The organism is uncultured Faecalibaculum sp., assembly GCF_910588395.1.
Lineage (GTDB): Bacteria > Bacillota_I > Bacilli_A > Erysipelotrichales > Erysipelotrichaceae > Faecalibaculum.
The window spans coordinates 1-56,864 of the sequence record NZ_CAJUPA010000011.1; the positions used below are offsets into that span (position 1 = coordinate 1).

Below are 56,864 nucleotides of genomic sequence, written 5' to 3' on the forward strand. Positions count from 1 at the left end.
TAATGGTTAGCGGTCGCGATGATACGCTCCCATAGTGGACTTTCACCACCCAGATGTGTGCCATGCCGGGCAGACACAAAAAAGGCGTGATTCCTCACGCCTCGTCGCCATCGTAGTTGACGAAATTCTCCGTCTTGGCCGATGTATGTTCCTTGAACTGCTTCAGCAGCGGATGCTGCATCGTACTGTGCAGCGCACCGCTGATTTCCGCGCTCACGAGCTGCGCAAAGGGCAGCGCCGCAAAGGAAGTGAACAGCGAATCCGCCGCCGGCTCCAGGAACAGGACATTGTCCCGGCCTTTCCGGGCTGGGTCCATCGTGATCAGGTACGCACGGTCGCTGATCAGACAGGCACTTTCCCAGATCGCCTGGATCCGGCCGGAGGCCCGGTCGTTGCTGTCGAAGAAGAACATCGTGTAATTCGGTGTCAGCTGCAGATTGGGTCCATGGATGAACTCCTCCGCTTCGTAGAAGAACGCCGGAACATGCACGGTTTCCCCGATCTTCAGCGCCGCTTCCATAGCCACACCCGCGCTGTTCTTGGCTCCCAGGCAGTACACCGTCTGCATGGAGGACAGGGCCCGGAAGTGCCGGTCCACAAACCGCTGTGTGTCTGTCACGGCGTTTGCGAAGGTCTCCAGGGCGGTATAAAACTCCTCAAGCGGACGGTCTGCCAGGATCTGTGCCACGCGCATGAGGTAGAGACACAGTGTGCTGACACCCTTCGTGACGTAGCCCACCAGCTCTTCCCCCACACCGTACTCCAGCACACAGGCGGTGTGGTCCTTCACATCACTGTTGCGGTTTCCCGTCAGGCAGATCACGTTGTTCCTGTCCCGCAGGACATCCAGCACCGCAATGGCATTAGTGGAGAGCCCGCTCTGGGTGATCACCAGAACCAGGTCGTCCTCCCGGATCCCCGGGGTATAATACAGAAAGGTGAATGGAGTCATCAGCTCCACTTTTGAATCCATCCACCGCTGCATATACGGCTGCGCACAGACGCAGGCGTTATAACTCGAGCCTGAAGCCACCAGCCAGATCGTTTCAGGCTTTTTCTGTCTGCACAGATCCACCACCGGTGCACACAGCGCATCATCTGTCAGCAGTCTGCGGCAGGTATCGGCAGACTCCCGTATGTAATCCTGCATGGTCCGTTTCATGGAACCGTCTCCTGTATCCTAGTAGTCCAGGGCTCTGTAGTACCGGCGGATTTCCATGGGGTGCTTTGTCTCGTCTTCCATGTGCACATCGATCCGGTTGTTCACGGCGTGCATCACCAGGTGGGAGATGTCGCCGCGGTACTTCTCGCTGATTCCCTTCAGTTCGTAGTCCTTCGTATCAATGATCGTGTAGTTGCCACAGATCCGGGGCAGGAAGTTCACCACACGCTCGGAGAGCTTTCTCTGTCTGTCTTCCCCGACATACACCGTCACAGGGGTTTCCTTTGTCACGATCTCGAACATGCCGTGGAAGAACTCCGGAGAGGTGATGGACTTGGTCTTGATCCACAGCTGCTCTTCCCAGTAGCACATGGCGTAGGAATAGGTCGCGCCCCACTGGTTACCGGCGCCCACAAAGTAGTGAATGTCATCATTCCAGTGCTTCTTCGCAAACTCCGCTGCAAAGGGCTCCGCCACTTTTTCCACTTCCACCAGGGCCTGCGGCAGGTACTGATCGAATTCCGCATACATTTCGTCGTAGTCATCGAACTCACCGGCGTTTTTCATGAAACGGTCAGCGGTCATGAAGAACTTCAGCTGTTCGTTCTGCTTGTAGGAAATCACGTGATCAACCATCTTTGCCAGTTCGGCCTCCGGTGCATCAATGAATCCGATCACCGTCGCGCCGGCTTCCTTCGCCTTCTTCACAGCCTCCACCACTTCAATAGTATTGCCTGTCACGGACGACGTGATCACCACGCTGCCCTCGCCGATCCGCCTGTTACCGGTCGTCAGGTATTCCGCAGCGTTTTCCGCCCAGGTCTCGATGCCCGTTTTTTCCTTCATGTGCACCGTGGCTTGCTGCGCGCTCGCCCAGGTGCCGCCGATGCCCAGCCACACGATGTTTTTGTAGCCGTTTTCGCAGATGCCGTCCACGATCTCCTCGATCTGAGGACGCAGCGCCAGTGCGCCTTTGACGCTGTCGATTTTTTCCTGTTCGTTGAATTTCATCATGGTTGTGTTCCTCCTTTTTCTTTGTATTTCTGTATCTGTATCTGTTTTTTTCTGTTGTGTCTGTGCCGCGGCCGGGCTGTCCGTCACGCGGCCTGCGGGAAAGCAGAGAGTTCCTGCTTCCGGCCTTTCATCAGGCTATCCCAGGATGCCGAAGAAGGCCCCCGCGAAGCCGATCAGAATGAAGACGACCAGCAGTGTCGTGGTTTTCACGTTCCTGAACTTCAGCAGGTAGTAGATGCCGAAGGTGAACAGCAGCGGCAGGATCCCCGGCATGATCGTGTTGCAGATATCGCCGATGGTCGTCGCTTCTTCCCCCGCGCCAATTGCCAGCGGCACATTGATGGCCACATTCTGTGCCGTCATGCCACCGATCACCGTCAGACCCAGCACCGATGCTCCATATGTCAGCATCTCCATCCAGCCGCTTTTCTGCAGTGTCGCCAGGAAGCCGCTTCCCAGTTTGTAGCCGGCACCCATCAGGTAGTAGCGCAGGCCCTGTGCCGGGATGTTGAAGATCAGGAAGAACAGGATCGGACCCAGAATGTTGCCCTGTGTCGCCAGAGACAGGCCGACACCCGTCGCAATGATCCGCAGTGTGCCCCAGATAAAGGAGTCGCCGATGCCCGCCAGAGGTCCCATCAGGGAAACCTTCACGTCGTTGATGGACTGCGTGTCGAAATCCGGATCGTTGGCGTTCTGTTCTTCCATCGCCGCGGTGATGCCCAGAATCAGAGTCGCCAGCTGCGGGGTGGTGTTGAAGAACTCCAGGTGACGCTTCATCGCCGCTTCCTGTTCGGCAGGATCGTCATAGAGTTTTTTGATCACCGGCAGCATGCTGTAGCAGTAGCCGATGTTCATCTGCCGTTCATAGTTCCAGTCCCATTCCAGTCCGAACGAGCGCCAGAACACGGACATCAGCTGTTTTCTTTCCAGCTTCTTAGAAGTCTTCGTCGTCATCTGTGTATCCTCCCTGTGCAACAGCCGTCTGCATGGTCTGCGACCGTTTGATCTGTGTAAGTACGATGGCGAGAATCGCGCCGAGGATGGCAATGCCTGTGCCCGGCAGGTTGAAGTACACGCTCATCGCGAAACCGAGAATGAAGAAGCAGGCATTGGCCTTGTTCATGATCATCTTCATGAGCAGACCGAAACCGATTGCCGGCAGCAGTCCCATGGTGATTTCCAGACCCTTGGAGATCCACTCGGGGATGATGGACAGGAATGCCTCGATCGCCGGAGATCCCACGTAGTAGCCAATCGCCACACACAGGCCGATGATCAGGTTCACGCCGAAGAAACCGGCCAGGTAATGCACCACGGCGATGCCCTGCATGTTGTCGTTCTTCGCACATTCATCTGCCTTGTGCACAAAGGGCGGCAGAATGAAGACCATGCCGAAGTTTTTCGCCAGCAGGACCAGCGAAGCCACCGGCAAGCCAATGGCCAGAGCCGTTTCCGGACCGGATCCCGTGGTGATGGCAAACGCCGTGCCCAGGACCGTCCCGGAAATCATTTCAGGGGGAATGCTTGCCCCGATGGAGAACGCGCCCATGAAGGCCAGCTCCATGGTGGCACCAATGCGGACACCGGCTTCGATGTCGCCCAGCACGATGCCTGTCAGCGTGCCCATGATCAGGGGACGGGAGAGCAGGCAGGTGCCAAAGAGGTATTCGGCGTTGCCAAGCATGGCAACCAGACCGAGCAGTATCGCTTGTATCAGCATGTTGTTTTCCTCTCTCTTTCAGGTTTTCTGTGTATCAGCTGTCTCTCAGAGTGCCTTCATGACAGGCACCGCGGAGTCTTCCGGCACCATCTGGATGGTCACGTCGATGCCCTTGTCCACCAGGTTCTTCAGGATGTCCTCTTCCTCCGGGGTCACGTTCATGGCCTTGGAAATGTTCCGGGTTTTGTCGGTGGCCTTCGTGCCGCCCAGGTTCAGCGCCTTGATGGACTCCACACCATCAATCAGGGCAGCTGCATCGGCGATGCTTTCCACCACGATGAAGAGTTTGTATTTGTCTGTTACACCGCTGTTGATGGCCTTGATGCTGTCTTCGATGTTCTTCATCACCAGCTTCACGCCGTTGGGTTTTGCCATCTTGAGGGTGGTCTTGCGCAGTTCGTCTTTCATGACGGAATCGTTGGCAATCAGAATGCAGTCCACGTTCAGTGCGCTGGTCCAGGAAAAGGCAACCTGTCCATGCAGCAGGCGGTGATCCACGCGCAGTTTTTTGATCATGTTCGTTCCTCCTTAAAAGTCTTCTTCTTCCCCGGCTTCAAGCCGGCTGTGATCCAGGACCTCGATGCCTTCTTTGCCCGAGGCAATGAGTCTGTCCTGGGTTTCGGTGTTTCCCGAGAGGGATCCTGGTGCCGAAAGCAGCAGATCGAGCACCAGGTTCATGTTTGTACCGCTGTAGACCACCACGTTTCTGTGACTGCACAGGCGGGACAGGGTACTGTGCACACTGCCGCCCTTCACATCGCACAGGAAGACATATTCGTCCTCCGGGTGATCCAGGATCTCCTTTGTCATTTCTTCCATGTAGTCCGCAGGGGAACAGGAGGGATACAGGCTGTATGTCCGGATCGAATCGGCCAGGTCGCCGACGATCATGCTCACTGAATCCTTCAGTCCCTTCGAGAACTCTCCATGAGATGCCAGAATAATGTTCCGCATATGGACCTCCTTTCTTGTTTTTCCCTTCACTTCCATACCAGCAAGGTTCGTGCCGGATTCAGAGAATCCGGATGTTTTTTCCGTAATCCTCTGAACCCGGCCGCAGCCTGTGCGGCAAAGACGTGAATGCGTCCGCTTCCATACCAGCAAGGTCTGTGCCAGTATCAGACATCCGGGTGTTTTTTCGTTCCCCGGACGCTGTCACCTGTGCCGGCGACGGGTTCACTTCCATACAAGCAAAATCTGTGCCAGACCAGATGCATCAGAAGGTTTTTTTTGCACTTTCTACGGATGCCTGCCCACAGACGTCACCGTCCGTAAGCTTCCCGTCACTTCCATACCAGCAAGTCCTGTGCCATCCTGCCCCGGTTTCCGCGTTTTCTTGCCCCGCTCCCCGGATCCGGCGGCCGGCATCTGCCTGCATCGGCAGCGGGACAGAAAAGACCAGGAACACGTTGTTCCCGACTATAACAGTCACTGAAAGCCACCCTTGTATTCCGGGAATGTCCTGTTGTTTTATGCTTCCAGATTCAGCTGTAATGACCAGGTGAATGTTTCGGGTTTCAGGATACGAAAAAAGCGTGCCGCTTCAGACACGCTTTTCGTAATTGGGGTCGTTCTTGATGTAGTCAAACATGTAGCCTGTTTCTTCCACCGGGATCCGGATGCCATAGAATTTCTGCACATCCGCAAAGGAGTCATCCACGGCTTGAATGAAGTCCTTCTGCTCGCGCTGGAATGCCTCCGCATTGCCATAGACCTCAATGCCCCGGTTCATGACCAGGCGCTCGATCAAGCAGCTCACATGCACATATAAGCCGAAGCAGGTGTTGTTGCCCAGACTCACACCCAGGCGGTTCTGCAGCCGGTCAATGGCATCCGCCACATGCTCCAGCAGCTTGGCGGGATTCAGAATCGTCAGGGAGTTCATGATGTTGGACAGCGAGAAATTCTTGACGATGTTCTTTTTGAACACCCGCATTTCCTCCGCCTCCATGTATGGACGCAAGCTGTCGTCAAACCGGTTCGTGTTCTCCTGCAGGATCAGGTCCTCCAGGGCCACAAAGGGCACCGTGATCTCCTCCGGCTTGAGCGTCCCCACGATGCTAATCACCTGATTCTCCTCAAACACCGGAGACGCCATCCCTTCCTGCTGCAGGGTGTTGTAGTCATAGATCATGACCCGAATCGCACTGTCTTCCGGCAGGGAATCCACAATGACTCCCCGGAGCTTTTCCGCCACCCCCAGGCCGCTGGCGCAGGAACAGATGATCATTCTGGGCTTCTCCCGGTTGCGCTCGATGTGATACTCGATACTTGAGAGCGCCTTTGCCCGCTCGAACACTTTTTCCATGGGTGTCTGGTTGCGGATGTCCTGTCCCACCGTGAGGGCCAGCTTCAGGCTCAGAGAATTGATGATGCCGATGTTCACATTGCGGATGTTGAGATTCCGGTAAATGTGCTCCAGACTGCCCAGGTCCACGAGCAGGAACAGCTCCTCGATGCCTTCCATTTTCTGCAGCCAGTCATTGAGCTGTCGGCTGATTTCCTCCTGGCTGACAAACAGGGGCATGTCGATCGCGTCAAAGACATGTGTCTCCAGCCACTGATTGACGCACATGGCCATGGAACTGGCACTGGATTCCCCATGTGCCAGAATCACACCCATCCGGCGGGGGGCGGGCTGGCTCCGGCCGGCCATGGCAGCCAGTGCAGTCATGATCAGGCACTGGAGCGGGTTCAGGTCTGTTTCCAGGCACTCCTGTGTCTCCTGTCGGATGTCCGATACCAGGGAGAAATACTTGAAGGCCTCTGTCCGCAGCCGGTTCATAACGTCTTCCATCTGCACGGCTCGCGACTGCAGAAGCAGGCCGATACCCCGGGGCACCGAGAGCAGCTCCACAAACGCCGTTTCATACAGCTGCCGGTCCTTTTCCGGAAAGTCCAGGTGATACTGGCTGCATTTCTCCCGCACAATGGCCAGGAACGCTGTCTCAAACGGAGTCAGGGCTGCCTTGCGGGGACTCCGGTTGAAATGATGCAGCACGGTTTTCTGGACCCCCCGGAAATCCGCCTCGAAATCTTGTGTGGTTTCCAGCGTTTTCAGAACCGATTCGAAGAAACTGAAGGGTGTCCGCACATTCTCCAGTTCATGCTGGAGTTCGTCAATGCTATGCCAGCTGAGTTCCCGCGGCTTCATGAGGGTTTCCAGAGCTGAATACTGGATCACGGAATCCGGAATGTTCTTCAGGCTGATGCGCATGACTTTCTCTTCATCTGTCTGGAAGAGCGCATTCACACAACTGGACTGGATCGTGCTTTTCAGCCCGCCGATGTTCTCCGGGAAGGGGTAGGACAGCAGCAGCTGGATAACGCTGCTGCTGAGCCGGATGCGCACCTTGAGGCGCTCCTCTTCCCGGGCGAACATGGACAGAATGATCTGCAGCTTTTCGTAATTGCCCCGGACGGCCAGGTTGGGGACTGCGAGCTTCATGGGGATCCGCCGCTGGAGAGTCTTGAGGAGCACCTTTTCCGGATCTTCGGTCGTCGCAAAAATCAGCCGCACGCTGGAGGTGTACCAGGTCTTGTTGTCCCCCATGCGGTGATACACCGACTGGTCCATGAAGTGGAAGAGCTTCTCCTGGCACTCTCCCTTCAGGTTGTGGACTTCGTCCAGGAACAGCACGCCGCCGTCCGCCAGTTCCAGGAGCCCCGGTGTATCCTGGTCTGCCCCGGTGAAGGCCCCTTTGACATAGCCGAAGAGATTGGCCGTGAGCAGTTCCGGGTTGTTGGCGTACTCCGAGCAGTTCACCGCCACAAAGCGGCTCTCCGGCTTCACGAGGTCATGGTTGCGGGCGTATTCATAGGCAAGTCCCGCAATCATGCTTTTGCCCGTGCCGGTTTCTCCCGTCAGAATCAGAGGCAGGCCGTTGGGGGGATAGGCCACGGTTGCCTTGCACTGTTCCACCAGCGAGGAGAGACTGCCGTCATGGCCAATGAGCTTGTCAAAGTCCTGCGCCTGGTCTGTCTGCGCCGCCAGCCACTGATCCAGGTTGCGGATCGCATCCCCTTCAATGGGTGATCCCTGTTTCTCTTCCAGCACGGCCCGGTCCAGGAACAGAACCGGTTTCTGTCCCGCGCGGATAATGGTACCCGCCTTGAGCAGCTGCTGGAGAACCTGTGTGACGCGGCTTTTGGGAAGACTCAGCTGCGAGGACAGTTCCGCGACGGAAAGACGGCTGAACTGTCCGTTTTGCGTATGTTCCTGTATTGCGTTTTGTATCGTTTCCTGCATGTTCGTTCACCTGAGTGTTAGTATAGACACAAAAAAAGCGTTGTCAAACGCCCGAAAATCCACAAACATTGGCATGAATCTTGCTTATTTATGAGTGAAGGAGGTGCAGACCATGCCCCGGAAACTATTGAATAAGCAGACACAGAAACAGACTCTGTCACTGAACCAGTCTATGAAAAAATCCCTGGATATCCTGAAGATGAATGAAAAGGAACTCCTGGAGGCCATCCGCGATCTGACCTCCACCAATCCCTTTCTGGACTATCGTCCAGGCAAAGACCTGAATGCCATGCTTGAAGAATCCTTCGCTCTGCCCGTCTCGCTCAAGGAGGACCTGTACCTGCAGCTCCATACCCTTCGCACCCCCTATGATGGCAGGGTGTGCAGTTACATCATCGAGTCTCTGGACGACCACGGTCTGTTCCGGGAGTCCGTGCAGGCGGGCAGTGCCGTGATGCAGTGCAGCGGGACACACTTTGCCGCCCAGCTGCGGGTGGTGCAGTCTCTGGAACCCGCAGGGGTGGGGGCCAGATCGCAGCTCGAGAGCGTGCTCCTGCAGCTTGAACGGATGGGAGAAGCAGATGCGCTGCACCTCATGAAGACCTACCCGGAAGCCCTGATCAGCGGAGACCTGCACATGATCCGGGAACAGGAAGGGTGGTCCCACGCCCGGATCGAGGCACTGCTCGGGGTGATCCGCAGCTGTCAGCTCAATCCCTGTCACGCCTATGACCGCACGCGGGCCGAACTGCTGCTGCCGGACTTCGAACTCATCCGCCATGAGGATTCCGTGGAAATTCAGCTGCCGGATAGCGGCACCCTGTCCCTGGATCAGTCCAGTGCGGAGTCCGTGAAACAGGATCCGGTCTTCCGGAAATTCCTGGAAGATGCTCACTTCTTTGTGGACGCCCTGAGCCGGAGGAAAGCCACGCTGCTGGTGCTCATGAACGCCCTGGTGGAGCACCAGAAAAACCACTTTCTCTTTGGCGACGAGCTCGAACCCTGCACCCTGCAGGACATCGCAAAGGAAACTGGCGTGCACGAATCCACCGTGTCCCGGACTCTTTCCAACAAGCACTACCTCTGGGGCGGCACAGTGCATGCGGTCAAGGACCTGTTCGTATCGCAGACAAAGGGCGGCACGAGCCGGGACTCCGTCCTGAAATCCCTGCAGGCATTCATCCACAGCGAAGATCCGCGGCATCCGTATTCGGATCAGTATCTGGCAGATCAGTTCGAGGCCCTGGGCATGGAGGTGTCCAGGCGGGCCATTGCGAAGTACCGCGGGCAGCTGGGGATCCCCTCCTCCAGCCGGAGAAGGAAGAAGTGAAAAGTGCCGATGGTGGCAGAACAGGAGCATAAACTGAAGAGGCGCGGAGTGGATCCGCGTCTTTTTTCGATGGCGGGTCTGGAGGCAGAGTCTGAGAAGGCAATAAAAAAAACAGGGAGCCGATGCGAAATCAGCCCCTGACAAAAACCTTTCGGTTTTCAATTGTGATTTAAGTTTACTTGATAGACTACGAAGCTCAGAGATCTGGATTTAAAGCACTAATGGTGCAAGTTCACGAGGGATAATCTTTACAGAAAAGAGGCCTTCCCATGTTTCAAAAATCCAAGTTCAAAGATATGTCTATCGCTGATGTTTATTCACAGTATTCTTCTCCCGAAAACGCTGAGAAGTTCTTCTTTGATCTGAAGTGGTCTTCTGGTTTCGTATGCTCTAAATGTGGTCATATTCACTGTATGAAAGTAGTGCGGAAAAAGGGCGGTCTCCGTACCGTATATCAGTGCTCCCATTGTGGCCATCAGGAATCTGTGACTGCAGGTACTGTCCTTGAAGGCACCAAAGCTCCTTTGCTTTCCTGGATCCTCGTATTGTTCGTCTATGCGATCTTCAAGACCGGTACTTCAGCCAGATACATAAGTGATCTCACTGGAGTCAGTTACAACACCACGAAACTCATGCTCCAGAAGATCAAGCAGGCACAGAATGAAGACAACAACAGCCATGTCGTTACTGACTGCGATGCCATAGAGCTGGACGTTTTCACATGTGGTGGCGCTAAACACGGAAAACGAGGCTGGGGTGCAGCGGGTAAGGTGAAAGTAGCTGCTGCAGCTGTGAAGCGTTACATCTGGGATGATGACCAGGAGAACATGGATGTCTTTGAAGCAACAGATGGGGTCCGCTTCCGAATCGTATTCAGTGAGAACAAGGGTGAACTGACATGCTTTCCGGAAGAAAAGATCCGGAATGACTGTGTTATACATTGCGACAAGAGTTCAGCCAATCTGGCTTTGGATATTACCGGAAAACTGATAGATGCACAGAAGTTTGAATCAGATTCCACACATCTGTCTTCGCTGGATCACATCATTTCCAACTTCAAAAGCATCGAAGAGTCTATGGATCAATCAATGGCTTACTGAGCTTTGTAGTCTATCAAGTAAGTTTATGTCTCTGCAGTCAGGTTGGCAAATACAGAAAAGCAATACCCGCCCAAAAAGGCCGCATCTCCTCCTCCAGAAATGCGGCCTCTTTCGCATATTCAGTTGTTTGCTGACAAATCTGCCTACTTCAGCACCGTCACGCTGGTGATGTGCGGGTTGGCACCTTCATACCAGTACAGGAAGCCTTCCATGTCGACTTTGTCGCCCACCTTCAGCTCCTTCACAGCCTTGTAGACATCGGAATCCTTGTCGCACAGATAGGATTCAACGGTGAATGTGTACGTCTTGCCGTCTTTGGACGCCCTGAAGTACAGGTCATCGCCTTCTTCTCCGGAACCGTCATAGTTGTAGAGATACGCCGCATCAGAACCGTCTTCCGCCGGTTCAATGGTCATGTCCTTGAATTCCACTTTCTGGTTCTGGTACTTGATCAGCTCTTCTTCATTGCCCAGGTACTCCGTGACGTCCTTCACCGGCTCATTCCAGGTGCCACCGTCTTTCACGACTTCCACCTCGGCGCCTTCCGCGATTTCCGTTTCGCCGGACCACTCTGTCTTGTAGCCCTTTACACGAATCTTCACACCGTCATTGAGCTCCTTGTACAGATCCTCGGAGACATTTGCATTGTAGATAAAGTAGGCGCCATCCGGATCGGCAGCGTAAATCGTGGCTTTGTCCTCCCACCAGGACTGTTTGGCCTGCACGTAGGCTTCGATATCCACCTCGGATTCCAGTTCGGCATCCATGTATTCCTGATAGGTCATCACACCTTCGGATTTTGCAGCGGGATCCGTTTCCGTCTCCGTGGTCTTGTCCTTTGTTGCTTCGCCATCTCCGGAACTCGAGCATCCCGTCAGTGCCAGTCCGGCACTCAGCAGCAGCGCAGGCAGCCAGTGTTTGTTCATCATCAATTTCCTCCCGGCAAAGTCTTGTCTTTGCCTTCCATGTTTCATTATACGGCACCTGCCCCGTCTCTCTGAACCGTTTTTGCGGTTTTGGACCAAATGACCGGTGCTTTCACCGGGTCTGACGATCTGTACTCTGTACCGGATTCCCGGAGACCGGCATATATTTCTCCAGATATTCAGAAACCGTGTCCATGAATGTCATGTATTCCCGGGTGTCATTCTGCAGGCCATGCCCGGAGTGTTCCATGATGAAAAACTCATGAGGAACTCCATTCTTTTCCAGTGCATCCTTCAGACGCAGCGAGGCCGCAAAAGGCTGCACCTTGTCCCAGGCTCCATAGGCTTCCACCGTTGGTACAGAATCCGGTGTGACCCAGGAAGCTGCATCTATCTGCTTCATCGCCTGCCGATAGGTTCCATTTTTCAGCATCGAATCTGTAACCGGATTCCCGGACATGGCGGAAAACAGTCCGGCAATCCCGCTGTAATCCGCTTCCGGGTCCACTGAGACCGGCTTATGAGGATCCTGTCCCATATTGATCCAGTCTTCCAGATGAAAACTGGAAGGTCCCACAGACCCGAACACCATCTTCACGGGAACCGGTGACTGCGCCGCATCCCGGTAAGCATAAATCATGGCCAGCGTATCCCCCGCTGATCCGCCTCCAATCGCCATCTCATCCACCGGATATCCCAGAGCTGCAGCCGATTTCACAACTTCCGGAATGGCTTCCCGGATTTCCCGGGACATTGTATCCACGCTGGCGGCAGGGTTTTCCCCGCTGAGAACCGTATAGTTGATACTGGCAGACACATATCCTTTTGCCGTCAGCCATTCACACATGTCTCTGTCTCCCGCTTTGTCCCCGCCTGTAAAACCGCCGGGATGCAGATACACCACCAGACCATACCGGTTCTGACTGTCATCTGCCGGCAGATACAAATCGAATCTGTTCAGCTTCCCAGGACCATACGCCATGTCTTCATGAACTGTCCCCACTGAATCATTCCAGACAGTTTTGTATTTGCCATGGGTGGGATCCTGCGAAAGTTTCCACCAGGCTGACCCTGCAAAGGCAGCTGTAAAGGCAAGTACATAAATCATCGTCCACATCAGGCGGCTCCCCCGTCTCTTTTTTTCACTTCCATTTCCCTCCAGGCTCACAGAAAGTTGCCCCCGGACAGCGTTCCGCCAATAAGCAGATTGATCCCGCCTCTGACTGCCAGACGCCCGGCCACGGCGCCGGCCAGCATGACAGCTGCCAGGATCAGTATTCTTTTTTGTGTCATTTTTCCTATTCCTTTCCTTTTGACAATGCATGCAGCGAACCGTATACTTGTTTCGCTGCCAGTATCCGGAACACATGTTTCTCTGAAACACGTGTTCCGGATACTGGCAAATTCTACCATGACTGTTCTTCGGAACATACATCAGGAGGTCAGAAAACGAAAATGGAACAGAACCCACAGAATGTTTCACCATTCAGCAGCGAACAGCGGAATCTGTATGTAGTCCGGCATCTGGAAGCGTCGATGCTGCAGCTGCTGGAAACAAAGGAACTGGAGGAAATCACAGTCAGAGACCTGTGCAGTCACGCCGGAGTCGGCCGGACTTCCTTCTACCGGAATTTCCGCAGCCGGCAGGATATTCTGATTCAGATCATCCGTCGTCTGTCCGGCGAATGGATCCCTTCCGGGTCCGATGGAACTCCTTCCTCCTTCAGGAACACTGTCGGATGCCTTTTCCGGCATCTGGAGGAGCAGAAAGAGTTTTACGAACTCCTCCATCGGCGAAAACTGACCTGGCTGCTGAAGGATGCACTGCTGGAACAGTTCGGATACAACCCGTCTCAGGAAACCGCAGCTGCCTATTCATCCGCCTATGCAGCTTTTCTGGTCTATGGCTGGATTGAAACCTGGCTCGACCGGGGCATGCAGGAATCTGCAGAAGATATCGTGAAACTGCTGCCCTAAGACAGACAGCAGCGGAGAAAACATGAAAAAGGATCATGAAAGTGCCCGTCCCCTCTCCCCGGAAAGGTGACCGAACGCTCATGATCCTTTTTTATCTCACCAGGATCCGGATCTGCTCTCCGGATGCAGACTGAATCATACCGCTGATACAGTCCGCATCAGACAGACCCGGCTTATCCCCTGCTCCGGTTCCGGAGCTTCTCCATCAGCCAGTACACGGCAATGCACACCCAGGTTGCGCCCAGGATCCCCAGCAGCCAGAGCGAAGAAGAAGGCAGCGGACCCAGGTCCTTTTCACTGCCGGAAGCCTGAGACAGCTGATCCAGATGGTACAGTGCACTGACTTCATCGTACAGATTCTCAATGTAGGCATCATCCACTGTCTGCTTTCGCTTCGTGGACTTCACCACATTCTCCACCAGTTCCCCCGCCGCATTGCGCAGACTTGCCGATCCGTTGAATACCGGCGTGGTGAACGTGTGATCCAGATTGTTCATCAGCAGTCTGGCCGCATCGATCTTCACGCTGTAGTGCTCATCGTCATCTGTTCCCGCCAGGGAAAGATACTCCTGATACTCCGGACTCTGCAGGGCTTTCTGCGTCACCGGCAGATAGCCCTCGGTTTTCGCATACCCCAGCTGCACCTCGTTGCTCAGCAGGTACTGGGCAAAGAGCCAAGAGGCCAGCACCTCCTGGGGATCCTCCTTGCCAAACAGCGCAATGGACGGTCCCTGGGAAATCATCTGGACATTCGCCGGATCTGTCTGAGGCACCGGCCGCACCACGGTTTCAAACTCCGTGAAGGCATCTTCACTGATATCCGACAGTGGTGCATGGGCACCCATCCAGGTGGCGCCGGCAGTGGAATCCACCGCAAACAGCGTCTGGGAGGCGTTCAGGAAATTCGCCGGGTACCCCGAGATCTTGAACGTGGAAAACGCTCCGCTCTGCGCCTGACCCGCAATCTGCTTCAGATCCTCCGTGGTCACATCATTGAACAGCTCAATGTCTCCCTCCGGCGTGGAATATCCGGCGTTCTGCTGCTTCAGCAGCTGGATCATCATGTTGTCCGTGGACTTGTAAATAAAGGGAATCAGCACCTTCTGGCCATTGGCCACATAGGTCCCGTCTTCATTTTTGGCTGTCGCCGCCTGTGACACTTCCCAGATCCAGTCCCAGGTCACCACATCCGGGATCTGGTATCCCAGCTTCTCCACCAGGGTTCTGTTGATGTACAGCGCCTCGGTGCTGCGCATGAACGGCAGCGCATACTGATGATCCTGAAGCACGCCTTCTTCCAGAAACGCCGGCACCATCTCCTCGCGGGTCGGACCCGCAAACTTCAGCCCGCTGCCTCCCAGCCCGTACACCGGATCTGCCATCAGTTCATCCAGCGGCACCACCGTATCCGCACCCTGCAGATAGGATGCAATGTGATCCGGGTAGGTGATTGCCACATTGGGCGTCGTGTCCGTGGCAACGTTCGTGATCACATCGTTGTAGATCTTGCCGTAATCCGTATACAGCTTCATGTTCACCCTGATATTCGGATACAGCGCCTCGAAATCCTCAATGGCTTTCCTGTACACCGCTGTCTGGTTTTTGTTCGTGTCGTTTTTCGCCCAGAACGTGATCTCCACCGGTTTTGACTCATCAAAAGTTTCCGGTACCTCGAATCCCCTGGACTCCTTCTGCGTCCCGTGACACGCCGACAGGGAAAGGACCATGCCCAGGCACGCTATGACAGCCGCCAGTTTTTTCATCCATCTTCCGAAACTCATGTCCTCTCTCCCTTCCATGCCGATGAAGGCCACGACCTTCCGCCTCTGCAGGCAGCCTGACTGCTGCCCGCCAGCTGCATCCAGCGGGCTGTGTGCGTCTGCACGGCGGATTTCCCTGTCATTTTCCCGCAGGAAATGACAGGGAAAATGGCCGCCCCGCTCATCCCTTGGTTCCTCCCCGGGCCACCCCGGACATGATCTGCCGGCGGTAAATCAGAAACAGAACGATCAGCGGAATGGAAATCACCACCACAGCTGCCATCATCGCCGGAATGTTCGCACGGCCGAATCCGCTTTCCCGGATCTCCTGAATGCCGTTGGACACCAGAAAATACTTTGGATCATCCGTGATCAGCGACGGCCAGATATACAGGTTCCAGCACTCGATCACTTTCAGAATCGTGATCGTCACCACCGTCGGCCGGCAGATTGGCACCATGACCTTCCACAAATACCGCCAGTCGCTGGTTCCGTCCACCTTCGCGGCGTAGTACAGCGAATCCGGCACCTGGGCGAAGGTCTCCCGCAGCAGATAGATATAGAACACTGACGTCACCGAAGGCAAAATCAGCCCCAGAAACGTGTTGCGCATGTTCCACTCCGTGATGGTCTGGAAATTGGTGATGACCACCAGTTCGGAGGGAATCATCATCAGCGCAAGGAACGCCGTGAACAGCAGATTCTTTCCCCGGAACTGCATTCTCGCAAAGGCAAACGCGGCAAGAATCGTCACGAAGACCATCAGTCCGGTGGTGATCACCGTGAATATCAGCGTGTTGAGGAGATACCGTCCCAGGTCCACTTCCGTGAACACCTGCACGTAGTTCTCCAGCGTCGGACTCAGGGTGAAAAACGACGGCACGTACTCCGCGTTGTAAGCCCCGTAGTCCTTCACGGACGTCAGCACCATCCAGTAAAACGGAAACAGGACCACCAGCGCCCAGAGAACGAGCAACACCCAGGTCAGAGGCTTTATCTTTCGCAGAAATTTCATCATGGCCTCCTTCTAGCTGTAGTGCACATGTTTCCGGGACACCAGCAGGTTGATCACGGTGATGGTGAGCACGATTGCAAAGAGAATGATTGCCGCAGCCGAGGCATAGGAGGGATATCCCCCGCCATCCCGGTACAGCATGTCGAATACATACCCTACCAGCGTGTTCATTCCCGCTGCGTTCAGATTCGTGCCGAACAGTGCCACCGCATCGCTGTAGGCCTTGAACGCACCGATGAATCCCGTGATCACCAGATAGAACACCGAGGGAGAAATCAGCGGCAGCGTCACCCGGCGGAAAATCCGGCCGGGGCTTGTGCCATCCACCCGGGCCACGTCATAGTACACCGGGTTCACGCTGGCCAGGGCACTGGTCAGGATCAGGATCTTGAACGGCATGACAATCCAGATCGTATAGAAGCACAGGACAAACATCTTCGCCCACCAGGGACCGTCAATGAAGTCCACCCCCGTGCCGCCCACCAGACGGATCAGCATGTTCACCACTCCCTCGGAATACGGCGTGGTCTTGAACAGCACCATGAACACCATCCCCACCGCCAGGGTGTTGGTGACATAAGGCAGAAAGTACAGCGTCTGAAAGAGACTCCGCAGTTTCCGGATCCGCACCAGGGCGCAGGAAATCATCAGCGCCAGCCCGGTGGACACCGGAACCGTCACCAGCACCAGGACCACGGTGTTGATCAGCGCCCGGGTGAAATACGGATCATGCAGGACATAGCTGTAGTTGTAGTCCCCCACACCGAAAAAGCTCTGAGAGGCCGAGCTGTATCCTTCCTCGAAGGAATAAACAAAGACGTCAATCAGCGGATACACCAGGAAAAGACCCAGAAATATCAAAGCCGGAAGCAGGTACAGAAAGGCTTTCAGGTTCTGTTTTTCCATGACTCAGACCTCACCTGTGCCAATATAGGTATCCACGGCATCGGTTTCCAGCACCGCTTCGGCTTCTCCGTCTTCTGTCAGTACGGTGAATGTGGTCAGGGTTCGCCCGAATACCGGCGCTTTGTCCCTGGAAGGGACCGGTTCTGGTGCCGATGGCGCCTGTTCCTGCTTCGCAGGTACAGGCTGTGCCGGGGCTTCCAGGTGTGTGCTGGTCAGGGGCTCCAGTGTGACCCGGATGCGGCTGCCGGTGGCGGGATCAAAGAGAAAGACCTTGGAGGGTTTCAGATCGAACCGGACTTCTCCACCAGTGATGTGGTTCCAGTCATCGGCAGAGATGATGGACCGGACCACGTCGGATTTGGCGGCTTTGTTCCGGAAAATCACAGAGACATCCCGGCCGGTGATCTCCGGCCGCACCATTTCGTTGCCCAGGGCGCCGTTTTCCAGAAGGATGAAACCTTCCGGCCGGATGCCCACATTCACATGACCGATGACTGCGTTCTGGTCGCCGGCAACATTCAGCACCGGTTCGCTGTTGATCCACAGCTTTCCGTCCCGGACTTCCCCGCTGAACATGTTGATGGGCGGCGTGCCCAGGAACTGGGCCACGAACTGATTTGCCGGATCGTCATAGACTTTCTGCGGGGAATCCACCTGCTGCAGGACTCCTTCCTTCATGACCACGATCAGGTCCGAAATGCTCATGGCTTCGTCCTGGTCATGGGTGACAAACACCGTGGTGATGCCGGTTTCCTGCTGGATCCGGCGGATTTCTTCCCGGGTCGCCAGGCGCAGTCTGGCATCCAGGTTGGAGAGCGGCTCATCCAGCAGCAGCACTTTGGGCAGCTTCACCAGAGCCCGGGCAATGGCCACCCGCTGCTGCTGGCCGCCGGAGAGCTCGGAGGGCTTTCGGTCCAGCAGTTCTTCGATGTGCACCAGTCTGGCGGCTTCCAGTACCCGGTTCTTCATTTCCTCTTTGGACAGTTTGTCCTTTCCCCGGAAGTTCTCCAGGGGAAAGCGGATATTCTGTTCCACGCTCATGTGCGGATACAAGGCATAGTTCTGAAACACCATGCCCACGCCCCGCTGTTCCGGGGGCAGCCCGGTGACGTTTTTGTCACCGAAGAAAATCTCTCCGGATGTTGGTTTCAGCAGACCGCAGATCATGTTCAGTGTGGTGCTTTTTCCGCACCCCGAGGGCCCCAGCAGCGCGGCGAGTTTCCCGTCGGGAATGGTGAAGGTGAAGTCATTGACGGCAGTGACTTCCTGTTTGTTTTTTCCCCGTCCGGGGAATTTTTTCGTCAGATGATCCAGTACGATTTCCATCGTTTGTTTTCCTTTCATGGTGATTTACAGAAAAAGGATAACATGGATGTCCGGACCCGCAAAACGCGCCCGGATATACGGCAGGAGCCGCAAATGAAAAAATGCCGGTCCCGCACATTGTGTCAGAAACCGGCACCGGCTTTCCTTATATAAATATATGTGATGAGGGAGAGGCGAGGATCATCTCGAGGGGTTGTGGTCCTTTACGAAGAGGTACTCCTCAAAATCGCTCAGAGCCTCTTCCAAATCTCTCAGGGCTTTTTCATAGTCGCTCAGAGCATCATCATCGTCATAATTGCTAGAAGCCGTGTGCACAGATGCCGGCTTCGGAGTGACTTCAGCCGGCATCGGTTCTGACGGCTGGCTGGTCTCTGCCCAGCTGCAGTAAAGCGGAAAGGGAAACCGGCCATATTCCCGCTCATACAGTCGTTCTCCGCCTTTGATTTTCATCTCCTTCAGCAGTTCCTGCTTTTTCCCGTCTGACAGATCTCCACTGCTCACCCGGGAAACCGGTTGATGGTATTTTTTCTGGAGATCAGCAGAACAGAAGCTGAGATACCCTTCCAGACTGGTACCGCTCTCTGGATGCGCCGCATCATACAGTTCTGCGAGCTGACCACAGGCTTCCCGGATCAGCGACTGCCAGTTCCGCTACCTGCTGTCCACTCATATTCCCATACCCGTAAGCTGACCCTGTGTTTCCAGCAAAGCCAGCCGTTCCTTTCACAAAGATTTTAACAGACAGGGGTTGCACTGATTACGCGACTTTCAGATTCATGCATTGAATCTGCCTGTTATTTGTTGCTTTCCTCCTCGAAAGCACGGTTCAGGAATGAAACCCGTTTTCGCAGGTTCTTCTGGGCTGCAGGCGAGTGCACAGCCATGTCATACCCATGAAAGGTGCCTCTGGTGACGCTGATGGTGACCGGAGCGCCCAGGGCAGCCACCTTGCGGGCATAGTCCCTGCCTTCGTCCCGCAGGCAGTCAAACTCTGCGGTTTCCACGTAGGTGCAAACCGGAACAGGATGATGCAGCGGGTCAAACTCAGAAGGGTCCTGACCTTTCAGGAAGCCATTCCACATAATGCGGTTGTTCCGTGCATTCCACAAGGGTGTGTCCGTGAACTGCTTCATGGAATCAGATTGCATGAATGGATCCGTCACCAGGTACACCAGCATAAGAAACGCCGGCTTCACCACATTGGCCAGCATGATGGCCAGCGCTGCTCCGGCGCTGTCTCCAGCAAAGCCTGCAGGAATGCTGCCATCCGCCAGGACCCGTTTCCAGACTGTCATGGCATCCAGAAAGGGCAGCGGGTACGCACCTGTTCGATAGTCGGGCATATATACGCGACAGCGGGCTTCTCTGGCATACAGCTGAGCCAGCTGCCGGTGGTAAGGAGCCGCTTTGTAGAAGAAGGCACCACCATGGAAATACAGCAGCGACCGGTCTGTTCCCGCTTCCGGTTCAAAGACATGGATGTCAAAAGGGGGCCCGGGAATCACCCGGTGCAGGATACCCGGCAGTCCCGGTGTCAGGTCAAAGGCGGTTTTGAGAAACACATTGGCTGCCGGTGCAAGTTCCGGAAGGAAGGGCATGGGCAGTGCGATGTGACGAAGTGATGGATTGATGGGATAGCGGTGAGTCATGGGACTGATTCCTTTCTGGGGAAATGCGGCCAGGATACGAAAAACTATGAATACATATGAATGCAAATACACATGAAAATAAATCCTGAGCCTGAGATAAAATGAATCCAGCTTTATAGCTCAATCCGACACAACAAAGCAAGTTGAAACCGTCTGCTTTTACAGCGCATTTCTCATTTGTTCCAATCGCATCTGCTGCTGAGTGATTTTTTCATGCGTATTAGGATTAAGACCATATCGAGTGTTCTTTCCATTTCCGGTTTTTCTGACCAATCCTTCAGAAATCAGTTGCCCAAGACATTTTCTTATCTGATAGGCAGATAAACCGGTCAATTTTTTGTCAAGCTCCGGCACCGAGAAAGTGTCGGTATCATTATTGAGAATCATATATTTAAGAATTCTTTTTTCATTCAACCCAAGTGCTGGATACGAATCTGCGAGGTCTATAATCCAAATCTTCAATTCAGTTTTCTCAAGATTTGTTTTTATTTCCGGTGACCGCACTTTATTCATGTAAGCGGCCGAAAAGATTTGTGCTCCACCTTGCCCCTGCCGTTCTGACAAACCCAAAAATCTGAACAAACTCATAATCCTCTCGTTTCGAGGTCTCGTTTCCCCTCCATGAATATAATCTTCCTCATTGACCAGCAAAATTCCCGGATTCTCAAAAAGAATATAATCCGAAGTAGCCGTTATCTTTACAACCGGATTTGGTCCATCATAATCTGAATGCGCCAGAGCATTAACCAACGCTTCACGGAAAGCGGTAGCCATCTGTCTATCTCCTGTTCGCTCCTGACTCGCAGATAAAGAAAATGAATTCTGAGTCATTGCCATCAGTTTCTCGAAAACCAGATTAAAAAACAGGTACAGGTTCATCTCCGGAAAAGTCAAATCATCATCAGTCACCCTATCGCTCCACCTTGTAGATCCAGGGTCTTTCCGGAAATAGTCAACATGAAATTTTGGATACACTTTATGTATTTCATTTATTCGTCCAAAGAACAGCAACGTCGCTTTTTTTAATATATATTTTCCGCTTTTCTGATCCAGCTCAACTGCACCTATCCGATCCAGAAACTGTTCCCAGGAAACCATCGAGAACCCTCTGTCAGGATATCTTCTGGAGACTTTTTCCTTATAGCTGATCACTGAGTCCACATCCAAAGAATCGGTAGTAAATCCTGTCAGCAAGTATTGATCAGTAGATGTATTACTGGCATTCCGGGACATCATTTCCAACTGATCGTTGCTGGCTTTTCTATCACCCTCTCCGGTTCGTATATACACTTCTGTTGGCTTATTATTGATATAAACAGGCTTTCGTGCCAAAGGAACTTCCGGAATTTGTGTAATCACTATCGCTTTGCCATTATACTTTCTCAATAACACGGGGTTATTAACCATTGCGTTATAGCTCACTTTATTCGGGTTTGCGAACTCACAATCCAGACTACCCTGTATTTTATAGGGATCACCTACACCATGGACAATATTCTGCGGAAAGCTTTCCTGGATTCCCAGAATCACTTCGCCACCACGTGTATTACAGAAAGATGAGTAAGTCTTCCAATAATCATGAGGAACTCTGTCGGCAGCCGTTTTGAACTCCAGAGTATTGTTTTCATCATTTATATCTTTCAAAATCCACTTTCTAATCTCTTCCTCTGTTAATTCAGGAAGTTTGTCTATATTGATGTTTTTGCTCATTGGGTAACGCTCCTCAAGTAGTCCCATTTTATCAGTCTATTCTGGAAGTCGATATGTTATTTCTGAATTCCATTTTCCCTTAATCGGGATGCAACTAAAAGAATCAAATAAATGACTTGATTTATCCTTCATCCATTTTTAGACCTGATTGGGTCTTCTATGACCCAATTCTGCCTGTCCTTCCCTTTTCAAGCCGCTGTTTTTTTACTTAATTGGAATGCAACTAAAAGAATCAAATAAATGACTTGATTCATCCTTCGTCCATTTTTAGACCTGATCGGGTCCTCTATGAGCCAATTCTGCCTGTCCTTCCCTTTTCGAGCCGCTGTTTTTCCCTTAATCGGAATGCAACTAAAAGAATCAAATAAATGACTTGATTTATCCTTCATCCATTTTTAGACCTGATTGGGTCTTCTATGACTCAATTCTGCCTGTCCTTCCCTTTTCAAGCCGCTGTTTTTTTACTTAATCCGGATGCAACTAAAAGAATCAAATAAATGGCTTGATTTATCCTTCATCCATCACCAGTCACCACAGGATTCAACCGAATTCTGATTATCACTTTCCGTATCTTATTTACCCTTTGGATGCTGGTATTTATCACATTCCGTGTTGTTGTTATCACTCTGCGTATCAACATTGTGGATACAGACTGCATCCATTTCTGCAGAGACTGTCCGATTCCCGGGACCAGCCACAGTTTATTATTGTGAATAATACCGGTAAAAACAGTTTCCTATTGTTCTGACTCATTCCTACACTGGGATCATGGACATACTGATACTGTTTGTATTCATACTCGGGATCGTCATCAGCCAGATAACAGGATTCTCCGTTCTCTGGATCCTGGCAGGCTTCTGTCTGCTTCTGATACTCTATGCCCTGTCCAGCGGCTTTCGGACTGGCGACCTGCCGGCCCTTCTGCACCCGGGATGTCTCACTGCCTGCCGTCTGGGATTCCTCTTTCTGCTCATCGGCGGACTCAACGGACTCTGGCGATCCTGCGGAGTGATGGACAGTCTGGCTTCTCTTGCCGGCTGCTGTCTGTCCTTCAGGGTTTCGCCAGCGGTGTGGATCCCAGCCGGCAGCTGACATCCTTTGTATTCGGCACCGCTTCCGGCGGCGGGATGAAGAGTATGGTATCTGTGGTCTGTGTCGTATGCCTGTCTTCACTCTATACCGGTTTTTTCGAACAGACCGCCATTCTGCGGCGGGTGAAGCAGCTGCACATCCCGCCCATCCTCTACGCCCTGCTCACCTGCAGCCTGGCCTGTTCCCAGACACTGGCTCTGGTCCTCTCCGCTCAGCTGCTGTCAGGACAGTACAGGAACAGGGAAGAGCTGGCCATAACACTGGAGGACACAGTGGTTCCGGTGGCAGCCCTGGTTCCCTGGTCCATTGCCAGCCTGGCACCTCTCTCATTTCTGGGAATAACGCCCACCTGGCAGATCATGCTCTGGTCATTTTATCTCTACGTGCAGCCGATCTGGTGGTGGGCTGCCAGCCATGGACTTCCGCTCCTCCACAACCTCCATGGCTTCCGAAGTGGAACCTGGCATATAGCCACTGTTCATTCAGCTTCCACTGACCGCAAATCCTGATAACTCAAAAATTCCAGGCGGTCCTGCACTGCCTGGAATTTTAATTATCTGTATATTCAGAATCCGGTTCTGTTCTGAGCCGTTCCTGTTCCTTCCGGCTGTCCACCCTTCTCCATTGTCAAATTCCGTCAGGTAACCTGTCTTTCTGTTCCAGCCGGCAGCATGCTGGTATCATAATACTGAATAATCAGTAAAAGAAAGGAGAGTCATCATGACCGGATTCAATCATTCAGCTCAATCAGGCGGAAACATGACATGGAACAGGACAAAGGAGGATACCAATGGATAACAGCTATCTCGACCTGGAGGAAACATTCAAAGTAATCGAAGAAGCCATGGACAGCCCCGCAGCCAATGCTGATCAGCTGATCAGTGCCATGAACCGGCAGCTCAAAAAGCGGGGAAAAGAAAAGGAAACAGCTTTTGCAATCAAAAATCATCCGGAACCCGAAAAACTCCTTCAGCAGCTGTCCGCCTCCTTTGCACAGCCTGCCATCCCCGGGCAAAGGCCAGCTGGCAAAGCCGCAGGATCAGCGGTGATCCCCCTGAAAAAACCGGGAAAACTTCCGGAAGAATTCCGCTGGCTGAAACCAAAGGACAACCATACCCAGCAGGTCCGGGACATTGTGAACGATCTGCTGGGCCCAGGCAAAAGCCGCCAGGAGGGACTGGTCGAAGCTCTGTATACAGCTGCTTATGAACCGGAAAACGACCCTGCGGGCTTTCAGTCAGAACCGTATTTCATTCTTCCTGTGGATCTCTACCGGAAAATGAAAACCCTGTATCATAATTACCGCCCCCAGGATATGCTGGTTTACGGAACCTATATCATTTCAGCGCAGTCGGCCCTGGGATGTCTCGGCTTTGCCGGCGGTCAGGGAGCTGCGCAACGAGCCCGGACTCTTCGTTCACGTCTCCACGGCATCTCCATCATGATGATCCCAGCCACCATGGCCCTGGCAGTCATGGAGCCGTATTCCCTGACAGACCAGGAAAAACGGAGCATGGCAGTCGGCACAGCCAGCCGGTTTATCCGGCAGCTGGGACTGGACCTGCTTTACAAAGACACCCGGAGTTTCGAGCCTGACACAGTTCTCCGGGAAAAAATCATCGATCTGTACAAAACCATCCGGGAGGATACAACCCTGCACACCAGAATCGTCTTCCCGGCGGAATACACCTCCTTTCCGGGCCCCTGGATTCCGGAAGTCACGGAACAGGAATACGAATTCATCATCGCCCTGGGCTGGTGTTTCGCAGCTTCAGGCAGAGACAAAATCCGTTCCAAACTCATCAGCATCATCAGCCGCTGTGTCTTTGATATGCCCCCGGGATCTCTGAAACGGATCAGCCGGTCCGTATTCGAAACACTGGAATCCGGAAGCCGCAACGGACAGCTCAACCACATTCTCGCCGCCCACTGTGTACTGGAATGCCTGGGAGAAAGTTTCTGGCTTGCCATTACTTCCCCCTACGTTGCCTGTATCCGGTATCTCTGCGACCACATCTGGCTGGATATGGAAGTGGCCCAGGCACGTCAAGCACATACTGCTCAAACTGCCGATGAAGAGTCGGAAGCTCAGGAAGATGACCCGAATGCTGATGACAGCAGTCAGAATCCAGCAGAAACGCTGGAAGACGATGATGATGGTGAAGAAAACAATATACCTGAAGACAAAATGGCCCAGCCTTCCACTCTGGCAGATCTGGATGTGGAAATCCTGCTGCAGCAGATCAGCGCGTCCATCCAGAAACTCCCAGATGAACCGGACCTGGATATGCAGCTGATGGCTGCCAGAAACTCCGTACAGCTGCTCACCGCCGACATAGAGCGGCTCACCTGCCGGCTCAATGCGTTTGAGCACCGCATTCCGGAATACGACACCAAATCCAGTCTGAAAGAGAACCGGCGTCTTCTGGCGGAAAACGCCAGTCTGATGCAGAAAACAGAGGATCTCAGAAAAGAACTGGAAGACCTGAAAGCCCGGAGAAAAGCCGACAAAGAGCGGTATATCGAAAGAGGTCACAAAGAAACGCAGAACATTCTGTATCCCGAACTGATTACTCTGCGCAGGCAGCTCACAGAAGAGCAGAACAAACATGCCGCCTTCCTGCAGGACCAGAAGGAACTGGCGCAGCTGCGGGAGCTGATTTTCAACGATCAGGCAGAAAATGAATCCACCCTGGAAACCATGCAGGAGGGGCTGACTCCGGCAGAGGAAGAGGAAATCCGGAGCTTCTTCGCCCAAAACAAAGTGGTGTTTGCCGGCGGGCACATCCGCCAGTCCCGGGAACTGGAGCAGAAATATGGCCGTTTCACCGCTGCGGAAACCCCGACCTTTCCACCGGAAGCTGTGAACAGCGCCGATCTGGTCATTGTGTTTGCACACTGGATCTCCCACACCACCTATTACAAAGTCACGAACATTGCCAGACGCCGCAATATTCCCCTGGAGTATGTCAACAGCCGGAATATGTCTGTCAGTGAGCGTGAGCTGCTGGCCATCATCCGGAAAGTGAGGGCAGCGGTATGAAACGGATTCTTGTAATTGGCTGTGCCGGCAGCGGCAAAAGCACCCTCAGCCGGCAGCTGCGGGATAGTCTGCACCTGCCGCTGATTTATCTTGATCAAATCTGGCATTGTGCCGATGGTTCCCACATCAACCCGGACCTGTTCGACCGGAAACTGAACACCATCCTTGAAACCGATGCCTGGATCATGGACGGCAATTACAGACGGACTCTGAGAACCAGACTCAATGCCTGCGACACAGTGATCCTGCTGGATTTCCCTACGGATGTCTGTCTCCGGCAAGCCAAACAGCGGATTGGCCACAAGCGGGAAGATCTGCCCTGGGTGGAAACAGAGTTCAATCCGGAGTTTGAAGACTGGATCCGGAATTTCCGAACCCGGAATCTTCGGGAAATCCTGAAAATGCTGGAGGAATACAGTCAGACCCGGTCCATCTATGTGCTGCGCTCCCACGAAGACATCCGGGAGTTCGTGGCGACTGTCAGACAGCTGGAACAGTTCAGTCTGAGAACGTAAAAGAAACCGCCAGGATCGCCCCGGCGGAAACACAATCAAATTCACTTCGTCATAGTGGTGAGATCCGCAAACAGCGTCGGATCACCGGATTTGGCTGTACCGGAACAGGCAGCCAGTGTGGCGGCAAGAGCTCCTGTCAGCAGGAACAGAAATGCCCGTTTCATGATTCATGTTTCCTCCTGTATGAATCAGAGTATACGGGATTACCGGGCTAGCCTGGCAGGATATGCACTTCAGGCATTGCGTATGGATGCCGATGGTGGGTAGAGCTGACACGTGGGAGGAAAAAGGCAGCGTATAGCTCATTATTTATTGGCATTGCAACGTTTCTCGATCATGATATTTATAACAGAAATGAGGAATAAATATGCCAATCGGTCATTATGATACAAGCTTCTGCGAACAATATGAATTGGAGGAAGCTGCAGCCCATCTGCTGTATGCCTATCTCTTCACTGGCTTAGGTGGAGAAGATGCGGAAAGAATTCTCTTTGGTGACCATCATCAGAAAGGCTAGTTCACGAAGACACTGCTCAATTTCTATGGACTTAGTAACAGTCGAGAAAGTATGAATCGTGGGCGCTTCAAAGGCTATTCTATGGAAGATGCAGTCAGAGAACTCACAACAACCGGGAAAGTTGGAGACACAAAAGTAGCTAGTCTGTTTTTGAAATATCGTCCAGATTTACATCAGCACCATTCGCTGTAAAATTGCATATCTCCACTCTTCGAGGCAATTTGGAACTTCTCAACTAAATCCTTTGGTGAAACACAAAGAGTGGGTTCTTCATCCGTAGGAGAAAAATTCTCTGGACTGATTTCACAAAACAAATGGTCATCTTCATTTGGACAATCAAATTCCAGTTTAGGAAATCCCACCAGTTCCGGTATAAACTGCCGGGTTTCACCGTCAAATGGCAGACAGTATTTCATGATTTCCTGGATTTGCTGCCGGGTGATTTCTCTAGGAATAATCACAGAACCATACAGTTTATAGTTGGATGCATCGCGATATAGATAGTTAATTCTTGTATTCACTGGTGTATCCCCTCCTCGTCCTGGTATAGCACAAAAGTCAGAATGTGTTCTTCTAGAGCCTTTCATTGACAATTCTTTTAATCGTCCATTATATTAATCATATAAATAAGAGTGAGTAATCACTCCCAGTTCTCAGCCTAGTGTAGAGAACATGGTGCAAATACACCGCATAAGCCGATTCTCGGCCAACCGTCACTCCATTGGGTGGCGGTTTTTTATACGAACTTTGCTTTCTAAAATCGAATGGACTGTATAATCACTGGACATCCGCCCATCAATCTAATTGGCTGCAACCACCCGAATATTTCTTTCTGGCTGTAGTCGATTTAAACTCAGAGAGTTTATATAAACTCCATCGAGTTTACATAAACCGAGTTGAGTTTAACTTCAACCAATCCAGTTCACCTAAATTCCTGAGTACGATGGAAATCATGCTACAAGCGCTCCTTCATACCTGACGCCCCGGCATCCATCGACATACAAAACAGCCCTGCAAAGCCATTCAGCCTGCAGGGCATTTTCCTGTTGCCTAGAATCCGATGGACTCCATGACACTCACAACCTGGTCCAGGTTTGCCTCGGCAATGTCTTCGACTTCGTAGAATACATTGGCTCTGGTGTCCACTGCTGCCAGATTATAGATCGTGTTCATGGTGTTGAGATAGCTGGTCATCTGGTGACTGTCATCGCTGCTCCAGTTGTTTTCTTCAAAGAAATTCTCACTGGTGCAGGAAGCCGTGGCTTCGTTGTAGGCTTTCTGGGCTTCGCCTGTTTCGACGCTGATTTCCAGCTTGACGAGATCATTGGCGGCAATGCGGCTGATTTCTCTTTACTGCCTGGATTATAGGTTGGTGTTGCGGAATAATCCGGTAGGATGCAACCACAACTGCGCAATACCTGCATGTCTCCTTTCCTGTTGAAGACATTCCAAACACCAGCGAGTTAAATCAAACCAATCACAGTTATTCAAAAACTGACAGACAGTTTCGCATAGAATTTGGAATGGCTTATAAAATCATCTTCTATGCAATCATCAGGAGCGATAGTTATATTATTCCGCAATTGAGGTATGATAGACTTAGTCATGTAAACCAAACCCAAACTCAAAGCAAACTCAATCGAAACTTGAAGCAAACTCAAGGCAAACTCCAGCGAGTTAATACTAACTGATTCGAGTTAATCCTCAGCAGCTCATTCCAGTTTATATAAATTAGCTAATCTGGCACAGACAGCCTTTATAAGAAAGGAATTCCCATGAGCAACGATCAAAGACTGAATTCACTTCTGGAAACCGGAGAACATATAACTCTGGAATGCAAAAAAAGCGGCAATGAAGTTCCAAAAGATGTATGGGAAACATATTCCGCTTTTGCCAACACCTATGGTGGCTGCATTCTTCTCGGTATTCAGGAACATCCTAAAGAAACAGATATAAAACGGCGATTCGAGATTACAGGAGTCCGCAATCCGGCTCAGAGAAAAAAAGAATTCTGGGATACCATCAACAGTGACAAAGTAAGTGCAAATATACTGATGGAAAAGGATGTGGAAGAGGTCAATACAGATGATGGAAAAAAAGTGATTGTCATAACAGTTCCCGAAGCCAGTTACAGACAGAAGCCAGTCTATATCAATGGCAATCCATTCAAGGGAACTTTCCGCCGCAATCACGAATCTGATTACCACTGTACAGAGGAGGAAGTCAGGGCTATGCTTCGGGATTCCGCAGATACAGGTTCTGATGGAATTCTACTGTCTGGATACTCCATGGATGATATCGATTCAGCCACTTTGCAGTCATATCGAAATGAGTTTGACTCAAGAAATCCAGATCACCACTGGTCCAGACTTGACAATAAGGAGTTTCTCCGAAATCTGGGTGGTTTGACCAAGGATCGCAGAACCGGAGAGGAGTGGCTGACTATGGCTGGTCTTCTCATGTTTGGCAAAGGTTTATCCATCAGAGAGCGCTTTGGCAATCTGTCTTTCGACTATCTGAATCTTTCAGGCCTTCTTCCGGGGCAGCGCTGGAGTGACAGAATTTCTGTGGATGGTACATGGGAAAACAATCTCTATTCTTTTGCCAGAACGGTTCTGCCTCGACTGACCAGGAATCTGGAAAAGCCCTTCAAAATGGATGGGATCACCAGAATTGACGATACCCCTGTTCACCAGTCAGTCCGCGAAGCACTGATTAATATGATCATTCATGCGGACTATCAGCAGATAGGCAGTTTAAAAGTCATCCAGTATGATGATGGATTTCAGTTTTCCAATCCCGGTAATCTGAAACTGCCTGTCTCCCTTATTTTTGAAGGTGGTCATACAGCTGCCCGAAATCCCCGAATTCAGATCATGTTTCGGATGATCGGACTCTGCGAGAACATCGGTTCGGGGTTTTCTCTGATTCTGAATACATGGCGGGAGCAGAACTGGCGCGATCCAGATTTGTATAACGATCTGGAATTGCACAAGGTGGATCTCCGGTTATGGAAAACCGAAGCAATTCCAGCCAGCTGTTCTGCTCAACTGTCATCCTGCTTCGGCAAAGCATTTTCAGAGCTTCCCGAAAAAGAAAAACTGGTTTTATCCATTGCCCTGCAGGAAGGAAAAATCACAACATTGAAATTGCAGTCAGTATTGAAAGCAGATCCCGAGGAAACCAAAGCTCTGATTATTGAGTTAATGCGCAAAAATATGCTGATTCCAAATTACCGGAATCCGCAATATGAGTATTACATCAATCTCGATTTCAGTCCTGTCGAGCCAGAGCCTGCTGTAGCAGCCATAAACATCCCTTCTTCTCTTTCCGAAACAGATCGAAAGCTGCTGGATCTGCTGCAGAAAGGCCCTGTCAGTCACCGGGATATAATCAGTCAGATCCCGACAATCACCACAGGGCCAGGGGCCTCCAAGGCAATGAAGCGGCTCATAGATAAAAATCTTGCAATAAAGTTCAAGAAAAAAGGCGAGCGCTCAACATTTTACAGATTGGCAGATGTGTTTAAATAACGCCCCGGCATCCATCGGCATACAAAACAGCCCTGCAAAGCCATTCAGCCTGCAGGGCATTTTCCTGTTGCCTAGAATCCGATGGACTCCATGACACTCACAACCTGGTCCAGGTTTGCCTCGGCAATGTCTTCGACTTCGTAGAATACATTGGCTCTGGTGTCCACTGCTGCCAGATTATAGATCGTGTTCATGGTGTTGAGATAGCTGGTCATCTGGTGACTGTCATCGCTGCTCCAGTTGTTTTCTTCAAAGAAATTCTCACTGGTGTAGGAAGCCGTGGCTTCGTTGTAGTCTTTCTGGGCTTCGCCGGTTTCGACGCTGATTTCCAGCTTGCCGAGATCATTGGCGGCGTCAAAGGAATATTCATCGGTTTCCGTTTCAATGTCCGTGATCTGGTAACCTTTGTCCCTGAAGGCATCTGCCAGCTTTTCGCCGGCGGATGCGGCGTCATTCTTTGCGGCGGGTGTGGTTTCCTGGACAGTTTTGTCTGTGCTGCTGTCTTTGGTGTCTGCAGCGGGTGCAGGCTGGCTGCAGGCTGCGAGGGTAACGGAGAGCAGAGCTGCGGCAAGATATGCAATGGGTTTGTTCATACTGGTTGTGCCTCCTGGAGAAATGCGGTTGGTTTCTCTTTGCAGCCTGGATTATAGGATGGTCTATCCGAATAATCCGGCGGGATGCAACGGGAACTGTGCAATTGACAGAGCTGTCGGAATAAGTAAGCGGATTCCTGTCACAAGCCTGTTTTCAGCTGATGTGATCTGCCTGCTCTTCCTGCGGCCTGACTACTGCCAGAACCCGCAGCGGGAGATCGTCCGGATAGGTTTCATTTATCAGAATATACCGGCATCCGTTTTTTCTGCATTCTGCCAGAATATGACTGTTTTCAGCTGCAAGCTGTTCCGGGTCTATGTGATTGTCCAGTCTTTGCTCAATGACGCAGCCATAAGACTCTATTTTTCTGAAATGCTTCCGGATATAGTCCGGGGTCATGACCAGCCAGATGGCCTGGATGGACTGCAGTTCTTCCGGGGAAAAGCTGCTGTGCCAGTCAAAGGGAATGTAACAGCCTTCCAGGATCAGATTCTGGCTGTTTTCCACAGCAGTGCGGATGATTTCCCGGAGGATGGGCCAAAGGTACTCTGTAAGCTGGTCGTCGTCCTCCAGGGTCAGATCCGTGTTGCGGCTGCGGATGAGCCCCATTTTCAGATGGTCAATGGAGAGATAGGGATATCCGGTTTTTTCCAGCAGTTTCTGAGCCAGAAGTGTTTTTCCGGTGTGTGTGGCTCCTGCGATGAGCAGTATCATGAATGCCTCCTTTATGGGGAAATGGGATGTATACAGAGAACAATGAGGCTATCCCCTTGAAAAGTGTGAAATTCTGCATTTTGTCCCCTGTAAAAATGTAAAATCTGACGTTTTATCCCCTGTAAAAGTGTTTGTACATCAGTAAACAATAATTCAGCCGGCTGCCTCAGCCCCGAACCGGCAGAAAAGGGCCATCCGGACTCACCCATCAGATCATGCCCCAGTCTATGAAGGAGGAAAGCTTTGGGAAAAGAGAAAGACATTCTGGAACGGCATCTGCTGGAGAATCCCGAGGAGCACAAAGAAGCCATGGAACTCATCACCGGATGCAGGTGGGACATCGATCCTGCTTCCTTCCGACATTATCCTGTCCACAGCAGACAAAGCAGCTGGTCATCTCTGAAAAGCGGAGATGACCGGCTGTTTCTCTGCCTGCGGGAAGGAAGGCAGTATACTGTAAACAGAGGAGAGATCCATCATCCGGTGTGGACGATCAAGGGACTGGCACATCTGAGTGGCATGGAGATCGATGACGAAGAACTTTTGAAGATCAGTGAGTCAAAGGAGGAATGCACCGTGGAACTGGCATACACATTTCTGAGCAAGGAACAGGCGGATGCGGCCCTGCGTAAAGGATTCCAGGAAGGTGAATCCGAAGGAAGGAAGAGAGCTCATCAGCTCTTCTCCTGGCTTCACAAACAGGACCGCATCAGCGAGTATCCGCAGGCTCTCAGTTCTGAACAGCTGTTCGAACAGTACTGGAATGAAATGCAGAACAGCCTGAAACACTGATCAGGCACAATCAGGCCGCAGGAAGACCTTCTCAAAGAGGTTGATCCTGCGGCTTTTTTTCATTCAGACTGTCTGCCTTCTCCATAGACAGGTGTCAGGCTGCAGCAGAACACTTCTCTTCTGCCCGGCAGTACTTCCTGTACAGTCCCCATCCCATCAGTGCTGTGAGAGCTTCGGCTGCAGGCACAGCCAGCCATGCCCCTGCGGTGGAAAACAGGGCAGCCAGCCCATAAGCCAGGGGAATCACCAGGACAAATCCTCTGGACAGAGACATGATCTGTCCCGGCCGGGGTTCATGCACAGAGGCAAACCAGGTGGACAGGATGATGCAGATGCCGGCAAAGGGCGTGGAAAGAAAGTACAGTTCCAGCCCCTGAACTGCTACAGCCTGCAGCAGCGGATCGTGCTCGCTGTTGAACGCCGCTGCGATGGGACCAGGCCAGATCCAGGTAATCAGGCAGATCAGAAGAGAGAAACCCAGAGCAGTGCACAGCCCATACCGAAGCAGCTGTCTTTCCCTTCCCGGGTCATGGGCGGCACAGGCAGCACTGGTCAGCGGCTGCATGCCCTGGGCAATGCCGTTGAACACGGCTGTGGTCACACAGGTGACGTTGGCAATCACCCCATAGGCCGCCACACCGGTGTTGCCGGTGAGTTTCAGGAAAATGGAATTCAGGACAATCATGACAATGCCGGCGGAGACCTGGGTCACAAACGAAGGAAACCCCAGGGAGCAGTCCTGAATCATGACCTGCAGGTCCGGTGTTCCCCATCTCAGGTGCAGAGTGTTCTGCAGTCTGCGAAAGTGCAGCATCATGACCAGAACCCCGGTGACCGGCGAGAGGACCGTGGCAAGAATCGCACCGAACATGCCCATCTGGCAGGGAAAAATGAAGAACCAGTCCAGAACGATGTTCAGAAAACTGCCTGTGAGCTGTGCCCAGGTGGAAAGATGCGGACTGCCGTCGTTGCGCATGAAAGCCTGAAGAATATAGTTGAGCATAAACGCCGGGGAAAACAGCATGAGCCAGCGCAGATACGTGGCTGTATCCGCCAGTGTCTGCCCATCGGCCCCCAGCCAGATGGCTGCCCTGTCTGCGCCGAAGGCGCCCATCAGCACGAAGGGAACAGACAAAGCCAGTCCCAGTCCGATGGTATCGGTGAACACACGGCTCTTTTTCCGGAGGTTGGCACCTGCCAGTGTGAACTGCGTGGAGCCTCCCATGCCCAGCATCATGCCGATGCCGCACAGAAAGCTGTAGACGGGAATCGCGAGGTTCAGGGCGGCGAGGCCGGTGGTGCCCAGGCCTGCGGCGATGAACCAGGTGTCGGCGAGGATGTAGCAGGATACGCCCAGGATCCCGATGATGCTCAGGGAGGTGCAGCGGATGAATTCGTTTCTCAGGGCGGGATCGTGGATGCTGGCTGATCCGGTCATGAATGCCTCCTTTCCTGTCACGGAAGTGTCCGAAAAAAGGACGCCTGAATTCCCGCTTTCAATGGCCTGCGGCGGAAACTCCCGGCGTCCTTGTCCTGCATCCGGCGACGCAGGGGATCTGTGTGACTGTGCTCCTTATTATATCCGGATGGCTGGAACCTGCAAGGAGAAAAAGGCAATGGTCCTGCAGTGTCTGTTTCTTCAGAGACCGGACATATTTTGTACAGTTCCGGATCATTGTCATTTTGTTCATTCCACCCCATCTTTTCAGGCTGCGGTCTTGGCATCAGACAGAATGTTTTTCTGTGACAGAATGTCCTGCTTTGGCGTTTCGGGTTCATTGCAGGTGTTCAAACTGTCCAATGAACTTACAATACATTCAGAGATAATAGAAACGAGAGATGCAGATGAGAAAAAACGGTGTTTTGCTTCATATAACTTCCCTGCCGAGTCCCTATGGTGTGGGTACCATGGGTCAGGCTGCCAGAGATTTCATTGACCAGCTTCAGCGGCATGGTCAGAGCATCTGGCAGGTGCTGCCGGTGAATCCCACAGGGTACGGGGATTCACCCTATGCCGCGAGTTCCATTTTTGCGGGAAACCCCTACATGATCGACCTGGATCAGCTGGCTTTTGACGGGCTGCTGCAGTGGCATGAATTCGAGCACACGCAGTGGTATACCTATCCCGACCGGGTGGATTTTGCGATTCTGTCCAGAAACCGGATGCCGCTGCTGCGGACGGCTGCCTGGCGGCTGCTGCAGAACAAGCCGCAGGATTATCAGGCGTTTCTGGATGACAACAAGGACTGGCTGCCGGATTTCGCACTGTTCACGGCAATCAAGAGCTCTCAGGGCGGAAAAGCCTGGAAGGACTGGCCGGAAGAGTACAAGGTGTACGATGCAAAGAAAACCGGTGAATGGCGGCAGCGGTTCCTGGATGAAGTGGAGCAGACGGAGGCGATCCAGTATCTGTTTTTCCGGCAGTGGAAGTGGCTCAAACAGTATGCGAATGACCACGGTGTGGAGATTCTGGGGGATATCCCGATTTATGTGGCAATGGATTCCGTGGATGCCTGGAGTCACCCGGAGCTGTTTCTGATGGATGAGCATTCCAATCCCACGGTGGTGGCAGCGGTACCGCCTGATGCCTTCAGCGCCGAGGGCCAGCTGTGGGGCAACCCGGTGTATGACTGGGCGGCGCAGAAAAAGAACGGCTACAAATGGTGGACGAACCGGATCCGGCGAATGGCAGGGCTGTATGATATCCTGCGGATCGACCATTTCCGGGGATTTGATTCATTTTATGTGGTAAAACCCGATGCCACGACGGCGATTGGCGGTGAGTGGCGCAGGGGACCCGGTGCAGATCTGTTCCGGCGGGTGACCAGAGCGATTGGAAAACAGAACATCATTGCGGAGGACCTGGGGATTCTGACTCCTTCGGTGGAGCGGATGCTGAAGAAAGTCGGGTATCCGGGGATGAAGGTGCTGGAGTTCGGGCTGTTTGCGAACACCACCGAGGGGCAGGAATACCTGCCGTTCAGTTATCCGACAAACAGCGTTGCCTATGCAGGAACGCATGACAACGACACGATTTACGGCTGGTTCAATGGTCTGTCCAGGGAGGACAAAGAGTATGTCCGGGAATATCTGGATTCCTGGGATGACGGCAAGCTGAACTGGAAAATGATGTCGGCGCTGCTGGCTTCTCCTTCGGATACGAGCATTGTGATGGTACAGGATCTGCTGGGGCTGGGCAGCGAGAGCCGCATGAACAAGCCCGGAGAACTGGGTTCCTGGCAGTGGCGCCTGACGCCGGGTCAGCTGACGGAGGATGTGATGAAGCATCTGGGGTATCTGACCAGGGTGTACCGCCGGCTTCCTTCTCAGCGGATTGATCCTGCGAAGAAGAAAACCGCCGAGGCTGCCATGGAGGCTGTGGCGGATCAGCCGCGGTAAAACACGGTTCCAGACGGCGGTGAGCGGCTGTCTGCATCATGGATACACGAAAACCAGGCGGATGCCGGTCCTGTGGGGCACAGGAGGGCTGAGCGCCTGGTTTTTTCATGCAGATTTCTGTGTGTGAAAGCCCGGCAGCCTGGCCATCATCGGAACAGGTATAACTTTGGGAAATGCTCTTCGATAAGAAAGCGGGTTTTTGGGGCTCTGTCCCACCAAAATGTGATGGGATACAGAGCCACAGGTTTTCTCACAGGCAAACTGGAATTTGTTGCAAACTTGCAACAAGTCTCTGGATGAAAAAGAGGCTCACTGAAAAATGGAATCTGGGATCTGAGTTCTCCCTTTTTGTCCGAAGGCTCCGATCGAGGACTGCTATAATGAAAAAGCAAAGATAAAAACACAACGCTGGAAAATCCGGCAGAACTGGTAGGTAGTCCAGTCGCTCCATTTCGGAGTCAGTAACCCTCCCTCCTTGGGTCGTCCGTTCTTTGTTCATTACAAATTAAGGAGGATTTGTTGTGAACAAAGTTTCGGTAAAACTGACTGTCTTCTTTGAAGATCCCTTCTGGGTGGGAGTCATAGAGGTTGTTTGCGAAGGCCGGCTCAGTGCCTGCAAGCTTACTTTCAGAGGAAATCCCAGTGACTGCGAGATTTATGAATACCTTCGGGATCACTGCACTCGGCTTCAATTTACTCCGGATGTTCCAACTGCTGAAAAAAGCATTCATCTGAATCCAAAACGGAAGCAGAGAGAGGCACGGAAACAAATGCAGAAACGAGGTACAGGGACCAAGTCTCAGCAGGCGTTAAAACTGCAGCAGGAAATGTACAAAACAGAACGTGTCGCTGTCAGTCGGGAGCAAAAGAAGGCAGAAGAGAAACGAAAATTTGAGCTGAAACAGCAAAAGCGTAAAGAAAAGCACAGAGGCAGATAGCTTCTGTGCTTTTTACATCCATAATCCTGCAAATGCTGAAACACTTCTTCCGGTGTTTGTCATGATCGGACTGGGGGGCTCTGGCAAACCGCCGGCAATGGCTGAATCCGGAGCATACAAAGGAAGCGAAAAATCTCGTATTCAACATTCTGTTCCCGATTCTGATTTTCAATATTCTCTTTACCTCCAGTTTTCCGGCGGGATCGCTGTGGGTGATCGTCTATGTCGCGATTGCCTTTGTGGCTTGAGGATGGCTGTCGCCGCAAAATCCGATGACCGTTTCTGTTCTGCAACAGTATATAGTCCAGCCGATTCAGTTATAACTTCTAATTATGAATGCTAATAAAAAACGGGTATTATCCACCTGTTCAATTCCTGAATATAATGAAAGCGGATTTAAAAAGGAGGCCCTGCTTCACTTCAGACCTCTTGTGAAACCGCGGCGTGACCGCGTGGAAAGGACATTGATTATGAGTACATTTCCCGAAACATTTCTGTGGGGCGGTGCGGTAGCCGCCAACCAGTGCGAAGGTGCCTATCTGGAAGACGGCAAAAAACTGTCCGTGCCTGACATGCTTCTGGGCGGCGATGTGAACACGCCGCGGACGTTCCTGCCCCGGCAAGATGCCACCGCTTTCTATCCCAGTCACGAAGCCATTGATTTCTATCACCGGTACAAAGAGGACATTGCGCTGTTTGCGGAAATGGGCTTCAAGTGCTTCCGCCTGTCCATCAACTGGGGACGCATTTTCCCGGATGGAGATGATGCCGAACCCAACGAAGCGGGTCTGGCGTTCTACGACAGTGTGTTTGATGAATGCCGCAAACATGGAATCGAGCCGCTGGTGACGCTGTGCCACTATGAAATTCCCTGGAACATCGTCACAAAGTACGGCGGTTTCTCCAACCGGAAAGTCATCGATCTGTTTGTCCGCTATGCCACCACAGTCATGGAACGCTACAAGGACAAAGTCAAATACTGGCTGACTTTCAACGAAATCAATGTGCCCATGATGGATATGGGCGGCATTGGCAGTCTGTATGGCCTGGGCATCATGGAAGAAGAGGACATTCAGTCCGACCACCGGATTCCGCTGACAGAGCTGAAAGGCAACAAGCAGCGTACCTTCGAAGCCCTGCACAATGAGTTTGTGGCCAGTGCCCTGACCGTCAGAGCGGGACACGAAATCAACCCGGATTTCATGATCGGCAACATGATTGCGCACATGACCAACTACCCGCTGACACCGGATCCGAAGGATATGCTGGCCTGTCTGGATGTGGACAACATGTGCAACAACTTCTGCGGTGATGTGCAGGTTCGCGGTGAATATCCCGCATACATGTGGCGGTATTTCCGGAATGAAGGCATTGATACGTCTTTCATCACCGAGGAGGACAAAGCCATCCTGAAAGAAGGAACGGTGGACATGTACACCTTCTCCTACTATATGACCAACTGCGTCACGGTGCATGAAGGCGCGGAAATGACCGGCGGCAACATGTCCCTGGGTGCAAAGAACCCCTATCTGAAAGCCAGCGACTGGGGCTGGCAGATCGATCCGGATGGCCTGCGCTATACACTGGATACACTGGCAGGCCGGTACCCGAATACCCCGCTGATGGTGGTGGAAAACGGATTCGGCGCCTTCGACAAAGTGGAAGAAGACGGCTCCATTCACGACCAGTACCGGATTGACTACTTCCGCAGCCACATCGAGGCCATGGCGGAAGCGCTGAAAGATGGTGTGAACCTGATTGGCTACACCACCTGGGGTCCCATTGACCTGGTATCTGCAGGCACCGGGCAGTATGCCAAGCGCTACGGTTTCATTTATGTGGACCGGCATGATGACGGCACAGGAGATTTCTCCAGAAAGAAAAAAGACTCCTTTGACTGGTACAAAAAGGTCATTGCCTCCAACGGCGAGGATCTGGACTGACTGATTCAGACTGCAGGAAACCGGGCAGGCTGTCGGAAACTGTAATCAGCCTGCCTGCGGTTTCTGCCTTGCCGCAGGATACAGCAGCATATAAAGGAGTAATTTCCATGAAACGGAAAATCGTATTTCTGGATGTGGACGGAACGCTGATTGACTACGAAGCCCATTGCCCCGACAGCGCCAGAGAGGCGGTGAACAAAGCCCGCCGGGCGGGCCACAAAGTCTATATCTGCACCGGCTGTTCGAAAGCGGAGATTCTGGAGCGGGATCTTCCGGAACTGGATGGCATGATCGGCGGCAATGGTGCCTATGTGGAAGATGACGGAGAAGTCGTTCTGCATCAGGGCCTGAGCAAAGAACAGACCCGGGCCATTGTGGACTGGTGCCGGGAAAGAGGGCTGGGCTTTTATCTGGAAAGCAATGCCGGCATGTTCTGCGATGACAGCATGCTGAAACAGGGACCGGATGTCATGGTCCAGTACGCCCTGGACAAAGGGGCGGATCCGGCTGCCGCAAAAACATCTTCCTCGCATTTTCTGCAGCAGATGATCCATCTGCCCTATGAAGAAATGGACCGGGATGATGTGAACAAGATCAGTTTCATTCTGTCTTCTTTCCAGGATCATGCCGATTCTGCCGAAGACTTCCCGGATCTGGAAGCCAACACCTGGGGCGGCAAAGGAGAACATGCGCTCTTCGGTGACCTGGGTCCGGCGGGAATCACGAAAAAGTCCGCCATCGAAGCACTGCTGAGGCATCTGCAGGCAGAGCAGGCGGATACCATTTCCTTCGGGGATGCAAAAATCGATCTGTCCATGTTCGAGCTCTGCGGATTCAACGTAGCCATGGGCAACGGGGGACCCGAGATCAAGGGAGCCGCAGACTATGTCACAGCGGATGTGAATGATGACGGGCTGTACAAAGCCTTTGAGCATCTGGGACTGTTCGAACCGGTAAAAGAATAAGGCAGCCTGCAGACTGCGGGCATCTGAAACAGCAGCGGGAACCATGCGCCATGACCGGTATGGTTCCCGCTTTTCTGCTGTGCAGATTTGTGTTCCGGCACAGCAAAGCCGCCGGCTGCATACCCGCATCCGGCGGCTTTGTTCTGTGAAGTTCTGGCTTCCTTGCAGAACAGATCAGACTATCTGAACTACAGGAGGCTGGTCTTCATCGTTCCTGGATTTCCTTGCTTCGGCAGTCACTGTCTCTTCTTCTCTGTGTTGGGAGAAAGCATCCAGAAACTGCTGTTCCAGGACCGACAGAAGCCGGTACTTGTTCCAGGCCATCAGACATCGCGAAGTCACTGCGGGGACAAGGGGCCTGAACACCAGATCCGCCGGCAGCCCATCGGGTTCCAGCGCCAGAATCTGTACACTGCCTGCCTGAGCCAGGGGATACATCTCCTGGACCCCGGTATAGTACATCACCGGCCGGGTCCCCCGTTCGTTTCCCCCAATCCATCCTGCCAGAAGGTTCCGGACCAGCAGACGGTCGGGAACGGCCAGATTCATGGTCCGCAGATCTCGTGCCTGGATGCCCTCTTTGCCCTCCAGACTGGTGTCTGTGGCGATGATGCCCCAGGGGTGGGTGAAAGGCAGAGCAAAGTAATCACAGTCGTTTGCCGAACAGGGCTCCGTGAGCAGAACACAGGAGAACAGGTCCCGCGCCAGCCCGTCATGAAGCGCTTCTTCCGGCAGAACCGTCAGTTCCAGACTGACTTTGGCATGCTGCCTGAGAAACTCCGCCAGGATCCTGCCGGCAAACAGAAGACTCTGGTCCATGACCCCCAGTTTGATGGTTCCATGCAGTTCGCCATCATAGTTGCGAAACTGATCCAGCAGCTGTTCCTTCATGAAATTGACTTTGATGGCCTGCTCGTAAAATGCCTCGCCCTGAGCTGTCAGCCGGATCTGACGGGGAAAGCGTTCAAAAAGCTGACAGTGAAGTTCCTCTTCAAGCAGGCGGATCTGCTTGCTCAGTGCCGGCTGGGAAATGTGAAGGCTGGCGGCGGCTTTGGTGAAGGATTTCTTCTGTGCCACTTCCATAAAATAGACAAGTGTTCGAAATTCCATGGGATTCTCCTTGCCGTCAATCAGACTCTGTTTTGCGGACTGCGGAATCAGCTGTCACCATTTCGTCACTGCCCGTTTCCATCTGCAGGCAGAAAGCAGGCGGCAGACTGTCTTCCGAACCGGTTTTCAGCGCTTCCTGATAGTACCGGAGTTTCCGACGGGTGACCTGAAGCGCCTGTTCCAGTTCTGCCATCCGGGCTTTCAGTTTCCTTTCCTGATCCAGAAACATCTCATACCGTTTCTCCAGCGTTCCGGTGCCCTGCTGCACAAGACGGATGTATTCCTGCATGTCCCGGATCTGCAAGCCGGTCTGCCTGAAACTGTCAATGATTCTGAGCATTTCCAGATCTCCGTCCGTAAAGCTGCGGTACCCGGATGGTCTGCGTTCCAGACCAGGCGGCAAGCCCATTTTGTCGTAATAACGCAGTGTGGATACCGGCAGACCGGTCATGGCAGAGACCTGTTTCACGGAATAACCCATGGTGACTCCTCCCGGCGTCTGGCGCCTGTATTCTCTTGACTGTAAAGTCAGCTTCAAGGTTATCCTGATTATACAGGGAATCCGGATTCTTCAGAAACAGGAAAGGAAACAGAAACATGAAAAAAGTATGGTTTATCACCGGGGCTGCCCGGGGTCTGGGCGCGGCTATCGTGAGGGAATTCTGAAGACTGGTGACTGCGTTGCGGCAGCCACCAGGAAAGCAGGCAGTTATCCCGTGCCGGAGGCCTGCCGGGAGAATCTGCTGACGCTGGAACTGGATGTATCGGATCCGGATGATGCCAGATACCGGGAAGCAGTGAATCTGACTCTGGCGCGTTTTGGCAGAATTGATGTTCTGATCAACAACGCCGGCTATGGGGGGTGTCACCTGTTTTGAAGAAACCAGCGAAGAGTCCCTTCGGCAGATGTTTGAAGTCAATGTGTTTGGACTCATGCGGGTCACCAGGGCTGTGCTGCCAGTCATGCGCCGGCAGAGAAGCGGTCATATTTTCAACATTGCCTCCGGCGCCGGCTACAGCGCCGGACCTGTGCCCTATCACACCTCCAAGTTTGCGGTCACGGGATTTTCCACGGCTCTTGCCTTTGAAGTGGCACCTTTCGGAATCCATGTGACCAATGTGGCGCCGGGGCTGTTCCGAACCGGTTTCTACGACAAAGGCAAATGGCGCACAGAGCCTGATCTGCATATCCCGGACTATGATCCCTTCCGCTGGCAGACAGAGTTTGTCCGGGAAGCCCGATGCCATCAGCAGCCGGGGGATCCCGTCAAACTGGCCAGGCTGATTGTGGAAGCTGCCGGTGTTTCTCAGCCGCCGCTGCATCTGCCTGCAGGCGAAGATGCCCCGGCGGTGCTGGACAGCTGGTGCGCCTCCATACAGGCGGATACCGATGCCTGGCGCTCCAGAGCTGCAGAAACTTCCTTTGACGGAAAATCCGATGCCTTCTGAATATCGCTGAATGCCAAAACCGCCGCGTGTCCCGGTGATGATGACCGGTCATGCGGCGGTTTTCCGGTTTTCCCGGCAGAGATGCAGTCTGCATCGGGCAGCGGCCCGTCTGCAGCCAGGCACTGCTTCACAGAAAGCCTGACAGCTGGGACCGGATCAGATTCTCTGCCTGATGGGAAGTCAGATCCCAGAGCTCTTCCGAAGAGAGCTGTCCCAGAACAGCTGCAACACGCGTCCAGATGACAGCCAGGAATATTCCGGCTGCCAGCACAATCAGTGCCATGATCAGATACACGATCACCAGAAACGGATTTCTGCCAAGACTGAAGTGAATGCCTGCGGCAATGAGCAGCAGAAAAGCAGCCATGGCCAGCAGGATAAGCCATTTGATCTGTCCGGCTGCCCGCATGAACCGCTTTTTCAGGGCAACTGCCGTTCTTCTCATTTTCTGACAGACTTCCGATTCTTCCGGTTCCGGATCTCCCTGAATTCTGCTGATGATTTCTTCAATCTGCTCCCGGTCATCCGGCAGTTTCAATACCCGGTCTCCGGACTTCACCAGCCGGTCTTTCTTCTCCGTGAAAAAACGGAGTCTCGTTTCCCAGGGACAGATGTATACCCAGGAAGCCTTGAATTCCGGAAAGTCAATCCGGTACAGTTCACCCTGGAATCCGGGGCTGCAGCGCTCACCTTCATGCTCCTTCACAGTCATCCACCTCCTGTTTCTGCTGTCAGCTGCAACAGCTGCTGACAACAGTATGCCACGCATACTGTCAGCATGAATGCCGGATTTTACAGTCTGCAGGTGGAAATCAGGCAAGGCTGGTCTGCCGGAACTGCGCAGAAAAGCACCGGCGCTCCTGACCGCCGATTCTGCGGCATACCTCCGGTGCATTCTTCCTGCAGGGCTGCATCGCCCTCACTGTGTTTCATGCAGCAGATAATTGTACAAAGCCCCAATCAGATTGGAATCATTGTGATGGGCACAGTTCATGATTTCTGTACCGGGAATATCAAACCCGCATTGACGAATCTGCTCCAGTCTCTGCTCCGTCATATCCCGGATGGTCTGTATCAGCAGCGGCTGTCGGGAAATTCCTCCGCCAATCAGCACCCGCTCCGGGTTCATCAGACAGATCAGGTTGTAAACAAGACCCGACAGGCGCCGGCAAACCAGGTCGAAACAGGCAACGGCTGCCTCATTTCCCGCTTCCCGGAGCTCCATGACTTTGTATCCATCCACTTCTTCGGCATCGAGTGCCGCTGCAGCTGCCACCATGCCGGTGAGAGCCGCAGTGCTGGCGTTCGTTCCCATTGCCTTGTCAAATTCTGATTCTTCCACATTCCCCATCAGGAAAGAGAGCTCCCCTGCAAAGAAATCCTTTCCTTTGTGAACCTTGCCATCCACCACGATGCCTCCGCCAATACCGGTTCCCAGAACGATCACTGCTCCATCCCGGCATCCCCGCAGATTTCCTTTCCAGATTTCCGCCAGAGCAGCTGCCTTTCCGTCATTTTCCAGCCACACCGGAACCAGCCGCCCGGTCCGTCGCTGAATCTCTTCTCTGAGCAGACTGGCTACATTGGTATTCCGGTTGTAGGTCAGAGAGCCTGGCGTAATCACATCGCCGGTGTCTGCATTCACATTACCGGGAATTGACAAGGCGATTCCTTCAGCCTGATCTGCACAGGGAGCCCAGGCTTCATACAATGTCCGGATGAATTCCTCCTGAGAAGTCATGGGAGTGGGAACTTCTCCTTTAAAGAGAATGTCCGCTTCTCTGGTCATCAGCGCGTATTTGATGAATGTCCCGCCAATGTCAAAGACAAAGACGCTGTCTGCCGCTTCCGGCCTGGTCAAATCAAAGTTCGTCATATTCAAATTCCTTTCCGGAACCGCTGCCGCGGTTTTCACTCTCTTCTTTATTTTCTCAAAGCTTCCTGCATCCGCAAAGGAAAGCCAGGTCTTTCATGCTGGCTGGTCAGCCAGCAGATACTTGTGAATCAGATACACCGGTGTGCAGCTCCAGGCATGGCAGTAACTGGAAATGATCGGGCTGCCATAGGGAGAGTAATCCGGCTGATCCGGATCGAATGCCTCCCAGTATGTATCCGCACCCAGTTCAATCATTTTTCCCCAGTATGCTTTCATCAGTCCGACTGCTTCCTGTTTCAGCCCTGCCTGAAACAGAGCCTCGGTCACATGGTGATACATATAAGGAGTGACAATGCCCTTCACCGGGAACAGCTGCTGAATGGCTTCCGTCATGATCTCCCTGTTTTTCATCTGCCCAAAGACACCGGCAAGCACCATCCAGACCTGAGAGGCAATGTTGTACTCTGTTCCCTCTTCTCCCGCACGGAACAGTTTTTTCTCCGGATCATACAGCCGGTTTCGGGCATCATTCTCCAGCTTCTCCAGCTGCTTTACATACGGGGCTGTATCTTCCCGCTTCATCCGGGTCAGTTCGATGAAATGCTTCAGCGTGTAAATCATGATGGCCTGCCCTGCTGTGTCCTTGGCAAACTCCTGGGACCAGTCCACAAACACAGGACGGTCTTTCTGCAGGTGCAGTCTGCCTTCTTCATCCACCTGCTGCAGTGCCAGATCCATCTGCTTCTTCGCCACCGGATACAGGTCTTCCAGAACCATCTCATCCGGATGCTGCTGCAGAAAATCATGCAGTACGCTGGCAAAGAACAGTGAGTAATCGAACAGGAAGGTGTCATCCGGCTGCGGCGAAGGCTGCGTAAATACATTGGCGGATATTTCCCCCTCCTCGCTGGTCATTCCCGCAAACAGATACAGGCACCGTTTCACCAGATCCGGGTTGTCTTCACTCGCATAGGAAGCCAGAGCCTGCAGTCTCAAATCCCCCAGCCACAGCCGCCGGTCCCGCTTGGGGCCGTCTTCAAATACATCCGTCATGCATTCCTGAAGAGTATGCAGTCCCACTTCATAGATTCTGGCAAGTTCCGGATCCTCCGGAACCGGAACCGTTTCTGCATTCCCCGGCGCGCTGGAAGCGCACAGAACTTCGGGATTCGTGAACACCGCTGCCCATTTGGGCGAAGTGTCGATGACAGTCAGCTCCACATACCGGAAGGCATACCGCCGGGGAAGCTCCAGTCGTACCGGAAGTACATCCAGGTGAATGAATTCCTCCTGAATCCAGCTTCTGGACAGCCAGCCATCATATTCCTCTGACTCATGAGCCAGTTCAGCGGGCACCTCGGCAAACCGCAGGCGCAGATACAAAGGCGCATCCATCGGTGAACCGACGGAACGGATGTCCATGGAAAACCGTCCTGTGCAATGCCGTCCGAAATCCAGAATGATGCTCTGGCCCTTGGAAAACGCCATTTTCTCCATGTCCGCATGGATTTCCGCCATGCCCCATCCCTCCAGCAGTGATTCATTCTTCGTCAGTTCCACCGCCCGCACCGGCTTGCGGACCACAGGATGCATTTTGGGCCGGAAAGCCTCTGCCTTGTCCAGGAGCTGGCGATCGTGCCGGAAGCGGATCTCGTCGTTGATCTGAAATTTAAATGTCATATTTGTTCTCCCTGTTCTCTGTTGTCACCTGTTCAGGACGTCATCAGTCATTGCTTCCGACGTTGTATTTCTTCTGCAGCCGGATCTGAACCATGCCCACGATACCGGAAACCAGAATCAGAGCAGCGAAACCAAGCATCGTCGTCCGGATATGCTCCGGCAGTACAAGAACCGGTGTGATCAGGGCAAAAGCAGCACAGCACAGTCTGGAAAACCCGTTGATGAACCCCTGAATGCCGCTGCGGTATGCCGCCGGGAAAGATTCCTGCGTCCAGACCTTGTACATGGCTTCTCCCGCAAAGGTACTGCCCACGTTCTGAAGCGCGATCCAGGCGACAATCAGCCAGAGACTGGATCCGGAAAATGCCAGTCCCACCAGCGCCGCCACCATGATGATCACGCCAATGACAAATGCCACATTCCGGTTCTTTCCGCCGGCAATCTTCGAGAAAATCTGGGCAACCACCAGGCAGACGATCGTGAGAATGACACCTGCGCCCGTGGCAAAGGTCTGGGAAGCATTGGCTTTGACCAGCATATAGGTCTGGAACTGACCGAAGGTGTTCGCCAGCAGATTCCAGCCGCAGTAGAAGATCAGGATGCAGAGAAAGAATCCGAGATACGGTTTGGTCTGTCTGCCAAAGAGAAGCTTCACCACGCTGACTTTTTCTCCATCCTCCGGCTGTTCGCGTTTCGGTGCCTGAGCATGCAGGTCCCTGATTTTTGCACTGCCGTTTCTCATCCATACAGCCAGGACTGCCACCAGTGTGACAATGGCCGTGCAGATTCTGGGTGACCAGGCGCCAGGGAGTGTGGATGTGGCAAAGGCAGACAGCGTTGCCAGCAGAATGCCAAGGGTCCAGTAAACCTGTGTCCCGCTGACAAGCTCGGCGCTGATTTTTTCATTGGGCGCATCGTGGCTGATCATCGTCAGGGAAACCGGAAGGTCGGCTCCGGAGAAGAAACCGGCAATCACCGTTCCTGCCATCAGCATCCAGAAATTCTGGGCTGTCATGATCAGCACCGTGCCGATGATGAAAAAGACATTCAGAATGTTGAAGGAGCGGATCAGACCCAGGGATCTGGTGATTTTCCCCGCCAGAAGAGATCCGGCGGCAATGGAAAGGGTGAGCAGCGAGCTGATCAGGCCAACCTGGGAAGCGCTGAGATTCAGCACATTCTGCCACACGGTAATCGTGCCTGCCAGAGAGACAATAATTCCGGATCCAAGGATGGATCCCAGTCCGGCACTGATCAGAAGCGGTTTGTATTTCGATGTCAGAGTGTTTTCGTTCATATGTGTGTTATCCTTTCCTGTTTCTTTCTGTTTTCAGTCATTCCTGTATGCCTGCAGCCGGTGCAGCGGGCTCCTTCTGCTGCAGTCCCTGTTTCCGTTCATCCAGTTCCCGCCGGATCTGCGGATAGATGTCATCCAGTTTGTAGAACATCATGATGACCATGGACAGCAGGTTGAGAATCAGCGGCAGATACAGATACATCCAGCGGATGGCTTCCAGGGCGCCGGAGGTCTGCACCTGGGCTCCGCCCACATAGCCACCCCAGTCAATCAGCAAGCCGGAAATACCACCGGCAGCAGCCATGGCCACTTTTCCCAGAAAGCCATTGACTGCGGACAATGTACCGGCAGTATCCACACCGGTTTTCCAGAGACCGTAGTCCACCGGATCTGCCTGCATGGAGAAGTAGATGGCTGTTTTCACGCCGGAACCGAACGCGGATATAAACGCGCCTGTGCAGATTCCGGCTGTATTCAGACCCGATGCCCAGATGATGAGCAGCCCCAGAACCTGGATGCCGGCAGACAGTTCGAACAGCGTGCGCTTTTTGATCTTCCGGGCAAAGAACGGGACCAGAACATTGGCGAACACCGGTACAATGGACATGATGGAAGCCACTGTGATGGACAGATCCCGGCTTCCGATGACCGCCGTATAGTAATACACCAGTGCGCCGTTCTGAATGAACAGCCCGCCGAACATCATCAGGATATTCAGTGCGAATATCAGCCAGGGTCCATTGTGAACAAGCGAATGCAGGGCATCCTTCAGTCCGGTTTTTTTCTCCACAGCCGGGTGATTGATTTCCCGTACGTTGAAGAATGTGAAGAAGAACACCAGTGTGCCGATGATGCCGAAAATCAGCATCACCCATCGGAATCCCTGACCTTCATTGCCACCGCCCAGCAGATCCACCAGGCGCAGTCCGAATACACTGACGACTGTGGAGCCGATGAAGGCAAACACCTGCCGTACGGAGGCCAGGGTAGTCCGTTCATCTGCATCTTCTGTCAGGGCGGGAAGAATTGAAGCCATGGGAATATTGACCACTGTGTACATAAAGGACAGACCGATGTATGTGACATAGCAGTAAATCAGCTTTGCTCCCGTGTCCATGGATTCGGGGACCGAGAACGCCAGATAAGCGAAAATGGCAAAGGGAATCGTACCCCACAGAAACCAGGGCCGGGATTTCCCCCAGCGGGTATGGGTGCGGTCAATGGCCCAGCCGATCAGCAGATCGGTAATGCCGTCAATAACCCGGCAGACGACGAACATCAAAGCGATGGCGCCGCCATTGAGATGTGCAACATCGGTGTAGTAATACAGAAGATAAAGGGAAATCATCTGCCAGATCAGATTGCAGGCAAAGTCTGCTGCCCCATATCCGATCCGCTGGCGCCACAGGAATCCCCGGGTCAGTCCCCCGGTGAAGGCTGCTGCCGGAGTTGCGGGGTTTTGTACTGCTTTTTGTTTCGAATTTGTCATGCTTGCTTCCAGGTCTCTCCTCTCCTGTCCTGCAGCCGGATTTTATCCGCTGCGTCGGAATGCGCGATCTTCAATCCAGGCCTTCGATTGGATATCCCGCCGTTTCCTTACACCAGAATTGTATGTTGTAAGCGTTTTCTTCTGAATGATTCATTCTGCCCCGCTGATTTGATTATTTATGTCTGCTGAATCCGGAAAATGCATGGAAGGTCATAAAACATCAAAGCCCCCTGGACATGCGGTTCTGCCAGGAAGCCGGGCTGCTTTCCGGAGATATATGCTGTCTTTTTTTGCCTTCTGTCCAAAAATCTGCATTTTTCCGGCTTTGATTTGTATACTGTTCATAAAGGAGCGAATCACTATGTCAAGAGAATCAACCTGGAAGGAACTGGAAACCTACAACGAGCATGAACAGTTTTATCTGACTCTTCATCTGGCGCGTCAGGATCCGGCTTTTTTCAGACAGTTTCTGGCCGGGCTGGACAAAGAGCAGCTGTACCACAAAAAACTGATCGTCCCCGAAATTCAAGGCAGCTGGATGCCGGTCCACATGGATGAATCCATGGTGACAGGATCTCTGGATCAGGATGAAATCATCGTGTACAAGCACAATCGCTATACACCTGTATTCCGCCATGCTCACACATTTTTCGAGATGGTCTATGTGCTCCGCGGATCATGCCGGCAGACATTCGGTGACAGAGAATTCACTCTGAACGAAGGTTGTTTCAACATCATCACGCCGCTGACCGAACACAGCATTTCAGTATTCGATGATTCTCTGGTGCTCAACATCCTCATATCAGGGAAAGTATTTCAGGATGCGTTCTATTCCCTGCTCCGCTTTTCCAACACCATTTCCACGTTTCTCAATCAGTCCCTGTATCTGTATGAACAGAGCTCCTGGATGATTGCAGATACGGACCGGGATCCACGCATCCGGGACCTGGTCCTGGATCTGACTGAAATGTCCGGCTCTGACAAACCTTTCAAGGCGATGGCGCTGAACGCCCTGCTGACACTGATTTTTGCCGGAATCCTGCAGGATCATGAAGCAGGCATTTCCTTTCCCAAAAAGCCATTTTCCGGAGACGAAACGATTCTGAAAATGATTGCCAGAATTGAACAGGACTACAAAACGGTGTATCTGCAGCAGCTGGCGGATGACTTCGGTTTCTCTGCCAGCTATGTATCACGACTGATCAAAAAGAAAACCGGAAAATCCTTCACCGATATCGTGCAGGGGATCCGGTTCAACAAAGCCAGACATCTTCTGGAAACCTGTGATGATTCCATTGCGGTTATTGCGCAGAATACCGGGTTTGAAAATCTGGAGCACTTCTCCCGGCAATTCAAAAAACGCTATGGCATATCACCGGGATCTTACCGGACTGCCGTCCGTTCCGGGGAGGCGTTTCCGGTCCCGGATCAGGAAAAACAGCCTGTGACTTTGTCTGCCTGAACATAAAAAAACGGGAATCACAACTCCCGCAAAGGAATCTGATTCCCGGTTTGATTCTGTTCCCTGATGGCTGACTTCGACTGTTTCTGCAAAACAGCCCCTGTTCTGTACCTGAGTGGATACGGAACCACTCCGTCTCAATCCGCAAGCTCCATGTACAGCAGCGGCCAGGGATTGCCCTGCTCATCATGGTCGGTCCGTTTATACACCTCAAATCCCATGTGTTCGTAAAAGCCCTGTGCCTGCGGGTTCTGTTCATTCACCGCCAGTGTCCGGACGCCATACTCCCGGATGCCCCAGGAAAGCAGCTGTCTGCCGGTTCCTTTTCCCCGGGCTTCGTCGTCCACAAACAGCATCTCCAGATGTCCATCCGCAATGCCCATGAACCCTGTCAGCCTGCCGGTGTCATCTTCGGCCACCACCAGCGCGGGGACTTGCTGCAGGGCCTGGGGAACAAAGGTTTTGATGTTTGCAATTTCCTCTTCCGACAGAAACAGATGCGTGGCTTTCACCGATCTTTCCCATATCCGGATCAGCTGATCCGGCAGCGGTTTGTTTCTGTCTCTGACTTCCTGTATTTTCATCCGGTTTCCTCCCTGTTTCCGGTCATTATATCAAAAAAAAAACGGTGACTGTTCCTCTATCCGTTGTCTGACAGGCAGGTCCGTTGTATAGTGGTGAAACCGTCCGGAAGAAGTACCTGCCATGCAGAAACTGGATTATGAATCTCAGGTTCTCTCTGATCTCTCCTTGCAGGACACGGAACTGCGTTCCTGCCGGTTCATGAACTGTGTTTTTTTGAGACCTGCCGCCTGTTTCGCCGGAAGAGTCTTGAAACAGACAGTTCTTTGTGATTGAATCTGATCAACGGGAATGAAGTTCTCCCGAGGGAAACCTGAACCGCATGTTCCATGCTGATGACTTCTGCAGACCGATGCAGAAATCATCAGCATTTTTTGATTTCTGCCCGCTGTAATTTTACAGAATGAAAAGGAGGATTTTTCGTGCTGACGAGTATTGCCATCATTGTATTGTCCGGATTGTTCATGGGAAGACTGTTTTCGAAACTGAAACTCCCCGGTTTGCTGGGGATGATCCTTGCCGGGATCCTTCTCAGTCCACATGCCCTGAATCTGCTGGATTCCTCTTTGCTGAATATCTCGTCGGATCTGCGGCAGATTGCCCTGGTCATCATTCTCACAAGAGCCGGCCTGTCTTTGAATCTGGGGGACCTGAAAAAGGTGGGACGTCCTGCCGTGCTCCTGTGCTTTGTGCCTGCCTGCGCGGAAATCATCGGGACCATGCTGCTGGCGCCCCCGCTGCTGGGTGTCTCACTGCTGGAAGCTGCAATCACCGGCAGTGTCATTGCAGCGGTGTCGCCGGCTGTGATCGTACCCCGAATGATCCGGCTGATGGAAAACGGATACGGCAGAGACCACAGCATTCCGCAGCTGCTGCTGGCCGGAGCTTCCGTGGATGATGTGTTTGTCATTGTGGTCTTTTCCGCCCTGACATCCCTGGCGTCCAGCGGCAGCTTTTCTGCGCTCAGCCTCCTGCAGATTCCCGTCTCCATTCTGACCGGGGTTCTGGCCGGCATGGTGACGGGGCTGGGTCTGCATGCGTTCTTCCGGAGCTGTCCGCTGCGGGACACTGTGAAAATCCTGATTCTGCTCAGTGTTTCCTTTCTGCTGCTGGAACTGCAGAACCGGCTGGAGGGAACTGTGCCGCTTTCCGGCCTGCTGGCAATCATGAGCCTGGGGATTTTCCTGAAGCGCCGCAGCCCTGATCTGGCCCGGACCCTCTGTGACGAATACAGCCTGCTGTGGATCCCGGCAGAGATTTTCCTGTTCGTTCTGGTGGGCGTTACTGTGGATCTGCAGTATGCCTTTGCTGCAGGAGCACCGGCAATCGTTCTCGTGCTGGGGGCCCTGATGTTCCGGATGGCCGGTGTGGCCCTGTCTCTGGTAAAGACCCGGCTGACGGGATCGGAAAAACTGTTCTGCATGATTGCCTATACGCCCAAAGCCACTGTCCAGGCAGCGATCGGTGCCATTCCCCTGTCCATGGGACTGGCCTGCGGACAGAAGGTCCTGACGGTGGCTGTGCTCGCGATTCTCATCACTGCACCGCTGGGTGCGGTCGGCATCGACAAACTGTATAAAAAGCTTCTGACTGCACTGGCGTAAGACGCCTGCCCGTCTTCTTCCCAACAGCGCAAAGGGCTGCCGGACAAAGGTTCTGATTTCCCGCTGCATTCCGCACATCCCCAAAACAGCGCAAAGGCCTGCGATTTTCAGGAAAACCGCAGGCCTTTCGGCTGTTTTGGCTGCTTCAGTCCCATAGCTGGTCCGCTTCTCTGATTTTTTCCTGCAAAGTGGCTTCCAGTTCTGAGAAAGCCGGCAGAAAGCTGTCCCGAATCATCAGGACCAGTTCATCCGCTTCGTCTTCATCATATATATAGATGGATGTATTTCTTTTTCTCAGCATTGTCAGCCAGACAGCCGCATCCTGCAGGAATCCGGTTTGATATCCCAGTTTCAGGATTTCCCGGGGCAATCCGGTATCTGCCTGTATTCCATGAAGGCACAGCACTGCCTGCAGGGCTTTCCATGCCAGTTCGAAGGTGAGATTAAACTGACCAATGACACCCATCCGGTGAATTTCGTTTTCCTGTGCCTCTGAAAAATCCGCTGTGCGAAGAACATCCAGTGATGAAGTATAGTTATCGGCTTTTTTCATAAAGCACAATTCCATCTCTTTCTATTTCTCTCTGAAGATCTTCAGAAAGTTCAGCCGTTAGTTTCACAACATCAGCTTTTAACAATGAGTGCAGCAAACAGATCAGCATTTCCACCTCTGACAGCCAGATCAATATCACTGCGCATGCCATTGGTTCCCCGGGCTCTGGAACCGAACAGAATCACCTGTTCTGCGCCAGACTGCCGGGCAAAGGTTCTGATTTCCCGCTGTATTCTGGGTGAAACAGTGCCTGTCATATTTCCTGACTCCTTTCCTGGCTATCTGTCTGTATTATACCCGTCCCCGTTCACTTCCCGGAATCCCGCAATTCTGCTCAGTCTCTCTGCAGCTCCTCTCGCTCCTGCATCCCGCACATCCCCAAAACAGCGCAAAGGCCTGCGGTTTTCAGGAAAACCGCAGGCTTTTCGGCTGTTTTATTCGAATTCGATGGTTCCGGGAGGCTTGGAAGTGATATCGTACAGTACCCGGTTCACATGGGGCACTTCATTCACGATCCGGTTTGCCACCTTGTCCAGCACATCAAAGGGAATGCGGGCCCAGTCCGCTGTCATGCCGTCAATGGATGTCACCGCACGGATGGCCACGGCATAATCATAGGTCCGTTCATCCCCCATGACACCCACGCTGCGCATATTCGTCAGCGCCGTGAAATACTGCCAGATGTCCTGCTCCAGACCGGCTTTCGCAATTTCTTCCCGCAGAATCGCATCGGAATCCTGCACGATCCGGATCTTGTCCTCCGTCACATCGCCCAGGATCCGGATACCCAGACCCGGTCCGGGGAACGGCTGACGCCATACCATTTCATGGGGCAGTCCCAGTTCGGTACCCAGCGCCCGGACTTCATCCTTGAACAGTGTATTCAGCGGTTCGATCAGCTGGAACTGCATGTCCTTGGGCAGTCCCCCCACGTTGTGATGAGACTTGATGGTCTGCGCGGTTTTGGTCCCGGACTCGATCACATCCGTGTACAGCGTCCCCTGCGCCAGCCATTTGATGTCTTCCCCTTCCGTCAGCTTCTTCACTTCTTCATCGAAGGTGTAGACAAACTCGTTGCCGATGATCTTCCGCTTCTTTTCCGGATCGCTGACGCCTTCCAGTTTCTTCAGGAACCGGTCCTTCGCATCGATCCGCACCAGATTCACATTCATGTTCTTTCCGAAAGTCTCCATGACAGAATCCCCTTCGCCCTTGCGAAGCAGACCATGGTCAATGAACATGCAGATGAGCTGATCCCCGATGGCTTCATGCAGCAAGGCCGCCACCACGCTGGAGTCCACACCGCCGGAAAGTCCCAGCAGAACTTTGTCACTGCCCACCTGCTGGCGGATTTTCTCTTTCTGCACCTCAATGAAGTTCTTCATGCTCCAGTTCGCATCCGCATGACAGATGTTGAACACAAAGTTTTTCAGAATGTCATTGCCATACTCCGAGTGCCGCACTTCCGGATGGAACTGCAGGCAGTACATGCCTTTTTCCACATTCGCTGCCGCCGCAAAGGGACAGTTGTCGCTTTTGGCCACCTGCTCAAAGCCCGGAGCCAGTGCGGTGACTTTGATCCCGTGGGACATCCAGACGGTCTCATGTTCCGGCAGACCCGCAAACAGATCCGTGGGATGTACCACATCGATTTCCGTCCTGCCGTATTCCCGGGATTCGGCTTTTTCCACCGTCCCCCCCAGGACATACTGCATCAGCTGCATGCCATAGCAGATTCCCAGAACGGGAATGCCGCTTTCCAGGATCGCCGGATCGCACTTGGGGGCATCAGCTTCATAAATGCTGTTGGGACCGCCGGAGAACACAATGCCTTTGACATCTCCCAGCGCCCGGATCTCTTCCAGAGTCATTTCGTTGGAGTGCAGTTCGGAATAGACGCCGAATTCACGGATTCGTCTTGCGATCAGCTGATTGTACTGGGATCCGAAATCCAGCACGACGATTTTGTCTGCCATTACTTACCTTCCTTTTCCTGTTTTCTGCCGCGGGCCTGTTCCAGCCATTCCTTCACATCCGCCAGCGTCGGCAGTTCCATCTGTATGTTGCGGCGCATTTCCTCATCCGGCTCAACCACATCCGGAATCCAGATGCAGGGGAACCCGCCGTCCCTGGCAGCTTTCACCCCATGAGCTGAATCCTCCAGGACAAGCGCCTGCGCCGGGTCGATTCCCAGCTCCATGGCCGCTGCCAGAAAGATATCCGGATTGGGTTTGGAACGGAATCCTTCCTTGCCCGAGAGAATGCACGCCGGATGCAGCTGCCGGCCTGCATGGGCCAGAAATGCCATGATGTCGCTGCGGGTGGAGCTGCTGGCCACCGCATAGGGAATGTTCTGTTCCTCCAGATATTCCGTCAGTTCGCACAGCCCCGGCTCGTCTGCAGACCCCGGTGCCGGAAACATCTCATAGAAATACTTCAGCCGGTTGGGCGTATATTCTTCATTCAGACAGTGATTCAGACCGGGATACTGATCTTCCAGTTCCACGGCTTTCCGGCTGTCGCAGCCCATCATGGCCCGGGCTGCCGCCGGAGGAATATCATAGCCGTTTGCCATGCCGATTTCCGGCAGCACCTTGAGAAACATGGTTTCCGTATCGAACATCAGACCATCCATGTCGAAAATGACACCCCGGATCTGCGCCCCGTCAAAAGGCGCCGCGACTGGTTTCTTCTCTTCCATTCCCTGTCCTCCTGCACACCGGCTGCCACCAGCCGGACTCATTTCATGATACCGTGGCCCGGCTGTCTTTGAACAGACCACCGGCGGTTTTCCTCAGCAGATTTCCCAGCCCGGATCCGCGGTCAGGGATGCATCTGCCACACGCCCCTGCCCGGCGGCAATTTCACCCGCCACAGCAATCATCGCCGCATTGTCCGTGCAGCAGCGCATGGGAGGCACCGTGAATTCGATCTCCGGATACTGCTGCCGCAGTTCTTCCACCCGCTGCCGCAGACCGGAATTGGCGGATACACCGCCGCCCACCACAAAATGCCGGATTTCCGGATGGTCTTCCAGCACCAGCTTCACCCGGTCAAAGAGCTCATCCAGAGCCGCTTTCTGGAAACTCGCCGCCAGATCTTCCTGCGTGAAGGTTTCGCCTTTTCGCTCGCAGCGTTTGATGAACTGCAGCACACCGGATTTCAGACCGGAGAAACTGAAGTCATAGCGCCCCTGGGTTTTCGGCTCCGGCAGTTCATAGACCGCAGATCCCTGTCTGGCCAGCCGGTCGATCACCGGTCCGCCGGGATACCCCAGTCCCATGACCCTGGCTACTTTGTCATAGGCCTCCCCAATGGCATCATCCTGGGTTTCTCCCAGAATCTCAAAGGAATTCTCGTCTTTCATATAGACCAGCTCCGAGTTCCCCCCGGAGACCACCAGCGCCACCAGCGGGAAACGAAGGTCTGTCACCAGCTCATTGGCATAGATGTGACCCGCCAGGTGGTGCACCGGAATCAGCGGCTTGTTCCACACCGCTGCCAGCGTCTTGGCCGCCTGCACACCCACATGGAGGCATCCAACCAGCCCCGGGCCCGCAGTAACGGCAACCGCGTCCACATCCTCCATGGATACACCGGCATCTTCAATGGCTTTGGCGATGACACCGGAGACATTTTCCACATGAATGCGGCTTGCCACCTCCGGCACCACCCCGCCAAAGGCTTTGTGGGTGTCGATCTGAGAGGCGATCACCGAAGACAGGATTTCCTTTTTGTCTCTGACCACCGCTGCCGCGGTTTCATCGCAGCTGCTTTCAATGCCAATCACAAGCATGTTGTTTCCTCGCTTTCCAGGGGCAGCGCCATGATCAGCGCGTCTTCCCCATCCGAATAATACTGTTTTGTTCT

56 protein-coding genes and 1 riboswitch (1 of these 57 running past the window's edge) are annotated in these 56,864 nt (G+C 53.0%); of the genes, 19 read left to right on the top strand and 37 right to left on the bottom strand.

The genetic code is table 11. From position 1 onward, the window contains the following. Positions 1 to 94: 94 nt before the first annotated feature. From QZ305_RS04195 to QZ305_RS04225, 7 genes are all read right to left on the bottom strand, one after another. Entirely contained in the window at positions 95 to 1,162 is a 1,068-nt protein-coding gene (locus QZ305_RS04195) for an SIS domain-containing protein (protein ID WP_294730334.1), read from the bottom strand. A gap of 18 nt (positions 1,163 to 1,180) precedes the next feature. Next, a complete protein-coding gene (locus QZ305_RS04200) occupies positions 1,181 to 2,176 on the bottom strand; it encodes an SIS domain-containing protein (RefSeq protein WP_294730336.1) in 996 nt (331 codons plus the stop codon). Positions 2,177 to 2,311: 135 nt separating this feature from the next. Beyond that, complete coding sequence (locus QZ305_RS04205) at positions 2,312 to 3,133, bottom strand: PTS system mannose/fructose/sorbose family transporter subunit IID (protein WP_294730338.1); 822 nt, start codon at positions 3,131 to 3,133, stop codon at positions 2,312 to 2,314. Further along, the gene (locus tag QZ305_RS04210) at positions 3,114 to 3,899 is read right to left on the bottom strand and encodes a PTS sugar transporter subunit IIC (protein WP_294730340.1); all 786 of its coding nucleotides are present in this window, start codon (positions 3,897 to 3,899) and stop codon (positions 3,114 to 3,116) included. Before QZ305_RS04210 ends, QZ305_RS04205 begins: the two co-directional genes overlap by 20 nt. A gap of 45 nt (positions 3,900 to 3,944) precedes the next feature. Further along, a complete protein-coding gene (locus QZ305_RS04215; RefSeq protein ID WP_294730342.1) occupies positions 3,945 to 4,415 on the bottom strand; it encodes a PTS sugar transporter subunit IIB in 471 nt (156 codons plus the stop codon). A 12-nt stretch (positions 4,416 to 4,427) separates the two neighbouring features. Next, positions 4,428 to 4,853 (bottom strand): PTS sugar transporter subunit IIA, encoded by a 426-nt coding sequence (locus QZ305_RS04220; RefSeq protein ID WP_294730344.1) that lies wholly within the window; start codon positions 4,851 to 4,853, stop codon positions 4,428 to 4,430. Positions 4,854 to 5,442: 589 nt separating this feature from the next. Then, positions 5,443 to 8,148 carry a sigma 54-interacting transcriptional regulator gene (locus QZ305_RS04225; RefSeq protein ID WP_294730345.1) on the bottom strand — a complete coding sequence of 902 codons (2,706 nt, stop codon included), beginning with the start codon at positions 8,146 to 8,148 and terminating at the stop codon, positions 5,443 to 5,445. A gap of 112 nt (positions 8,149 to 8,260) precedes the next feature. On the opposite strand from QZ305_RS04225, the gene QZ305_RS04230 reads away from it, so the two are divergent. Further along, a complete protein-coding gene (locus tag QZ305_RS04230) occupies positions 8,261 to 9,478 on the top strand; it encodes a LacI family DNA-binding transcriptional regulator (protein ID WP_294730347.1) in 1,218 nt (405 codons plus the stop codon). A gap of 269 nt (positions 9,479 to 9,747) precedes the next feature. Beyond that, positions 9,748 to 10,578, top strand: coding sequence for a transposase (locus QZ305_RS04235; protein WP_294730349.1), 831 nt, complete (start codon positions 9,748 to 9,750; stop codon positions 10,576 to 10,578). 143 nt (positions 10,579 to 10,721) lie between these two features. Here QZ305_RS04235 and QZ305_RS04240 read toward each other — a convergent pair whose 3' ends face one another. The 3 genes from QZ305_RS04240 to QZ305_RS04250 all read right to left on the bottom strand — a co-directional run bounded on the left by QZ305_RS04240 (position 10,722) and on the right by QZ305_RS04250 (position 12,797). Then, a complete protein-coding gene (locus tag QZ305_RS04240) occupies positions 10,722 to 11,507 on the bottom strand; it encodes a hypothetical protein (RefSeq protein WP_294730350.1) in 786 nt (261 codons plus the stop codon). Positions 11,508 to 11,616: 109 nt separating this feature from the next. Then, positions 11,617 to 12,621, bottom strand: a complete 1,005-nt coding sequence (locus tag QZ305_RS04245) for an alpha/beta hydrolase (protein ID WP_294730352.1) — start codon at positions 12,619 to 12,621, stop codon at positions 11,617 to 11,619. A 47-nt stretch (positions 12,622 to 12,668) separates the two neighbouring features. After that, complete coding sequence (locus tag QZ305_RS04250) at positions 12,669 to 12,797, bottom strand: hypothetical protein (RefSeq protein WP_294730354.1); 129 nt, start codon at positions 12,795 to 12,797, stop codon at positions 12,669 to 12,671. Positions 12,798 to 12,959: 162 nt separating this feature from the next. Here QZ305_RS04250 and QZ305_RS04255 point away from each other — a divergent pair, with 162 nt between their 5' ends. Beyond that, positions 12,960 to 13,481 (top strand): TetR/AcrR family transcriptional regulator, encoded by a 522-nt coding sequence (locus QZ305_RS04255; RefSeq protein WP_294730355.1) that lies wholly within the window; start codon positions 12,960 to 12,962, stop codon positions 13,479 to 13,481. A gap of 173 nt (positions 13,482 to 13,654) precedes the next feature. On the opposite strand, the gene QZ305_RS04260 is transcribed toward QZ305_RS04255, so the two are convergent. The 7 genes from QZ305_RS04260 to QZ305_RS04290 form a co-directional block, all read right to left on the bottom strand. Next, positions 13,655 to 15,262 carry an ABC transporter substrate-binding protein gene (locus QZ305_RS04260; protein ID WP_294730357.1) on the bottom strand — a complete coding sequence of 536 codons (1,608 nt, stop codon included), beginning with the start codon at positions 15,260 to 15,262 and terminating at the stop codon, positions 13,655 to 13,657. Between the two features lie 160 nt (positions 15,263 to 15,422). Further along, the gene (locus tag QZ305_RS04265) at positions 15,423 to 16,259 is read right to left on the bottom strand and encodes a carbohydrate ABC transporter permease (RefSeq protein ID WP_294730358.1); all 837 of its coding nucleotides are present in this window, start codon (positions 16,257 to 16,259) and stop codon (positions 15,423 to 15,425) included. 9 nt (positions 16,260 to 16,268) lie between these two features. After that, complete coding sequence (locus QZ305_RS04270) at positions 16,269 to 17,162, bottom strand: carbohydrate ABC transporter permease (protein ID WP_294730359.1); 894 nt, start codon at positions 17,160 to 17,162, stop codon at positions 16,269 to 16,271. Positions 17,163 to 17,165: 3 nt separating this feature from the next. Continuing rightward, complete coding sequence (locus tag QZ305_RS04275; RefSeq protein WP_294730360.1) at positions 17,166 to 18,488, bottom strand: ABC transporter ATP-binding protein; 1,323 nt, start codon at positions 18,486 to 18,488, stop codon at positions 17,166 to 17,168. Positions 18,489 to 18,668: 180 nt separating this feature from the next. Further along, a complete protein-coding gene (locus tag QZ305_RS04280) occupies positions 18,669 to 18,989 on the bottom strand; it encodes a hypothetical protein (RefSeq protein WP_294730361.1) in 321 nt (106 codons plus the stop codon). Positions 18,990 to 19,282: 293 nt separating this feature from the next. Next, positions 19,283 to 20,137 (bottom strand): alpha/beta hydrolase fold domain-containing protein, encoded by an 855-nt coding sequence (locus QZ305_RS04285; RefSeq protein ID WP_294730363.1) that lies wholly within the window; start codon positions 20,135 to 20,137, stop codon positions 19,283 to 19,285. A gap of 159 nt (positions 20,138 to 20,296) precedes the next feature. Then, a complete protein-coding gene (locus tag QZ305_RS04290) occupies positions 20,297 to 21,847 on the bottom strand; it encodes an RNA-binding domain-containing protein (protein WP_294730365.1) in 1,551 nt (516 codons plus the stop codon). 768 nt (positions 21,848 to 22,615) lie between these two features. Between QZ305_RS04290 and QZ305_RS04295 the strand changes: the two genes are divergently transcribed. The 4 genes from QZ305_RS04295 to QZ305_RS04310 all read left to right on the top strand — a co-directional run bounded on the left by QZ305_RS04295 (position 22,616) and on the right by QZ305_RS04310 (position 26,497). Next, positions 22,616 to 22,939 (top strand): hypothetical protein, encoded by a 324-nt coding sequence (locus QZ305_RS04295; RefSeq protein ID WP_294730366.1) that lies wholly within the window; start codon positions 22,616 to 22,618, stop codon positions 22,937 to 22,939. A gap of 35 nt (positions 22,940 to 22,974) precedes the next feature. Further along, positions 22,975 to 23,448 (top strand): hypothetical protein, encoded by a 474-nt coding sequence (locus tag QZ305_RS04300; RefSeq protein WP_294730367.1) that lies wholly within the window; start codon positions 22,975 to 22,977, stop codon positions 23,446 to 23,448. 281 nt (positions 23,449 to 23,729) lie between these two features. Continuing rightward, on the top strand, positions 23,730 to 25,982 hold the full coding sequence (locus QZ305_RS04305) for a hypothetical protein (RefSeq protein WP_294730368.1): 2,253 nt from the start codon (positions 23,730 to 23,732) through the stop codon (positions 25,980 to 25,982). Next, positions 25,979 to 26,497, top strand: a complete 519-nt coding sequence (locus QZ305_RS04310; RefSeq protein WP_294730370.1) for an adenylate kinase — start codon at positions 25,979 to 25,981, stop codon at positions 26,495 to 26,497. Before QZ305_RS04305 ends, QZ305_RS04310 begins: the two co-directional genes overlap by 4 nt. 41 nt (positions 26,498 to 26,538) lie before the next feature. Here QZ305_RS04310 and QZ305_RS04315 read toward each other — a convergent pair whose 3' ends face one another. Beyond that, positions 26,539 to 26,661, bottom strand: a complete 123-nt coding sequence (locus QZ305_RS04315) for a hypothetical protein (RefSeq protein WP_294730372.1) — start codon at positions 26,659 to 26,661, stop codon at positions 26,539 to 26,541. A gap of 203 nt (positions 26,662 to 26,864) precedes the next feature. Here QZ305_RS04315 and QZ305_RS04320 point away from each other — a divergent pair, with 203 nt between their 5' ends. After that, entirely contained in the window at positions 26,865 to 27,014 is a 150-nt protein-coding gene (locus QZ305_RS04320) for a hypothetical protein (RefSeq protein ID WP_294730374.1), read from the top strand. A 173-nt stretch (positions 27,015 to 27,187) separates the two neighbouring features. Here QZ305_RS04320 and QZ305_RS04325 read toward each other — a convergent pair whose 3' ends face one another. Both QZ305_RS04325 and QZ305_RS04330 read right to left on the bottom strand, forming a co-directional pair. Next, positions 27,188 to 27,535, bottom strand: a complete 348-nt coding sequence (locus QZ305_RS04325; RefSeq protein WP_294730375.1) for a hypothetical protein — start codon at positions 27,533 to 27,535, stop codon at positions 27,188 to 27,190. Between the two features lie 529 nt (positions 27,536 to 28,064). Continuing rightward, entirely contained in the window at positions 28,065 to 28,208 is a 144-nt protein-coding gene (locus tag QZ305_RS04330; RefSeq protein WP_294730377.1) for a hypothetical protein, read from the bottom strand. A gap of 3 nt (positions 28,209 to 28,211) precedes the next feature. Here QZ305_RS04330 and QZ305_RS04335 point away from each other — a divergent pair, with 3 nt between their 5' ends. Continuing rightward, entirely contained in the window at positions 28,212 to 28,382 is a 171-nt protein-coding gene (locus tag QZ305_RS04335; RefSeq protein ID WP_294730379.1) for a hypothetical protein, read from the top strand. Between the two features lie 407 nt (positions 28,383 to 28,789). Beyond that, the gene (locus QZ305_RS04340; RefSeq protein WP_294730381.1) at positions 28,790 to 30,547 is read left to right on the top strand and encodes an RNA-binding domain-containing protein; all 1,758 of its coding nucleotides are present in this window, start codon (positions 28,790 to 28,792) and stop codon (positions 30,545 to 30,547) included. Positions 30,548 to 30,618: 71 nt separating this feature from the next. Here the strand turns inward: QZ305_RS04340 and QZ305_RS04345 are convergent, their stop codons facing one another. Next, on the bottom strand, positions 30,619 to 31,140 hold the full coding sequence (locus QZ305_RS04345; protein WP_294730382.1) for a hypothetical protein: 522 nt from the start codon (positions 31,138 to 31,140) through the stop codon (positions 30,619 to 30,621). Between the two features lie 154 nt (positions 31,141 to 31,294). Next, on the bottom strand, positions 31,295 to 31,855 hold the full coding sequence (locus QZ305_RS04350; RefSeq protein WP_294730383.1) for an adenylate kinase: 561 nt from the start codon (positions 31,853 to 31,855) through the stop codon (positions 31,295 to 31,297). Between the two features lie 243 nt (positions 31,856 to 32,098). On the opposite strand from QZ305_RS04350, the gene QZ305_RS04355 reads away from it, so the two are divergent. Beyond that, complete coding sequence (locus tag QZ305_RS04355) at positions 32,099 to 32,647, top strand: hypothetical protein (RefSeq protein WP_294730384.1); 549 nt, start codon at positions 32,099 to 32,101, stop codon at positions 32,645 to 32,647. A 94-nt stretch (positions 32,648 to 32,741) separates the two neighbouring features. Here the strand turns inward: QZ305_RS04355 and QZ305_RS04360 are convergent, their stop codons facing one another. Next, on the bottom strand, positions 32,742 to 34,085 hold the full coding sequence (locus tag QZ305_RS04360; RefSeq protein ID WP_294730385.1) for an MATE family efflux transporter: 1,344 nt from the start codon (positions 34,083 to 34,085) through the stop codon (positions 32,742 to 32,744). Between the two features lie 401 nt (positions 34,086 to 34,486). Between QZ305_RS04360 and malQ the strand changes: the two genes are divergently transcribed. The 4 genes from malQ (at position 34,487) to QZ305_RS04380 (ending at position 39,892) form a co-directional block, all read left to right on the top strand. After that, complete coding sequence (gene malQ / locus QZ305_RS04365; RefSeq protein ID WP_294730386.1) at positions 34,487 to 36,046, top strand: 4-alpha-glucanotransferase; 1,560 nt, start codon at positions 34,487 to 34,489, stop codon at positions 36,044 to 36,046. 521 nt (positions 36,047 to 36,567) lie between these two features. After that, positions 36,568 to 36,984: a YjdF family protein gene (locus QZ305_RS04370; protein ID WP_294730387.1), complete on the top strand. Its 417-nt coding sequence runs from the start codon at positions 36,568 to 36,570 to the stop codon at positions 36,982 to 36,984. A gap of 470 nt (positions 36,985 to 37,454) precedes the next feature. Beyond that, positions 37,455 to 38,927, top strand: coding sequence for a glycoside hydrolase family 1 protein (locus QZ305_RS04375; RefSeq protein WP_294730388.1), 1,473 nt, complete (start codon positions 37,455 to 37,457; stop codon positions 38,925 to 38,927). Between the two features lie 107 nt (positions 38,928 to 39,034). After that, on the top strand, positions 39,035 to 39,892 hold the full coding sequence (locus QZ305_RS04380) for an HAD family hydrolase (RefSeq protein ID WP_294730389.1): 858 nt from the start codon (positions 39,035 to 39,037) through the stop codon (positions 39,890 to 39,892). A 174-nt stretch (positions 39,893 to 40,066) separates the two neighbouring features. On the opposite strand, the gene QZ305_RS04385 is transcribed toward QZ305_RS04380, so the two are convergent. Both QZ305_RS04385 and QZ305_RS04390 read right to left on the bottom strand, forming a co-directional pair. Continuing rightward, positions 40,067 to 41,002, bottom strand: coding sequence for a LysR family transcriptional regulator (locus tag QZ305_RS04385; protein ID WP_294730390.1), 936 nt, complete (start codon positions 41,000 to 41,002; stop codon positions 40,067 to 40,069). Between the two features lie 16 nt (positions 41,003 to 41,018). Next, positions 41,019 to 41,483, bottom strand: a complete 465-nt coding sequence (locus tag QZ305_RS04390) for a MerR family transcriptional regulator (protein ID WP_294730391.1) — start codon at positions 41,481 to 41,483, stop codon at positions 41,019 to 41,021. Positions 41,484 to 41,610: 127 nt separating this feature from the next. On the opposite strand from QZ305_RS04390, the gene QZ305_RS04395 reads away from it, so the two are divergent. Then, entirely contained in the window at positions 41,611 to 41,880 is a 270-nt protein-coding gene (locus tag QZ305_RS04395) for an SDR family NAD(P)-dependent oxidoreductase (protein WP_294730392.1), read from the top strand. A 28-nt stretch (positions 41,881 to 41,908) separates the two neighbouring features. Then, positions 41,909 to 42,451, top strand: coding sequence for an SDR family NAD(P)-dependent oxidoreductase (locus QZ305_RS04400; RefSeq protein ID WP_294730393.1), 543 nt, complete (start codon positions 41,909 to 41,911; stop codon positions 42,449 to 42,451). Between the two features lie 127 nt (positions 42,452 to 42,578). Here the strand turns inward: QZ305_RS04400 and QZ305_RS04405 are convergent, their stop codons facing one another. The 5 genes from QZ305_RS04405 to QZ305_RS04425 all read right to left on the bottom strand — a co-directional run bounded on the left by QZ305_RS04405 (position 42,579) and on the right by QZ305_RS04425 (position 48,793). Then, positions 42,579 to 43,163: a hypothetical protein gene (locus QZ305_RS04405; RefSeq protein ID WP_294730394.1), complete on the bottom strand. Its 585-nt coding sequence runs from the start codon at positions 43,161 to 43,163 to the stop codon at positions 42,579 to 42,581. A 207-nt stretch (positions 43,164 to 43,370) separates the two neighbouring features. Next, entirely contained in the window at positions 43,371 to 44,327 is a 957-nt protein-coding gene (locus QZ305_RS04410) for an ROK family protein (RefSeq protein WP_294730395.1), read from the bottom strand. A gap of 93 nt (positions 44,328 to 44,420) precedes the next feature. Then, positions 44,421 to 46,007 carry a hypothetical protein gene (locus tag QZ305_RS04415; RefSeq protein ID WP_294730396.1) on the bottom strand — a complete coding sequence of 529 codons (1,587 nt, stop codon included), beginning with the start codon at positions 46,005 to 46,007 and terminating at the stop codon, positions 44,421 to 44,423. 43 nt (positions 46,008 to 46,050) lie between these two features. After that, a complete protein-coding gene (locus QZ305_RS04420) occupies positions 46,051 to 47,304 on the bottom strand; it encodes an MFS transporter (protein ID WP_294730399.1) in 1,254 nt (417 codons plus the stop codon). 37 nt (positions 47,305 to 47,341) lie between these two features. Next, positions 47,342 to 48,793 (bottom strand): MFS transporter, encoded by a 1,452-nt coding sequence (locus QZ305_RS04425; RefSeq protein WP_294730400.1) that lies wholly within the window; start codon positions 48,791 to 48,793, stop codon positions 47,342 to 47,344. A gap of 361 nt (positions 48,794 to 49,154) precedes the next feature. Between QZ305_RS04425 and QZ305_RS04430 the strand changes: the two genes are divergently transcribed. Next, complete coding sequence (locus QZ305_RS04430; protein ID WP_294730401.1) at positions 49,155 to 50,255, top strand: AraC family transcriptional regulator; 1,101 nt, start codon at positions 49,155 to 49,157, stop codon at positions 50,253 to 50,255. A 137-nt stretch (positions 50,256 to 50,392) separates the two neighbouring features. On the opposite strand, the gene QZ305_RS04435 is transcribed toward QZ305_RS04430, so the two are convergent. Further along, the gene (locus tag QZ305_RS04435) at positions 50,393 to 50,839 is read right to left on the bottom strand and encodes a GNAT family N-acetyltransferase (protein ID WP_294730402.1); all 447 of its coding nucleotides are present in this window, start codon (positions 50,837 to 50,839) and stop codon (positions 50,393 to 50,395) included. A 276-nt stretch (positions 50,840 to 51,115) separates the two neighbouring features. Further along, positions 51,116 to 51,189, top strand: a riboswitch (Fluoride riboswitch). A 70-nt stretch (positions 51,190 to 51,259) separates the two neighbouring features. Between QZ305_RS04435 and QZ305_RS04440 the strand changes: the two genes are divergently transcribed. Then, positions 51,260 to 52,441, top strand: coding sequence for a cation:proton antiporter (locus QZ305_RS04440; protein ID WP_294730403.1), 1,182 nt, complete (start codon positions 51,260 to 51,262; stop codon positions 52,439 to 52,441). A gap of 145 nt (positions 52,442 to 52,586) precedes the next feature. Here the strand turns inward: QZ305_RS04440 and QZ305_RS04445 are convergent, their stop codons facing one another. From QZ305_RS04445 to rimI, 6 genes are all read right to left on the bottom strand, one after another. Next, on the bottom strand, positions 52,587 to 52,994 hold the full coding sequence (locus tag QZ305_RS04445) for an HI0074 family nucleotidyltransferase substrate-binding subunit (protein WP_294730404.1): 408 nt from the start codon (positions 52,992 to 52,994) through the stop codon (positions 52,587 to 52,589). A gap of 71 nt (positions 52,995 to 53,065) precedes the next feature. Further along, on the bottom strand, positions 53,066 to 53,251 hold the full coding sequence (locus tag QZ305_RS04450; RefSeq protein ID WP_294730405.1) for a nucleotidyltransferase family protein: 186 nt from the start codon (positions 53,249 to 53,251) through the stop codon (positions 53,066 to 53,068). Between the two features lie 177 nt (positions 53,252 to 53,428). After that, the gene (gene guaA / locus QZ305_RS04455) at positions 53,429 to 54,970 is read right to left on the bottom strand and encodes a glutamine-hydrolyzing GMP synthase (protein ID WP_294730407.1); all 1,542 of its coding nucleotides are present in this window, start codon (positions 54,968 to 54,970) and stop codon (positions 53,429 to 53,431) included. After that, a complete protein-coding gene (locus QZ305_RS04460; RefSeq protein WP_294730408.1) occupies positions 54,970 to 55,695 on the bottom strand; it encodes an HAD family phosphatase in 726 nt (241 codons plus the stop codon). Before QZ305_RS04460 ends, guaA begins: the two co-directional genes overlap by 1 nt. A gap of 93 nt (positions 55,696 to 55,788) precedes the next feature. Then, entirely contained in the window at positions 55,789 to 56,790 is a 1,002-nt protein-coding gene (gene tsaD, locus QZ305_RS04465; protein ID WP_294730409.1) for a tRNA (adenosine(37)-N6)-threonylcarbamoyltransferase complex transferase subunit TsaD, read from the bottom strand. Next, positions 56,781 to 56,864: the 3' portion of a ribosomal protein S18-alanine N-acetyltransferase gene (gene rimI, locus QZ305_RS04470; protein ID WP_294730410.1), read on the bottom strand. It continues 435 nt past the right edge of the window; the window shows 84 of its 519 coding nt (coding positions 436-519); its start codon lies off the right edge, out of view; the stop codon is at positions 56,781 to 56,783. The genes tsaD and rimI overlap by 10 nt, the downstream gene beginning before the upstream one ends.

Excerpts from the sequence above, each read along its gene's own strand:
- QZ305_RS04195 (WP_294730334.1), bottom strand. The coding sequence starts at position 1,162 with ATGAAACGGACCATGCAGGATTACATACGGGAGTCTGCCGATACCTGC.
- QZ305_RS04200 (WP_294730336.1), bottom strand. The coding sequence starts at position 2,176 with ATGATGAAATTCAACGAACAGGAAAAAATCGACAGCGTCAAAGGCGCA.
- QZ305_RS04205 (WP_294730338.1), bottom strand. The coding sequence starts at position 3,133 with ATGACGACGAAGACTTCTAAGAAGCTGGAAAGAAAACAGCTGATGTCC.
- QZ305_RS04210 (WP_294730340.1), bottom strand. The coding sequence starts at position 3,899 with ATGCTGATACAAGCGATACTGCTCGGTCTGGTTGCCATGCTTGGCAAC.
- QZ305_RS04215 (WP_294730342.1), bottom strand. The coding sequence starts at position 4,415 with ATGATCAAAAAACTGCGCGTGGATCACCGCCTGCTGCATGGACAGGTT.
- QZ305_RS04220 (WP_294730344.1), bottom strand. The coding sequence starts at position 4,853 with ATGCGGAACATTATTCTGGCATCTCATGGAGAGTTCTCGAAGGGACTG.
- QZ305_RS04225 (WP_294730345.1), bottom strand. The coding sequence starts at position 8,148 with ATGCAGGAAACGATACAAAACGCAATACAGGAACATACGCAAAACGGA.
- QZ305_RS04230 (WP_294730347.1), top strand. The coding sequence starts at position 8,261 with ATGCCCCGGAAACTATTGAATAAGCAGACACAGAAACAGACTCTGTCA.
- QZ305_RS04235 (WP_294730349.1), top strand. The coding sequence starts at position 9,748 with ATGTTTCAAAAATCCAAGTTCAAAGATATGTCTATCGCTGATGTTTAT.
- QZ305_RS04240 (WP_294730350.1), bottom strand. The coding sequence starts at position 11,507 with ATGATGAACAAACACTGGCTGCCTGCGCTGCTGCTGAGTGCCGGACTG.
- QZ305_RS04245 (WP_294730352.1), bottom strand. The coding sequence starts at position 12,621 with ATGTGGACGATGATTTATGTACTTGCCTTTACAGCTGCCTTTGCAGGG.
- QZ305_RS04250 (WP_294730354.1), bottom strand. The coding sequence starts at position 12,797 with ATGACACAAAAAAGAATACTGATCCTGGCAGCTGTCATGCTGGCCGGC.
- QZ305_RS04255 (WP_294730355.1), top strand. The coding sequence starts at position 12,960 with ATGGAACAGAACCCACAGAATGTTTCACCATTCAGCAGCGAACAGCGG.
- QZ305_RS04260 (WP_294730357.1), bottom strand. The coding sequence starts at position 15,262 with ATGAGTTTCGGAAGATGGATGAAAAAACTGGCGGCTGTCATAGCGTGC.
- QZ305_RS04265 (WP_294730358.1), bottom strand. The coding sequence starts at position 16,259 with ATGATGAAATTTCTGCGAAAGATAAAGCCTCTGACCTGGGTGTTGCTC.
- QZ305_RS04270 (WP_294730359.1), bottom strand. The coding sequence starts at position 17,162 with ATGGAAAAACAGAACCTGAAAGCCTTTCTGTACCTGCTTCCGGCTTTG.
- QZ305_RS04275 (WP_294730360.1), bottom strand. The coding sequence starts at position 18,488 with ATGGAAATCGTACTGGATCATCTGACGAAAAAATTCCCCGGACGGGGA.
- QZ305_RS04285 (WP_294730363.1), bottom strand. The coding sequence starts at position 20,137 with ATGACTCACCGCTATCCCATCAATCCATCACTTCGTCACATCGCACTG.
- QZ305_RS04290 (WP_294730365.1), bottom strand. The coding sequence starts at position 21,847 with ATGAGCAAAAACATCAATATAGACAAACTTCCTGAATTAACAGAGGAA.
- QZ305_RS04295 (WP_294730366.1), top strand. The coding sequence starts at position 22,616 with ATGGACATACTGATACTGTTTGTATTCATACTCGGGATCGTCATCAGC.
- QZ305_RS04300 (WP_294730367.1), top strand. The coding sequence starts at position 22,975 with ATGAAGAGTATGGTATCTGTGGTCTGTGTCGTATGCCTGTCTTCACTC.
- QZ305_RS04305 (WP_294730368.1), top strand. The coding sequence starts at position 23,730 with ATGGATAACAGCTATCTCGACCTGGAGGAAACATTCAAAGTAATCGAA.
- QZ305_RS04310 (WP_294730370.1), top strand. The coding sequence starts at position 25,979 with ATGAAACGGATTCTTGTAATTGGCTGTGCCGGCAGCGGCAAAAGCACC.
- QZ305_RS04315 (WP_294730372.1), bottom strand. The coding sequence starts at position 26,661 with ATGAAACGGGCATTTCTGTTCCTGCTGACAGGAGCTCTTGCCGCCACA.
- QZ305_RS04320 (WP_294730374.1), top strand. The coding sequence starts at position 26,865 with ATGCCAATCGGTCATTATGATACAAGCTTCTGCGAACAATATGAATTG.
- QZ305_RS04330 (WP_294730377.1), bottom strand. The coding sequence starts at position 28,208 with ATGACCAGCTATCTCAACACCATGAACACGATCTATAATCTGGCAGCA.
- QZ305_RS04340 (WP_294730381.1), top strand. The coding sequence starts at position 28,790 with ATGAGCAACGATCAAAGACTGAATTCACTTCTGGAAACCGGAGAACAT.
- QZ305_RS04345 (WP_294730382.1), bottom strand. The coding sequence starts at position 31,140 with ATGAACAAACCCATTGCATATCTTGCCGCAGCTCTGCTCTCCGTTACC.
- QZ305_RS04350 (WP_294730383.1), bottom strand. The coding sequence starts at position 31,855 with ATGATACTGCTCATCGCAGGAGCCACACACACCGGAAAAACACTTCTG.
- QZ305_RS04360 (WP_294730385.1), bottom strand. The coding sequence starts at position 34,085 with ATGACCGGATCAGCCAGCATCCACGATCCCGCCCTGAGAAACGAATTC.
- malQ (WP_294730386.1), top strand. The coding sequence starts at position 34,487 with ATGCAGATGAGAAAAAACGGTGTTTTGCTTCATATAACTTCCCTGCCG.
- QZ305_RS04375 (WP_294730388.1), top strand. The coding sequence starts at position 37,455 with ATGAGTACATTTCCCGAAACATTTCTGTGGGGCGGTGCGGTAGCCGCC.
- QZ305_RS04380 (WP_294730389.1), top strand. The coding sequence starts at position 39,035 with ATGAAACGGAAAATCGTATTTCTGGATGTGGACGGAACGCTGATTGAC.
- QZ305_RS04385 (WP_294730390.1), bottom strand. The coding sequence starts at position 41,002 with ATGGAATTTCGAACACTTGTCTATTTTATGGAAGTGGCACAGAAGAAA.
- QZ305_RS04390 (WP_294730391.1), bottom strand. The coding sequence starts at position 41,483 with ATGGGTTATTCCGTGAAACAGGTCTCTGCCATGACCGGTCTGCCGGTA.
- QZ305_RS04395 (WP_294730392.1), top strand. The coding sequence starts at position 41,611 with ATGGTTTATCACCGGGGCTGCCCGGGGTCTGGGCGCGGCTATCGTGAG.
- QZ305_RS04400 (WP_294730393.1), top strand. The coding sequence starts at position 41,909 with ATGTTTGAAGTCAATGTGTTTGGACTCATGCGGGTCACCAGGGCTGTG.
- QZ305_RS04405 (WP_294730394.1), bottom strand. The coding sequence starts at position 43,163 with ATGACTGTGAAGGAGCATGAAGGTGAGCGCTGCAGCCCCGGATTCCAG.
- QZ305_RS04410 (WP_294730395.1), bottom strand. The coding sequence starts at position 44,327 with ATGACGAACTTTGATTTGACCAGGCCGGAAGCGGCAGACAGCGTCTTT.
- QZ305_RS04415 (WP_294730396.1), bottom strand. The coding sequence starts at position 46,007 with ATGACATTTAAATTTCAGATCAACGACGAGATCCGCTTCCGGCACGAT.
- QZ305_RS04420 (WP_294730399.1), bottom strand. The coding sequence starts at position 47,304 with ATGAACGAAAACACTCTGACATCGAAATACAAACCGCTTCTGATCAGT.
- QZ305_RS04425 (WP_294730400.1), bottom strand. The coding sequence starts at position 48,793 with ATGACAAATTCGAAACAAAAAGCAGTACAAAACCCCGCAACTCCGGCA.
- QZ305_RS04430 (WP_294730401.1), top strand. The coding sequence starts at position 49,155 with ATGTCAAGAGAATCAACCTGGAAGGAACTGGAAACCTACAACGAGCAT.
- QZ305_RS04435 (WP_294730402.1), bottom strand. The coding sequence starts at position 50,839 with ATGAAAATACAGGAAGTCAGAGACAGAAACAAACCGCTGCCGGATCAG.
- QZ305_RS04445 (WP_294730404.1), bottom strand. The coding sequence starts at position 52,994 with ATGAAAAAAGCCGATAACTATACTTCATCACTGGATGTTCTTCGCACA.
- QZ305_RS04450 (WP_294730405.1), bottom strand. The coding sequence starts at position 53,251 with ATGACAGGCACTGTTTCACCCAGAATACAGCGGGAAATCAGAACCTTT.
- guaA (WP_294730407.1), bottom strand. The coding sequence starts at position 54,970 with ATGGCAGACAAAATCGTCGTGCTGGATTTCGGATCCCAGTACAATCAG.
- QZ305_RS04460 (WP_294730408.1), bottom strand. The coding sequence starts at position 55,695 with ATGGAAGAGAAGAAACCAGTCGCGGCGCCTTTTGACGGGGCGCAGATC.
- tsaD (WP_294730409.1), bottom strand. The coding sequence starts at position 56,790 with ATGCTTGTGATTGGCATTGAAAGCAGCTGCGATGAAACCGCGGCAGCG.